Genomic DNA, 51,648 nt, shown 5'->3' with positions numbered 1-51,648 from the left:
CGACCCCGGCTTCCCTAAAATTACCCCCTTCCCCGTGAGGGGAAGGAGCTGACGCAGCTGATTTCAACAATCACCCGCGCGGATTACCTTAAATTTTCTGTCTCAATCAATCTCTCAAAGAACGTAGTGAAAAGAACATCTTTCTTTTCCGTAGGGCATCTCACGATGCCGGTGTTTTCAGTGTTGTTCCGCAGGGCCTGTCGCCTTGTTTCCGGAAGCGGATGCAAAGGTAAGAACCTTTTCCCGACTCGCAATAAAAAAGAAAAAGTTTATTTTCCTGTCTCTTTCTGCTTTTCAAAATCTCCAACCTCCTTCTGAAGCGGGTTGCAAAGGTACGAAATGTTTTGCTTTCCGCAATACCCAAGGAGAAGTATTTTCTTCTCTTTCTCTCCTTCTTCTTTAGTCCGTGGAGCCTGTGTTAACAACCCCTCTTCCTGACCGCCTCCTGCCGAAACGGGATGCAAAGGTAGGAAGCTTTTCCCGCTTTGCAAGCAGTGGGTTGTAAAAAAATATCGGGCTTAGCTTATTTTAACCCAGTTGCTGACAATATGATTGAAATATATGTGTTGTTCAATGGAAGGAAGAATGGTATGCTCAGCATGAGAGGTGGCAGAAGCGAATTGCACTGTATTCAAACATATACACAAGATTATAAGCTCCTATAGATGCATACTTGTAGGGAGCTTCTTGTAGTAAAGATCTCATTGTTCTAATAGTTAAAATAGCTCTATAGTGAGCTCACCGCTGCTGAGTCAATATGCAACGCGGTTGCTGTTGTGCCGAATTTGTGCTTTTGCTTTGCTACTATATCCTTCTTTGTTTCGCTTCACGCTTATATGTAAAGTAGGCTTTCCTATCTTCATCGCTCTACTACGAGTTTGACTGTCTGCACCTCCGTGCCCGTGGAGAGGCGGGCTATGTAGAGCCCGTTGCCCACCCCTTCCACAGAGAACTCCTGCTCATAGTTTCTGCCAGCCTCGGCCGCGCCGGCGGCTATGCGCTTGACAAGAGCGCCTTTCATGTCATAGAGCTCCAGTGTGTAGTCGTCGGAGCTGGCAAGGGAGAAGCGCAGAGTGGCCCTGTCAGAGACAGCTGTGGGGTAGACCTCCAGCCCAGGTGCCCCTGGAGCTGCTTCGGTGGGAAGAGAGGAGGTGGAGAATATGTTACCGCTGCGCGGTTTATGTATAATAATGTTGCCCCGTTCCAGGTCGGTGCAGGGGAGGGCGTTATCATCCAGGCTGGCTGATGGGCAGGCTGCCTGGCTGTCGTAAACAACAGGTCCTTGCGAGCCGTCAGGGTTAACTGCCCAGACCTTGAGGCGGAACTTATCCTGCGCTGTGCCTCTGTTAAGCTGCCCGTCGGTGGCTGCCACCAGAAAGCCGAACTGGCGCTCGTCGGTAACGAGGCTGGCGGGAGCATCGACGTAGGTAACCGAGCCGCGCCCCCTGTAGAAGGCCGTGTTGCCGGAGATAACTAGCGCCCGGGCCTCGTAAGACGTGCTCCTGAAGGTAAAGGCGGCGTTCTCGAGCAGGATCAGCGTTGCCCCCTGCACCTGATTTTCACTCCCTCTCCTGTACCTGGCAGAAAGGCCCAGGTATACTCTGCCCTCAGATTGCATGTACTCATAGGCGGTGCTGACAGGGGAATGAAACCAGCCCCCGCCGGTTACAAAGCCGGCAACGGGGTCGAAGATATGGACATAGTGGGAGGCAACCCTGCCGGGGCAGCCCTCGCCGCCGCTGTAGGTCACGCTCACCTTAAACACATCAGGCTCAGAGGACCAGTCAATGGTGATAGCATTCGAGCCCTGTCCGGTGAAGTCGGTGAACGTGCTGCCGTCGCTGCCCGTGATGCTCCAGGCAAAGGAGCTGGCGCCGGAGCCAGAGAGGGTGTAGACTGAGCCGGAGGAGCCGGCTGCTGCGGTGGTGCTGCCGGAGATGGCGGCCTCAGCCAATTCTGGGCACTGGGCCTGCTGGCTGTACTTGATGGTGAAGTAATCCATGCCTGTATCCGGGAATTCGCCCAGGCCGGTGATGATGATGTTCCCCTCGCCGTCCAGGGCCATGTCCACAGGCTCGTTGTTGGTGCTGCCGGGCGCGCTGTAGCTGTCAAACCAGGTCTGTTCGCCCGTGGCGGCATCGTAGCGGACGGTGGCGAAGCTGGCGGAGGGCTCGCCGAAGTCGCTTGTGCCGGTGACGTATACTCTGCCGGCGTTATCCACAGCGATGGCGACGGCTCCATTAGTTTTGTTGGCGAATTGCTGTTCCCATGTCTGCTCGCCTGTGGCAGCGTCATAACGGACGGTGAGGTAATTGCTTCCTGTGCCGTCTCCACTGCTTTTACCTGTCACGAACACCCCGCCCGCACTGTCAACGGTCATGGCGGTCGCTATATCTGCATTGGTGCTGCCGTATCGCTGGACCCAGGTTTGTTCGCCGGTAGCGGCATTGTAGCGGACAGTAGTGTGCTGGCGGGTGATATACAATCCGCCCAGGTTATCAACAGCAATAGCTTCAATTCTGTTGTTGTCGCTAATCTGGTCGTTGTAGACTTGCCCCCAAGTCAGTTCGCGTGTGGCAGCATCGTAGCGGGCGGTAACACGGCCGGGTATGTATAAACCACCGGTGTTATCAACCGCTAACGTTGTGGCCCCCTTGAAGGGGTAGGACCAAGTCTGCTCACCGGTGGCAGCATTGTAGCGGATGAAGGCCTGCGGGCCGGTGACATATACGCCTCCAGCGTTGTCTACTGCAATAGCAGAGGCCTGGTCGTTTTGGGCGAGACCGTCGTAGCGTTGCACCCATGTCTGCTCGCCTGTGGCGGCGTCGTAGCGGATCGTGGCGTAGTAGGTTTCGCTGAATGCGCGGATGTAGCCTGTGACGTACACACCTCCGGCGTCATCTACAGCAATGGCTGCGGCGCTGGAGAATTGCTCAATTCCCTCGTAGTCCTCGAACGGCGTTACCCACAGTTGCTCTCCTTCGGGTGAGTATTTAACAGTTTCTATCCTTTGCGTCACCACAGTTTGTGTTGTGTATCTCACGGAGTAGCGACTGTCCCCTGTCACGTAGCTGTTGCCCGCAGCATCCACGGCCACAGCTATAGGAGTGGCCTCTGAACTGGTTGGTACATTGTATCGCCTGGTCCAGGCCCGCGTGCCGGTGGCGGCGGCGTAGCGGATAGTAAGGTAGTCAAACTCACTTGAGCCAGTGAGGTAGAGGCCGCCGGTGTTGTCAAGGGCGATGGCAGTGACCTTTTCATTGTCGCCGAAGGCGGGTCCTGAGTAGTTTTGGGCCCAGGTTTGCTCGCCTGTGACAGCATCATAGCGGACGGTGCCGATATAGGCTTCTTCGGCGGGCCCTAAATGGCTGTTGCCTGTAACGTACACGCCGCCTGCATTATCCGCGATAACAGCTTTGGCTCCACTATAGCTAGAGGGGCCTTTGTATCGCCGGACCCAATCCTGCTGCCCGGTGACGGCGGCGTAACGGATGGTGGCGTAAAAGCTTTCGGTATGGTCCCTTTCATAAGCTTCACCTGTAACGTACACACCGCCGGAATTGTCAACAGTGATGTCGGAGATGTAAGCCATTCTACGTTCCCCACCATAGTATCGCGCGGCCCAAACTTGCTCGCCTGTGGTGGCGTTATAGCGGACTGTGAGATAGTTTCTGTCGTTCGACAGTCTGTTTTGGATGATTTGTCGTTCTACTCCAATAACGTATACGCTGCCTTCGTTGTCAACGGCTATGCCTCTGGGGAGTGCACTAGCGTCGGGCTCCTCGCCGAAGGGTTGATCCCAGATCTGCTCGCCTGTGGCAGCATCATAGCTTGCTAAGAAGTATTCTCTGAAGTTTCCTTCAGTGGCTGGAGTGGTTGTAACGCCTAAAATAAATAAGCCGCCGTTGCCTACGGTAAGATATAACTCTCTATCCGTGCTGTTATCAGGAATATGGGGTTGTTGACTCCTGTCGTGTTTCCGGCTCCAGGTCTGTTGGCCAGTGGCAGCGTCAAAGCGTTGGATGAGAAGGACATTGTCAATTGTGTCGTTGCTTGTGACGTATACACCGCCTGCATTATCAATGGCAATGTCCGTCGCCCCTGTTGGGTGGCTCCATGTCTGCTGGCCAGTGGCCGCATCGTAGCGAATGGTAGACGAGCCAGTAATATACACTCCTCCTGCGTTGTCGACAGCAATCACCGGCAAATAGTAACTGGTTTCGTACACTGTCCACATCTGCTGTTCGTGTACAACCCACAACTCCTCTCCCAAGGGAGAGTACTTCACCGTTGTTGTCTTAGTGCCCTCCATATGACTCTCGCTCAGGCCTGTCACATAGCTATTGCCCTCGGCATCAACGGCAAAGCCTAACGCAGTCTCTACTGCCTCAGAGGTTCCGTGATAGCGCTGTGCCCACTCCAGCGTCGGCTGCTGGGCTAGTGCCGGTAAACAAATTAAGAACAGTAGTAACCGAAATAATGGGTGTAATATACTTTGTTTCATGACTGATATGTTTTGCTGTTATTTCCTACTTTCGCTTCACGCTTATATGTAAAGTATTCTTTCCTGTCTTCATCGCTCTACTACGAGTTTGACTGTCTGCACCTCCGTGCCTGTGGAGAGGCGGGCTATGTAGAGCCCGTTGCCCACCCCTTCCACAGAGAACTCCTGCTCATAGTTTCTGCCAGCCTCGGCCGCGCCGGCGGCTATGCGCTTGACAAGAGCGCCTTTCATGTCATAGAGCTCCAGTGTGTAGTCGTCGGAGCTGGCAAGGGAGAAGCGCAGAGTGGCCCTGTCAGAGACAGCTGTGGGGTAGACCTCCAGCCCAGGTGCCCCTGGAGCTGCTTCGGTGGGAAGAGAGGAGGTGGAGAATATGTTACCGCTGCGCGGTTTATGTATAATAATGTTGCCCCGTTCCAGGTCGGTGCAGGGGAGGGCGTTATCATCCAGGCTGGCTGATGGGCAGGCTGCCTGGCTGTCGTAAACAACAGGTCCTTGCGAGCCGTCAGGGTTAACTGCCCAGACCTTGAGGCGGAACTTATCCTGCGCTGTGCCTCTGTTAAGCTGCCCGTCGGTGGCTGCCACCAGAAAGCCGAACTGGCGCTCGTCGGTAACGAGGCTGGCGGGAGCATCGACGTAGGTAACCGAGCCGCGCCCCCTGTAGAAGGCCGTGTTGCCGGAGATAACTAGCGCCCGGGCCTCGTAAGACGTGCTCCTGAAGGTAAAGGCGGCGTTCTCGAGCAGGATCAGCGTTGCCCCCTGCACCTGATTTTCACTCCCTCTCCTGTACCTGGCAGAAAGGCCCAGGTATACTCTGCCCTCAGATTGCATGTACTCATAGGCGGTGCTGACAGGGGAGTGGAACCAGCCCCCGCCGGTCACGAAACCGGCAGCGGAGTCGAAGACATAGACATAGTGGGCGGCAACTCTGCCGGGGCAGCCCTCGCCGCCGCCGTAGGCCACGCTCACCTTAAACACATCAGGCCCGGAGGGCCAGTCAATGGTGATAGCATTCGAGCCCTGTCCGGTGAAGTCGGTGAACGCGCTGCCGTCGCTGCCCGTGATGCTCCAGGCAAAGGAGCTGGCGCCGGAGCCGGAGAGGGTGTAGACTGAGCCGGAGGAGCCGGCTGCTGCGGTGGTGCTGCCGGAGATGGCGGCCTCAGCCAATTCCGGGCACTGGGCCTGCTGGCTGTACTTGATGGTGAAGTAATCCATGCCTGTATCCGGAAATTCGCCCACGCCGGTGATGACGATGTTCCCCTTGACGTCCAGGGCCATGTCCGCGACCTCATTGTTAATGCTGCCGGGTGCGCTGTAGTGATCTATCCAGGTCTGCTCGCCCGTGGCGGCATCGTAGCGGACGGTGGTGAAGCTGGCGGAGGGCTCGTCGGAATTACTTGTACCGGTGACGTATACTCTGCCGGCGTTATCCACGGCAACAACTTTGGCAAGATCGTACACATTCGCGGATCCGTTGTAGCGTCTGATCCAGATCTGTTCGCCTGTTGCAGCGTCATAACGGATGGTAGCAAAGTCATATCCAGTACCCTCGCCAAAGCTTTGGCCTGTGACGAAAACACCACCAGCGTTGTCAACGGCCACGGCAGTGGCTATATCGGTGCTGTTGCCGGGACCGCTATAAACCTGAGCCCATGTCTGCTCACCTGTAGCACTGGCATAGCGAACGGTGGCATAGTCAATGGAGGTATCGTCTCTTGTCCTGCCGGTGACGAACACACCGCCCGCTTGGTCTAAAGCAATGGCTAGGGCTTCATCTGCGCCGTTGCCGGGGCCGTTGTAGTGTTGGACCCACAGTTGCTCACCCGTGGCGGCATCGTAGCGGATGGTGGCAAAATCGGAGTCATAGATAGAACTAGTGCCCGTAACGAATACGCTGCCTGCGTTATCTACGGCGATCGCTGTGGCCTGTTCGCCACGCTGACTAGGTGGCCCGTCGTAGCGTTGTACCCATGTCTGCTCTCCGCTTGCTGCGTTGTAACGGATGGTGGCGTAGTCGTACCCAGTACCATCCCCCAAGCTAGCACCTGTTACAAAAACTCCTCCGACGTTATCAACGGCAATGGCTGTTGCCTCATCATCATTCTGACTAGGCCCGTTATAGGGCCCATCGTAGCGTTGCATCCACGTTTGTCTGCCCGTAGCGGCCTCGTAACGCACGGTAAGGTAGTCAGATGAAGTGCCATCACTCAAGCTGCCGGTGATATATATCCCGCCAGCGTTGTCTACAGTGATAGCGGCGGGGGTAGATCCTTCCGCCAGCTGCGCAACCCACAGTTGCTCGCCAGAGGGGGAGTACTTGATAGTTGTCATCTGGTTTGGGTCGGCCGTTCCTGTAACGTAGCTGTTTCCCTCGGTATCTGTAGCCACAGCTATCGCAGCGACGTTTACACTAACCGACGCTCTATATCGCTCTTCCCATATCTGTTCGCCTGTGGCGGCTTCGTAGCGGGTAGTGAGGTATTGAGACTCGCTCGAGCCTATAACATATAACCCTCCATTGTTGTCAGTTGCTATGTCTGTATTTACTTCGTTGGCGTTGGCTTCGTTTAGTTGGATCCATGTCTGCAAACCATTGTCAGCATTGTATCGAATGGTGATTAAATGGGTAGGGATGTTTAGATAGCTGATGCCCGTTACGTATACTCCGCCGGCGTTATCCACGGCGATGCCTCTGGCATCTGAATAGCTGGAGGGCCCTTGATAGCGCTGGACCCACGCCTGCTCACCTGTGGCTGCATCATAGCGGATGGTAGCAAAGACAAGGCCTGCGACATCAGACTCATAGCTGTCACCAGTGACGTAAACGCCTCCCTCATTGTCTACAACAATATCGTTGGGTTCATCTGGACCGTTTAAATCCCCATTATATCGCTGCACCCAGGTTTGTTTACCTGTGGCAGCATCGTAGCGGACAGTGGCATAACCTTCTCCAGTGTTGGCTATGCCTAAGCTTGTTCCGGTGACGTATATCCCGCCCGCATCATCAACGGCAATGTCCGAGGCTCTGTCCTCATAGATATTGTAAGAGACACTACTTTCGTCGTAAGGACCGTTGTAGCGCTGTTCCCAAGTCTGCTCTCCTGTGGCAGCATCATAACGGATGGTGAGGTAATCGGAAGAGGAGCCATAGTGTATAGTGCCTACAACATACACGCCGCCAGCGTTGTCGAGACCGATATCAGCAGGTGAATTGTTGCTTCCTTCCGGTCCGTCAAAGCGTTGCACCCAGGTCTGCTCACCTGTCGCAGCATCATAGCGGATAGTGGCATAGTCGGTCCCATTGTCTTCGCCTGTACTTGAGCCGGTAACGTAAACGCCACCAGTGTTGTCCACGGCGATGGCTCTGGCTTCATCGTTGCCCTCACCGGGCCCCCTGTAGCGCTGTAACCATGTCTGCTCTCCTGAGGAGGCATGGTAGCGGATAGTAACAAACTCATTATAGGAGTCCTCGGCGCGGTTTAAACCGGTGATGTATAAACCACCAGCATTATCAAGAGCGATACCTGTCAGTATGGAATAGCCCTCTGGCTGCACGAACTGCGCGGCCCACAGCTCCTCGCCAGAGGGAGAGTACTTTACCGTTGTTATCACGCGCCCTACAATGGTGCCCCGGCTTACACCTGACACGTAGCTGTTGCCTTCGGCATCAACGGCAACAGAATTGGGGGAGCTCGTTGCCGCCTCGGAGGTTGTATTATAACGCTGGGCCCACTCCAACTCTGGCTGCTGTGCCAGTGCTGGTAAGCAAATTAAGAATAGTATTAACTGAAATCCCTGGTGTAGTATGCTTTGTTTCATAACAAATATGGTTTGTGGTTTGAACAGTAAGCAATAAACAGTAAGACTCCTGCATGCGCGGCAGGCTAAAGAGGTAGCTGCAGGGTGAGGAGCTAACAAGAAAGCACGAAAGTAGTGGGGGCCTCTTAATATCTACGTGTGCTGTATTGGTCTGTTTATTAATTGTACTATAAAGCGGAATCGAGGTGTAGTTTAGTCTTACGTGTATGTTAAGGGTTGTAATAGAGGGTGTTACGGGGGTTAGAAGACGCTTTGTTCTGGTTTTCTCTATAGGCTTCCGTTCAGGCGCAGCAGTAACTGGAGGAGCAAATGCAAATTGAGAACATGAAAACAGCTGAGCAGGTACTGAAGTGGCTGCCTTTATCTATTGTTTTTATTCACAACATGAAAGAGCAGTTGGCCTGCCCTGGCTACATGGATAGCAGTTATGCGTGTAGCGCATTATCTTTGCCTTTATGAATTCTATTAAGCTGAGCTCTTATTACCGGCTCTATGCATTTTCAGATTACCAGAGTATGAAGTCCGCTTTGCCTTATATGCGGCGTGTGGTCGTGGCAAAAAGGCTTGAGGAGGTAGAGGAGGAAGAAGCAAGGCACTATGTGTGGCGCATCAGAGGGAAAGGATACAAAAACTACCTGGAACCGATCAGCAATCAGAATACGCAGCGGGCAGCCATCAGATCGCTCATCACGGCACTGCAGGAACTCTATAAGCGCAATGGGTATTCAGCAAAGTATGTTGTGATCGAGCGGGAATAGAGTAAATCTGCTAATTTTATCACCATTTTGTGATGATGGGAGAATGTAGAAGTAAGGCAACACACCTAAGTAAAACTTTCAAGTTATGCCCTGATTTGCCATTCTATGCCTGGTCTGTTCTTTTCCTTTTTGTTGAGGAACAACATAGATAGAAAAATATTAAGTGCGTTTTTATAATTTGCAGTGCAATTGCCACTTTGGATAGAAATTAAGCTCCCTCAATGAACATAGTCAATCGTTTAAAAATCAGAAATAAATTATTACTACTACTATCCCTGCTGCTATTTCCACTTATTTACTTTGTTACTGTCACAGTTCAGCGTGAACTCGAAGAAAATAACAAATTGAAGCAGGAAACGGTCCAACTATCGGAATCTGAAAAAATCTCTAATCTTATACATGCAATTCAGAGGGAGCGGGCGCGTATTCTGGCAGCTTCAGGAGGGGAAGCTACTTTTATACTGGATGCAAAAGCACAAAGAGGCGCAACAGATGCAGCAGCAAGAAACCTGAAAGATTTTCTGGAAGACTCCGGACGTGCGTTTCCTGAACTGGCATTGATGAACGACCTTACCAGGTATCGTAATGACCTGGATAAAAACGAACTGGATGTGATAGAGTTCAGGAGGTATTCAACTGATATGATTTTTACTTTCCTGGACAGGTTGGATGCCAATGCAACAGGTATCAGTGATGTGGAGATAGGAAGGCAATTAATAAGTTTCAGAAACTTGGCAGAGGCGAAAATTCAGCTAGGCAGAATCAGAAGTCTGTTGATGAGTGTGATTCAGAGCGGCGCTTTTTCTTATGATGATTACGCGCTGGTTAGATCTCAAATTAGTTTTTACAACAGCGCTTTGAGTGATTTTAACCGATATGCTAATAGCGCGTCAGTAAATGAGGTCCAGGCTATCCTCACATCTGAAAATTATAAGCAGATAGCTGCCACCCTGCAGGCAATAGAGAACAATCCTTTGCTAGATGTGTCAGGTTTAGAAACAAACGCGACTTTTAATATATTCACTCAAAGCATTGAAGACTACAGGATAGCAGAGGATTTATTGATAAACAGGATCATGGAACAGGTAAGTGCAGAGAGCAGCCAAAAGCAGCAATACCTGGCGTTCCTAACTGTCGTTGTCCTTCTACTGTTGAGTCTGGCGGTTGTGCTCTGCATCTACATTATCAATACAATCTCTAAATCGCTCGCTACCTTAAAAATAGCTGCTGACCGGATTAAGCTGGGTGCTACTGATGTGGTAATCAATGTCGACAGCGAAGATGAAATTGGCAGTGTGGCAGCGTCTTTCAGGGGTGTACTAGACAAAAATATTGCGCTCTCACAGGTAGCACAGGCTATTGGGGAGGGCAGGTACGATGTACAAGTAGCGGTGCAGAGTGAGGAGGACGTGCTGAGTTATGCCATTAAAGACATGAAGGAGAACCTTCAGGCCTTTACCTCTGAAAATTCAAACAGAAGCTGGGTTCTGACGGGGGTGTCAGAACTGAACAACCTGCTTGGCGGAGAAACAGCATTGAACAGCATAGCTGATAAGGCCATTTCCTTTTTATGTGATTATTCCGGCTCTGAGGCAGGAATCCTGTACCTACACAACAATAACGGAAAACTGGAGCCTGCAGCCAGTTACGGCATACAGTACAGCAGAGATCAACTTCCATCTTTTGAGGTAGGTACAGGCAAAGTAGGGCAGGTGGTAAGCGAAAGAAAAGTGAAAGTGCTGGAGAATGTGCCTGAGGAGTACATGAAGATTAGAACCGGACTATCAGATATTGAACCGGCTTCCATCATTATCATACCGCTTTATTTTTCATCCCGTCTGGTGGGAGCTCTGGAGCTTTGCGCCCGCCAGCCATACAGTGCGCTGCAGCAGAAATTCTTTAATGCCGTTTCTGAAAGAATATCTGTGGTCGTGCATACCCTAAAAGTACACCTTCAAACGCAGGAACTTCTTTACGAAACGCAGAACCAGGCGGAGGAGCTGGAAACACAGCAGGAAGAACTACGCCAGCTGAATGCGGAGCTAAAGGCATCAGAAGAAGAGCTGCGCGTGAACCAGGAGGAGCTACAGGAGAAGAACTCGGAATTGGAAGAAAAGGCGCAGTTGCTGGAAGAGCAGTACGAAGCACTCAACACCAAAAACAAGGCATTGGAAGGTGCGCGGGAAGCCATTGAGCTGAAGATACAGCAGGTGGAAACCGTGAGTAAGTATAAGAGCGACTTCCTGGCCAACATGTCGCATGAGCTGCGCACGCCTCTGAACAGTATCCTGATCCTTTCCAGGCTGCTGGCCGATAATGCAGAGAGCACCTTATCAACAAAGCAAATTGACCATGCCAGCATCATCCATAAGTCTGGCAACGACCTGCTGAAACTCATCAATGAGATTCTGGATCTATCGAAGATAGAGTCAGGTATGATTAGGCTGGAGACAGATGAGATAAAGCTGGAGGAGATATCGCTGGAGCCCTTGTTCGGGGAGATGGCTGCCAGAAAGAAAGTCCGTTTCAGCGAACACTATACCCCAGGCAGCTTCGACGCCATTGTGACGGACCATTTCCGCCTTGAGCAGATACTGAAGAACTTTATCGGGAATGCCATTAAATTTACCGGTGAGGGGGGCGAGGTAGCGCTTTCCATTTATCCGGTCCATAAGAAACCGGCATTTAAATCAGAGCAGCTCCGGGAGCAGGCAGATATTGTTGCCTTTTCTGTGCGCGACACGGGTATTGGCATTCCGAAGGAGAAACAGGAGGTGATATTTGAGGCATTCCAGCAGGAGGATACTTCCACTACCCGCAAGTATGGGGGCACTGGCCTTGGGCTCACCATCAGCAAAGAACTGGCAACGCTCTTAGGTGGTGAACTGATGCTGGAAAGCGAACCGGGCAAGGGAAGCACCTTTACACTGTACCTGCCGAGAGTACCTTTCGCAGAGGCACGCAAAACGGTACCGGCGAAGCAGGCTGCAGCCTCTTCGGAAAGAAAAGCAGAATCGGTACGGCATGTGTTTGAGAAAATAGAGCCAAAGGAAAAAAAGGCTGTCTCAGTGCTGATAGTGGAAGACGACAAGGGGTTCAGCGACATACTGGCTGATTTTGCCGCCGCCAAGAATTTTATAATATACCAGGCCTATACCGGAGAAGAGGGGCTTCGCCTGGCCCGGGAAGAGAAACCCGATGCTATTCTGCTCGATATCCACCTGCCGGATACCACCGGCTGGGAGGTGCTGAAGCAGATAAGGGAAGATAAGGACCTGCGCCATACCAGCGTGCACGTGATGTCGGCTTACGACCAGGAGGTGATTGGAGAGGCTGTAGATAAAGAAGAGTATCTGCCCAAGCCGGTAACACTTGAAATGCTGAACAATGCATTTAACACTATCTCCGGACTATCAGACGCCTCCATCGAGAACATCCTGATTGTAGAAGATAATGAGATTGAGAACAAGGCGGTGGCGGAGTTGCTGCTGGCGCATGGCCTTAAGTCAACATCCGCATACTCTGCCGAGGAGGCAGAGCGCATACTGGCCAGGCAGAAAGTGGATTGCATTATCCTCGACTTGAACCTGCCGGGCATGAAAGGGTATGAGTGGATGAAAAACCTCAGGTCCCAGAAAGGCCTGGCGGCTATACCGATTGTCATCTATTCGGGGAAGGACCTGACCGAGGAGGAAGAGAATGCGCTGAAAGAGTTTGCCAACACCATTATCATCAAAAATGAATACTCTTATTTGCGCCTGCTCGATGAGGTGCAGTTGTTCCTGCACAAGGTAAACCAGAAGCTACCGACGGGGAATGGATTTAAAATGAAGCTGCATGTGCCGGAAGAGATTCTGATAGGTAAGAAAGTGCTGGTGGTAGATGACGATGTTCGAAACATTTATTCCTTGAGTAGCTTGCTTGAACTGCATGGTATGGAGGTAATAGCAGCATACAATGGTAAAGAGGCGCTTCAGAAGCTGGAAACGGAAAAAGGAATCCATATCGTGCTAATGGATGTGATGATGCCGGAAATGGATGGCATTGAGGCAACAAAACGAATCCGGGAAAATTTGCGTTTTAAGCAACTTCCCGTTATTGCCCTTACGGCCAAAGCTATGAAAGAAGATAAAGAGAAGTGTATAGAAGCAGGTGCCTCAGACTATGTGCCTAAACCAGTAGACACAGACAAGTTGTTAACCTTAATGCGGGTTTGGCTTTATGAAGTTTAGTGATGACGCTCATTTTGAGCAGGATGTTGAGGTGCTGATCAGAGAGATGCACACCCAGTACGGGTATGACTTTAATGGCTATGCGCGGGCATCAGTTTACAGGAGGATTAAGCGGTTTCTGACGCACAGGCACCTGAGTTCTTTGGAGGATCTGCGGAAAGCACTGATGGGCGACAGTTATTTCTTTGAGAATTTTCTGCAGGAAATTACCGTGAATGTGACGGAGATGTTCCGTGACCCTTCTTTCTTTCTGTCGCTGCGCAATAATGTGCTGCCTATCCTTTCTACTTACCCTTTTATTAAGATATGGGACGCAGGTTGTTCCACAGGCGAAGAGCTTTTCTCGCTGGCTATACTTTTACAGGAGGCGGACCTGCTAGGCAGGACAAAGATTTATGCCACAGACATAAACCAGAAGGTGCTGAAGCAGGCGAAAGAAGGTATTTTTTCAGCTGCTAACATGACGGGCTATACAGCTGGTTATTATGCTTCAGGAGGCACTCAGGAGTTTTCACGCTATTATAACAGCAATTACGGCAGCGTGAAATTCGATTCGTCCCTGATAAAGAATGTGGTGTTCTATCCTCATAACCTGGCGAGTGATACTTCTTTCAATGAGTTTCACCTGGTTCTGTGCCGAAACGTGCTCATCTACTTTAACAAAGAGCTCCAGGAGAGGGTTTTTAAGCTGTTTGATGAAAGCCTGGTGAGCCTGGGCTACCTGGCCCTTGGGAAGAAAGAAACCTTGTCTATGTCGCAAATCAGCAGCAGCTATAACCCCGTAGACAAGCTTAACAGGATATACCGCAAAACAGACTGATGGAAACGTCATCGAAGTTGATAGTAATGGGCGGCTCCTGGGGAGGGATCCATGCCTCGCTGTCTGTATTGAAGGAGCTGCCGGCAACGTACCCCATACCCATCATACTGGTACTGCACAGGTTGAGAAACCTGGAAGGGAACCTGCAGGAGTTGTTTGAGAAACGGATTTCTTTGAAAGCTGTGGAGATAGGAGAGAAGGAGAAGCTGGCGCCTGGGTATGTTTATCTGGCGCCATCCAACTATCATGTGCTGCTGGAGAAAGACCATACTTTTTCATTAGATGTTTCAGAGTTAGAGAATTATTCACGGCCTTCCATTGATGTGACCTTCATGAGTGCTGCGGATGTTTTTGGTAAAAACACTATCGGAATTCTCCTGAGTGGGGCTAGTAAAGATGGAAGTTCAGGATTAAGTTATATCTTTGATAAAGGAGGCATGGCCATAGTACAAGATCCTGAAGAGGCTGAAGTAGACACCATGCCTTTATCGGCTATAGATATTATCCCTGACTGCAGGATAATGAAATTAGAGCGTATTCACTCATTTTTACTCTCTTTACATGACCACTGACCCATATACTCAACCAACTGCCTTGGCTTCCGGCATTCACCCGGTAAAAATTCTTTTGGTTGATGACAAGGCTGAAAATCTGGTCAGCCTTGAAAGCTTACTGTCAAAAGAAGATGAAAATATCACTTACCTTTTTGCCAGTTCAGGGGAGGAGGCTTTAAAAATTGCGCTGCAGGAAGAGCTTGCCCTGATTCTGCTGGATGTGCAGATGCCAGGCATGAACGGTTACGAGGTGGCACGCTACCTCCGGGACATATCCAAAACCAGGAACATCCCCATCATTTTTGTTACCGCCATAGACGAGCAAGATGCACACGTGATAGAGGGCTTCGAGGCCGGAGCTGTGGATTTCCTGTTTAAACCCCTTCATCCATACATCACCAAGGCAAAAGTCTCTACGTTTGTCCGGTTTTACCTGCAGAAGAAAGAGCTTGAGAAGGTGAACAAACTAACAGTTGAAATAAACCAGCAACTGGAGGAACGGGTGAAAGAGCGCACCAGGGAACTCACCATGGTAAATAAAGACCTGGACAATTTTGTATATACTGCGTCGCATGACCTGAAAGCGCCCATCAACAACATTGAAGGGCTGATGACAGCGCTGCACGAAACTTTACAGGACAAAGGGCCTCATCCGGAGGGGGTGGCACCCATTATGGAAATGATGCACAGTTCTATCAGCCGCTTTAAGAACATACTGCTGGATTTAACAGAAGTAGCGAAAGTGCAGTATGAGGCTGCCACAGAAAAAGATAAAGTTAGTTTTAAGGAATTGCTGGAAGAAGTAAAACTGAACATCAAGGACATGACGGAGGAACACGATGCGGTGATAACAGATGATTTTTCGCAGGCACCGGAGATCTCCTTTTCCAGAAAAAACCTGCGGAGCATCCTCTATAACCTAGTTTCCAATTCCATTAAATACAGCTCCCCCGACAGAAAGCCTGAAATAATGGTGACCACAACTGCCGTAAATGATTTTACGCTTCTTACCGTGCGGGATAATGGCCTTGGTCTAAGAAAGCAGGACCAGCAAAAGGTGTTCGGCATGTTCAAGCGGCTGCATACGCACGTGGAGGGTACAGGCGTGGGACTGGCAATTGTCAAGAGAATCGTTGAAAACTGCGGCGGTAAAATTGAGTTTAACAGTGAGCTGGGGAAGGGATCAGCTTTTAAAGTCTATCTCAAGTAAAACCTGCTAAACCATTCCTGCACATTCTTCCGCTTGTGCTTCGTAGCTGTTGCAACAGTGAAACTTGGCTTTCAGGAGTGCTGATGAGAATATTTATCGAACTTGAAAAGCAGCAGATAAATAATGAAGTGTTGAGTAACCGATAAGTAATTTTGAAGGCCACTTAAACTCAGGTACAAAGATTATAGCCGTTGAGCCCACCGTTTGATTGAAGGTAGGCTCAACGGCTTAAAAGCAGCCATTTCACCAAAAGCGATTTTTAGGGTCATTCATTATTACCAAATTACCAAGTTTGTGCTGAATTATATAGCTTGTCTCCCGCTATCGCTGTACCACCATCTTTACAGTCTGCACTTTGTCGCTGGTGGTGAGGCGGGCCAGGTAAAGACCTGTGCCCATTCCTTCTACCCAAATCTCCTGCTCATACCGTATGCCAGCCTCGGCCGCCCCGGCGGCGATGCGCTTTACGAGCGCGCCTTTCATGTCATATAGTTCCAGGGCGTAATCACCCGGATGCTCAAGCGAGAAGCTCACCGTGGCTCTGTCGGAAACAGCTGTAGGGTAGATCTCCAACTCCTGAGCTTCAACAACCACTCTGGCGGGGAATAAGAGCATGTCAACTACCTCGTTCACGCTGGGCTTGTGGATAGTAATGTTGCCCCCGCCTATAGCGGTGCAGGCCTCGGCGTTATCGTCCAGACGGGCTGATGGGCAGCCGGCCTGGCTGTCGTAGACAACAGCTCCCTGGGAGCCATCTTCGTTGATGACATAGATTTGGAGGCGGAACTTGTCTGGTGCTGAGCTCTCTCCGAAATCACCGTCGGCGGCTGCCACCAAAAAGCCAAACTGGCGCTCATCCTCGACAGGGTGTTCCGCCCCCCCCCAGTAGGTGACGCTGCCGCGCCCCCTGTAGTAGGCCCTGTTATCTATGATAACCAGTGTCCCATCCTCAAAGGAGGTGCTTCGGAAGGTGAAGGAGCCGGCATGCAGCAGGAGCATAGTGGAGCCCAGTATCTGGTTTTCATACCTACTACTGTACCTTGCCATCAGGCTAAAGAGAGCCTTTCTGCTGCTCTGCATAAACTCGTAGTCGCCATCAGCGGGTGAGTTGAGCCAGCCGCTACCTGTCACTAAGCCCGCATCCGGGTCAAACACATGCACATATATAGGGGAGGTGCTGATGGTGCAGCCTTCGGGCGTGCCGTAGGTGAGACTTATCTTATAAAAGTCAGGCTCTGATGGCCAGTCAACGGAAACGGTGGGGCTGTCCTGTCCGGTGAAGCCGGTGTAAGGGTTACCCTCACTGCCTGTAATGCTCCAGAAAGCGAATGTGGTGGCTCCGGTGCCGGAGAGGGTATAGACTGAGCCGGTGGTATTAACTGCCGCGTTTAAGGTGCCCGTTATCACTCCCTGCTCCAGTTCAGGACACTGTTCCTGCCGCAGGCTGTATTTGAGGGTTATAAAATCGTTTCCTGTTTCGGAACCATTGCTATAACCAGTAACTATTACTCCACCAGTGCTATCAATAGCGATTGCTCTTCCTTCATCCTGTCTGTTTTCATGGCCGTCGTAGATTGCAGCCCAGGTTTGCTCACCTGTAGCAGCATCGTAGCGGACAGTGGCAATATCGGAGGTAATGCTGATACTTGTTCCGGTGACGTATACACCTTCTTCCGGGTTGATAACAATAGCCCTTGCTATATCAAAGCCATTAGCGGGACCGTTGTACCGCATAGCCCAAATTTCTTCTCCGGTGATGGCATCATAGCGGATAGTGGCAAAATCTGGGCCTGTAGGACTGTGGCTGGACCCAGTAACAAACACCCCACCATCATTACCAACGGCGATGGCAGTGGCCTCATCAATGTTGCCATCTGGTCCGTTGTACCGCATTATCCATAATTCATCTCCGGTGTAAGGGCTGTAACGAATAGTAGCATAATCAAGACCGGTTCCACTGCCGTTGCTTGAGCCCGTCACGTATATGCCACCTGCTTCGTCAACGGCAATAGCTGTAGCCTGATCGTTGCTGTTTGAAGGGCCATCGTAATTCTTCAACCAAATCTGCTCACCTGTGGCGGCATCGTAGCGAATGGTGGCATAGTCAGGGCCGGCCCCACTGCCATCATCAGTATAGCCGGTCACATACACGCTCCCATTGTTGTCGGTTGCGATGGCTCTAGCTTCATCAAACCCATTGTTGCCGCCATTATAACGCATTACCCACATTTCCTCTCCTGTGGCAACATCATAGCGAACAGTAGCATAGTCAGGACCTGTTCCACTGCCGTAGCTTGAGCCGGTTATGTACACGCCACCTGTATCGTCTAAAGCAATGGCAACTGCCTCATCTGCGCTATTGGCAGGCCCATCGTATTGCATGGCCCACATCTCTTCTCCAGTGGCAGCGTCATAGCGAACAGTGACATAGTCGCCGTTGCTGGAGCCGGTTACAAACACTGCACCGTTTTTAAAGGCGATAGCTCTGGCAGTAGAACTGCTCTCATGCTGCACTGCCCAGAGTTCCTCACCCGAAGCAGCATATTTAATGGTGGATATTCTTCTGGAACTCACTCCTCTGCTGGTACCTGTTACATAACTGTTGCCTGCTGCGTCCACAGCCACGGCAATTGCTTCATCAATCATACTGCCTATTCCATCAAAATACTGTATCCATTCCTGCTCTCCGGTGATGGCATCATAGCGGATAGTGACGTAGTTGCCGTTGCTGAAGCCGGTAGCATACACACTACCGTTGCCAGCAGTGATACCTCTGACCTCATCGTTTCCGTTATCGGCGCTGTTGTAGCGCATTGTCCATTGCTCTTCCCCTGAGGCGGCATCGTAGCGGACGGTGGCAAAGTCGATACCAGTACCGCTACTGTAGTTAGGACTGGAGCCAGAAACAATCACTCCTCCATCATCGCTTACAAGTATATACCTAGCTTCATCATTGCCACCGCCAGGTCCGTTATACTGCATAATCCAAGACTCTTCCCCTGTAGCAGCATCGTAGCGAATGGTGGCGTAGTCACCATTACTGGAGCCGGTCACATACACACCGCCATCTTTGCCTACTGCTAGAGCGGTAGCAGCATCGAGCCCAATATCAGAGCCATTATACCGCATCACCCAGGATTCCTCTCCTGTGGCTGCATCATAGCGAATGGTGGCGTAGTCAGTGTTACTGCTACCTGTAACGTACACACCGCCGCCGTCTACGGCCACCGCGGCGGCGGCGTCCATAGCTGTATCAGAGGTATTATACCGCATCACCCAGGACTCTTCTCCGGTAGCGGCATCGTAGCGGACGGTGGCATAGTCTCCATCGCTTGTACCCGTCACATATACACCGCCGTTATTGTCAACAGCAATAGATTTAGGGTCATCAAGTCCGTTAGTAGGGCCATTATAGCGCATAGCCCATGTCTCTTCTCCGGTAGCCGCCGCGTAGCGTACTGTGGCGTAATCCGCACCGGTTTCGCTGCTGTAACTATAGCCCGTAACATATACCCCACCTGCATTGTCAGCTGCAATAGCTATGGGAAAATCAAAATTACTGGCTGGTCCATTATATTGCTGTATCCAGTTCTGTTCGCCTGTAGCAGCATCATAACGGATAATAATGAAGTCAGCACCTGTTTCATTGCCGTAACGAAAGCCCGTAATATACACACCACCTGCCTCATCAATGGCAATGGCCCTGGCTGTAGCGTTACTTTCGACTTGCACAGCCCAGAGTTCCTCGCCTGAGGCAGCGTATTTAACCGTCCTGATTTTCTCGATACCTAATCCTCTGCTTGTACCTGTTACAAAAGAGTTGCCCCCTTCGTCCACAACTATCCCGGCAGGTTCATCAAGCCAGCTGTCCATCCCATTGTAAAGCTGCGCCCACTTCAGAGTGGGCTGTTGTGCCATAGCTGTCATGCACACAAAGATTAGCAATACCTTTACCCCTAAACTCAGAAGTATTCTTTTCATATTTACATTATTGTAGTTGAAAATACTTTAGTTGGAAATTTATTCTCCTGTCAAAGCGGCAGGCTAAGGGGGATTTTAGGTTGGGAGTAGATACTATTGGATTATTACTTTACCAATAGCTAGGCATATATTTAATTACGGATAAATTTATACTTTATATATAATTAATTGCTTTATATATATTATTACTTTGTATATGATTAAAAAAATTAAGTAAATGATTTAAATTATTGTGGAGAAGGAAACTTTTATATTGTTAATCATATGTTTTGTTTTTAAAGGAATTTTTTAATATAAAATAAAATTTTGTTATACAAAACGATTGCTTTTGGCATAGAGAAACCTTATCAGTGACTGTCGTCAAAAGAAGTATGGGCACAGCTTTATCTTACTCTAGTGCTTTGGACTATTTATTAGAGCAAATAATTTATATATGAATACAGTAACACTTTAATAATTTATTAATGGTGCAGAAGCGGTGGGAGTATTATTTGGGATGAATGCTACTCTGCCATTGCGCTTGCACCAAGAACATGCTTGTCTCCCGCTATCGCTGCCACCATCTGTACGGTCTGCACTTTGTCGCTTGTTTGGAGTTATATTTTTTATACAGCTCGGCATGTGCCAGGCAAAAATCCTGCACCTTTTCCCTTGCATATACTTTGAAACGCCATGGTTCAGTAAGACCATGCGTGGGAGCCCAATCAGCCAGGGCTAAGAGTTGCTTCACCTGCTCGTCTGGTATCGGCTGCCCGTTCAATTGCGGCGGCTTAACGGTTCTTCTGCTTTGTATGACTTCCTGGATCGTTAAAACAAGTTGTTCATGTGAAAATAGTATCTGGTTAACCCCGCTTTCACCAACCACCTGCTGAGGTCGGAAGAACTGCGGGGAATTTGAATAGCAAAATTAGTAATGTTTCGGAAATCGGGTTAATGAACCAAATGCAGCCATTTAGAGTATAGAATCAGTTGCTATGCCTAGATACCAATACTACATTTGTCTGAAGGCTGTCTGTTTGAAGATAATTGAAAGACAGAAAATTCTTAATTTCTTAAGTTTTCATTGTTTAAACATTGTTTTGCTCCTTACGCAATAATGGATTATACTAAATTATTCCGCCACATACCTGAAGCAATGGTGGTACTTTCACCGGAATATAAAGTTCTGGACGCAACCGAAGCATACCTGAAGATTACCAGGCGTTCAGCAAGTCAGATCATAGGCAAGCATTTTCTGCTGGAGGCATTCCCTAACAAAGAGTTTTCTTATGAAGAAAACCCTGTGCGCGCTTCTCTGGATAAAGCGCTTCAAAGTAAACAGGTGGATTACCTTGAAGTAATACGATACGATTTGCCTAATTCTGAAGCAGAAGGGGGGGAGTACGAAGTGCGTTATTGGGAGGCTTCTCATACCCCTGTGCTGGACGAGGAAGGTAATGTGGAGTATTTGATTCAGCATACCTCAGATGTAACGGAAAGAGAGCTTGCCAAAGTAGCCCTTTCGGAGAGTGAGGAAAAGTTCAGGTTTATGGCGGAGGCGATGCCGCAATTGATTTTCACCACAAATGCTGCAGGTGAGCTTAATTACCTGAATAAGCGCTGGGAGCGCTATACCGGAATCCCACTGGAAGAACTCCAGAAGGAAAGCTGGCAGAAAGTAATACATCCGGATGATTTGCCTGCTGTAACGGCTCAATGGGAGGAGGCCTTCCAGAACGGAATCGGGATGCAGATTGAATTGAGAAAGCGTGATAAAGCCGGTATATTCCGCTGGCACCTCTGCCGCACCCAGCCGATGGAGGACGAAGAAGGTAATATTGTTCTATGGGTAGGAAGCTCCACAGATATACACGATACCAGAATAATGGTGCAGGAGCTTTTGGCTACAAATGAGCAAATGTCATTATTAGCAGACCAGGTGCAGCAAGCTTATGAGAAAGCAGAGTCTGAGCGTAAAATGTTGGAAACACTTTTTTTGCAGGCTCCCGCCATGTTCTGTATTCTGAAGGGACCGGAGCATCGGTTTGAGCTGATAAACCAAAGATACCAGCAGATTTATCCTGATAGGGATATGCTGCACAAACCATTGGCAGAGGCTGTGCCTGAAATAGTGGGACAAGGGTTTATAGAGCTGCTGGATGGAGTTTATAATACTGGCGAAGCTTATATAGCAGAGGACGTGCGCATCATGCTGGACAAGAACAATAACGGTAATTTAGATGAAACTTACTTCACATTTTCGTATCACCCTGTTTTTGAATCTGACAAAGTTTTGGGTATTCTAGCCTTTGGCTATGAGGTGACTGAGCAGGTTAGGTTTAGAGAAAAGTTACAGGAGTTGGGCAGGTAGTAGGAGGATGAGAAATAATATATGCAATAATGAAAAGGCGATAGGCTTCAAATGAATCTGGCTCAGGTAGATTTTCAACAGCTCCGGATAAAGCACATCCTCTACAAATCGAAGGTGCGCTCTATGCTCTATGGCGGCGCTTTTGATGAAGCTTTTTTCTCCAGGCTGGGCCCGGTTAGTATCTGGTTTACTACAATAGGGCTGGTGCGCTATATAAATGAATCTGAAATTAGAGAACTTGCCAAAGTACACCAGGAGATGGATAGCATTACGTTAAACTTGTATCGGCTATACAAAAACGGTAAAATTGATGAAGCGCACGAGGGGCTAAGAAATGTTGAAAAGCAGTCTGAACGGTTTCTGGCTTTGCTTTTACTGCTGGAGGACCGATTAAAGGAAGTTTAAGAAAGCCAGCCTTTTTTAATGAAATAGTGTGAGTGGAGGCATATTGAGAAGGTATAACAGCAAATAGTCGCGCTGCTTAACAAATCCAGTTGAAGTCACATATAGGGTAAGGCGGCAAAAAAAATGGCTAAACTGCAGGCGGTGAACACCAACAATTTAACCATTTTAAAATTAACAATCTAACCTTACTTCAGTTTCAGATCCTTCAGCGTCTGCTCTATTTTTTGATTCAGTTGCTGGGCTGTAGCATCAAAGTCTTCCTTAGAAGTTAGCGGCTCGTTTACGCTGACATAAAACTTGATTTTAGGTTCCGTACCGGATGGGCGGGCGGATATCTTACTGCCGTCTTCGGTCATGTACTGCAGTACGTTGGAGCTTTCCATGTCAAGCTTGCTTTCTTCGCCTGTCACAGTGTTTTTACGGGTGCCAGACTTGTAGTCACTTATCTCGACTACTTTAGAGCCCGCAATGGTCTGAGGTGGGTTGCTGCGCATGTCGGCCATCATCTGCTGAATCTCTTCCGCACCGCGCATTCCCTTTTTAGTGATGGAAACTAAATCTTCTTTGTAGAAGCCATACCTGGTATACATCTCCACCATCATTTCGAACAGGCTTTGCCCGTTATCCTTGGCCACCGCTGCCATTTCGGCTATTAGTGCGCAGGCGGAGATAGCGTCCTTGTCGCGAACAAAATCGCCGGCCAGGTAGCCGTAGCTCTCTTCACCACCGGCAATATAAGTTTCTTTGCCTTCGAGGTTACGGATGATTTCAGCAATGTACTTAAAGCCGGTCAGGGTTTCGTACATCGTTACGTTGTAGCTGTCAGCTATTTTTTTGATAAGGTCGGTTGTTACAATGGTTTTCACCACATACTCCTTGCCTGTCAGTTTTCCGGCTTTCTGCCATGCCTGCAGCAGGTAGTTGACAAAAAGAGCCCCGGTCTGGTTACCGTTTAACAGAACAAACTCGCCTTTCAGGTTTTTAACGGCTATACCCACCCGGTCAGCGTCAGGGTCTGTGGCCATTACAAGGTCAGCATCCAGTTCCTCCGCTTTTTTCATGGCCAGTGTCATGGCATCTTTCTCTTCAGGGTTCGGGTAAACCACTGTTGGGAAGTTGCCGTTTGGCTCGGACTGCTCCTCTACCACATGCACATTTGTGAAGCCGAAGCGCTTTAGTATTTCCGGCACAAGCGTTATACCGGTACCATGTATCGGCGTGAAGACTATTTTGAGGTCATGCTGGCGTTTGATAGCTTCCTGAGAAATAGAAAGGTCCAATACCTCTTTCATATATGCTTCATCTACCTCCGCCCCTATCATCTCGATATTTTCCGGCTTTGGCTCAAACTTCACATCGTCTATGGACGTGATTTTATTGACTTCTGTAATGATGTTCTTATCGTGCGGCGCCGTTACCTGCGCCCCGTCATTCCAGTAAGCTTTGTAGCCATTGTATTCTTTTGGGTTGTGTGAGGCCGTAATTACCACACCGCTCTGGCAACGCAGGTGGCGTATGGCGAACGAAAGCTCCGGTGTAGGCCGCAGCGCATCAAAAAGGTATACCTTAATGTCGTTAGCAGAAAAGATATCGGCTATAATGCGGGCAAACTTATCAGAGTTATTGCGGCTGTCGTGGGCGATGGCCACTTTAATTTGCTGGTCAGGGAAATTCTGCTTCAGGTAATTGCAAAGGCCTTGTGTGGCCATGCCTAGGGTATAGCGGTTCATCCGGTTGCTTCCAGCCCCCATGATGCCGCGCAATCCGCCGGTTCCGAACTCTAAGTCCTTATAAAAGGCATCAGAAAGCGTATCGTGTTCGTTGCGATTCAGCAAATCGTTTATTTCTGCTTTCGTGGCCGCATCGTAGTTTCCAGACAGCCAGGAGTCAATTTTTGTTCTTATAGCATTATCAATCATAGTCTTTGTACGTAAAGATTTTCTTTTTTTATATTTGGACAAAAAATCACACCAGCCCTTTTTGCACCTGAAGTACGTTCAAAAGAGCTGGTGTGATGTATATAAATATCAAAATAAAGCAATCTAAGTGAATTTACACGGCGTTTACCTTATTTTCTTATCAAAGGTTACCCCGTAGTTCCTGCTCCCGCTCAATGGATTCGAACAGCGCCTTAAAGTTTCCTTTACCGAAAGACTTGGCTCCTTTGCGCTGTATAATTTCATAAAAAACTGTAGGTCTGTCTTCTACAGGCTTTGTAAATATCTGCAACAGGTAACCCTCCTCATCCCGGTCTACCAGAATATTCAGCGCCTTCAGGGCCTCCATGTCCTCGTCAATTTTACCCACCCGCTCAAACAGGTCCTCGTAATACGTTTCCGGCACATAAAGGAACTCTACACCACGGCGTCGTAACGCTGCCACTGTATGCAGTATGTCATCGGTAGCGATGGCAATGTGCTGCACACCAGCCCCTCGGTAAAACTCCAGGTACTCGTCAATCTGTGATTTTTTCTTCCCCTTCGCCGGCTCGTTTATCGGGAACTTTACATAACCGTTACCATTGGAGACCACTTTTGACATAAGAGCCGTATACTCAGTGCTGATGTCTTTATCATCGAACGTAATCAGCAGTTTAAAGCCCATCACCTTTTCGTAAAACTCCACCCACTCATTCATTCGGCCCAACTCAACATTGCCAACGCAGTGGTCAACATACTGCAGCCCCACTGGTTCTACCTGCAGCTCCGTGGATTTAGCCTTGAACCCCGGCATAAAAGGACCACTGTAGTTTTTGCGTTCTACAAAAGTATGGATGGTTTCACCATAGGTATGTATAGCGGCAAGCTTCACCTCACCATGCTCATCCTGCAGTGTTTTGGGTTCTATCGCTGGTATTGCCCCACGCGCCACGGTGTCATTGAATGACTTCTCCGCATCATCCACCCACAATGCAAGCACTTTTACGCCGTCTCCATGCTGCAGCACATGCTTCGAAATACCAGAAGTCGGGTCGAGCGACGTAGTAAGCACAAACCGGATTTTGTCCTGTACAAGCACATAGGAGGCGCGGTCGCGGACACCTGTCTCGGGGCCGGCATAAGCTATCAGTTTAAAGCCAAAGGCTGTCTGGTAAAAATGAGCCGCCTGTTTGGCATTGCCCACATAAAATTCAATATGATCGGTGCCGTTCAGGGGCAAAAGGTCTGTTGTCATAGTTTTCAGAGGTTTTCAGGTGATTATTGTAAAAATACAGCTTTTATGGATTTATCAAAATCTAAGCGGCTGTGGGTTAAATTATCACCTGATTACTTGCAATTGCTACGGCATGTTTCCAACTTTGTAAAAAACACGATCACATGAATGTAAATGTTTTAAACGATGCTATCGTTGCGATCCTGGCAAAAAAGCAAGAGCTGAATACCATGGATTACAATGATAAGCGCTATGATGATATTGAAGAGGAACTGCACGACCTGGAAGATGACTTCAATGAGGAGTATGGTGACTACCTTGAAGATGTGTTGGAAGATGTGCACGGCAAGTTGAAATCAGACGCTGATATTCTTTTGCCAACCGCTTACCTGGCCAGTACCCTTGACCCGGAGGCCGCCCTCGAAGAGGATGAAAAAGAAGGTGTTTGGGTAGAGTCTGATTCGTTTCCGGGAGTAGAGATGCGCCTGGTAATTGTAGCTAACCCCCCACGGATACTGTTGATTCTGGCTGACCAGGAGCGCGTGCTCTGGACGGCAGAGTAAGCTCTAACACATTTTTAAAAACAGCATCTCTCTATAACAAACAGCTGTTATTTCTACCGCATGTACCATTGCTTTTAAGCAATGGTACATGCGGTAGTTTTTTTGTTATACATTGTTTTCTGAAGCTGTAGTTAAGTTTATACGCATTCCAGGAGCAACACCAAACAAGGCTGTTGTTAAGAGAACGTATATTATCTAAATATTAAATCAGGAAGGTCTTCTATTTCACTTCTTGATACTTCTGTCGCTTTGCTTATCTTCGCTCTAATTTAAACTAACAAGCCGACGCTTCATGTGCTGAAGCGCATGTGCAGAATCTTAAAACTGAAAATATGACAACAATTGCTTTAGTAGCGCATAACAACAAGAAAACTGACCTGCTGAACTGGGTGAAAGAGAATCAAAAGGCACTGGAAGAACATAAACTCATCGGTACTACTAACACGTCTCAACTGATAAACGACCTGCTGGACCTGAACGTGCAGCCCTTCGGACACGGACCAAGTGGAGGAGACATTCTGCTGGCAGCACGCATTCTGCAGGGCGAAGTGCACAAAATTATTTTCTTCATAGACGTTGAAACTCCGCATGGCCACGAACACGACATACAAACGCTTATTCGGACAGCTGTTTTAAACAACATTCCCATTGCATTGAACCGTGCCTCTGCCAATTTAATCGTACTGGAGCGGGATTAGGGGAAAATAAATCTTGCTTTTATTGATTTTTACCTGATGCACTTGCCAGAGCAGAAGCTGAGGCGGGTGCTTTTTTTATGATTGATAATTAGTTGTGTAGGAAATGAGCTAATGCACTATAAAAGAAGTTAACACACTTAGTTCATAGGTACATTCAACTTATGTTTTAGTGTGTTACAAAATTAGAAAACAGGCCTTGCCATTTCTCTACTCCTACGTTTGGTCTAGTGTTGATGCTGTTCCGTAGTATAGTAGGTATAAAGCTTACTTTTTGACAAGACAAACAATACTATGAAAACGAATAAAATGAATATTCATAAATTCTTATGTACAGACTTATGTGTGGCTAAACAAATCGGATCTGTTGCCTGTACTATTGATAACACTAAAACAATCGCTTCTAGTAACAGATTTACAGAGTGGATCTAACAATTGGGGAAAGGATGAAATAAATGATCCTGTTTCGCGCTTTATATAAACCAAAGGGGCAACTGATTTCTCAGTTGCCCCTTTGGTTTATATAAAAATGTTGATGGATTAGTAGCCTAACTTCTGGCGTACACGCTGCAGCACAGGCCCGGCAATTGCCTTCGCTTTATCAGCGCCCTCATGCAACTTCTTATCTATTTCCGGCAGGTTGTTCATATAATAGGTAAACAGCTCGCGCTCTTTCGCATATTTCCGGATTATGAGTTCATACAGCGCCTGCTTGGCATGGCCGTAGCCGTAGCCTCCGGCCTGGTAGTTTTGGCGCATTGTTTCAATTTCTTCTGGTGAGGCCAGCAAACTGTAGAGCTTGAAAACAGTGTCGTTTTCCGTGTCTTTTGGCTCTTCCAGTGGCGTGCTGTCTGTTATGATGCTCATGATAGTTTTGCGCAGCGGCTTATCCGCCTCAAAAATATCGATGATGTTGCCGTACGACTTGCTCATTTTCTCGCCATTCAGGCCAGGCACCGTCATCACCGTTTCATCTACCTTCGCTTCTGGCAGCACGAATGTTTCACCATACACATGGTTAAAGGCACTTGCGATATCGCGGGTAATTTCCAGGTGCTGTATCTGGTCCTTTCCCACCGGAACAAAGTTGGCTTCATACATCAAGATGTCTGCTGCCATTAGGACAGGATAGGTGAACAAACCGGCATTTACATCAGCCAAGCCCCTTCTGTTCGACTTATCCTTAAATGAGTGGGCATTTGCCAGCATCGGGAACGGGGCAAAACAGTTCAGGTACCACGTAAGCTCTGTGACCATCGGCACATCAGACTGGCGGTAAAATAGATGCTTTTCTGTATCAAAACCGAAGGCAAGCCAGGCGGCGGCCACCGAATAGGTATTGTGTCGTAGCACCTCTGCATCCCGAATAGAGGTAAGCGAGTGCATGTCCGCGATAAAATACAACGACTCATGGTCAGAGGCTTTCGAAAACTCCACAGCAGGAATAATAGCGCCCAACAGGTTGCCTAAATGTGGACGGCCTGTGCTTTGGATTCCTGTAAGATAACGTGCCATATGTAAGGGTGTAATTGTTCCGGCTGCAAATTACGGGAAAAAGCCGGTAATAGCCCACCAAACTTTATACATCCAGTCTTTAGCGCTGTTGCTTCTTCAATGAATAATTCTGCTGCCCCTGTATCTCGGCTTGCTGTCGGTCTAGCAGTTTTACCTCCGAATCGCTTACCTGCAGGAAGTACATTGGGTCAATGTTGCCTTCCGTTGGAATAAGTTGCAGCACTACCGCATCCTGGTTCTGTTTGTTACCTTTGGCCAGAAACCATTTGCCCGAACTTGTCACTATACTCTTGTCGGAGGGTTTTCCAAGGTAAGTCTGCTTCATCGTGAAGGAGCGGCTGGAGCCGCTGGCGCCACCATTCAACACAAGTTCAGTATTAATGCCCTGGCAATCTGTGCAGGGGAAGGTGCCGTAAAAAATTCCCGCTGGTGCTGCCATGGCCACGGGCGTAACTGCCTTTTCTTCGGCCTTTGTTGTTGTTTTGGGCTTGGTTGCCTTAGCAGGCTTAGCGGCTGTTTTGCTTCTTTTTTGCGACATTGACTTCTTCCACTCTTCATATGTCTTAGCTGACTGCGCGTTTACTTGTTGCTGGCCCAGGGCCACTGAAAATAGGACGAGTATGGCAAAAATCTTTTTCATGAACCGCTCCTTAGAATAGATAAATTAAATTTAAAGTTTCAACGCTTACAAGCAAGCGTATTTGGCAACAGGTGTTGAATGGAACCCTTATCCACTTTAACGCATTGGTCCGCGAACTTCTTATGTAACTAAAGTTGACTCGTATTATTGTGCTCTGTTACAGCAGCAGTTCGCCTGCTACTTTTGTTAAATTTGTACTAGATGCATATGGCACAAGTAGCACTGTGCCTCCTGTAAGGCCATTTGCTATAGCATTGTTTTTAAACAGGTAATGAGTAACTCTGGTGAGAGCAGACATAAAAAAAGGCTAGGCTTATACCCGACGGTGCTTGCCTAACCAATTTTCAATCAACCAATTTATCTTGAGCAAAAGTTACTTCATAAAGATATATGGCCTTACACTAATGTTACTTCTTTGCTTCTTTTTTTGCGAAGCGAGTTGATATTAGAAAGCACTATTGCAACTAAAATCAGTGCCACTCCAAGCCACTGCACGGTCCAAACTTCCTCCCCTAATATAATACTCGACATCAACACGGCCACAGGAAGCTCGGCTGCACTTAAAATTGCACCTAATCCCAAGCCCGTTTCAGGCAGACCGTAGGCATAAAAGAGCGGAGGAATAACAGTGCCAAATAAGGCTAATATTAATCCCCATTTAAAAAGCCCGCTTGTTAAAGCACCATTGACTAAAAACATGGGAGGAAAAACCGATAATATTAGAATGCAGGCACCTGTTAAGATAAGGGCACTCTTTGTGGCAGGATGAAGTTGGTTGCCTACAGCGCCATTTATCATCAAAAATATACTATAGCAGAAAGCTGCCAGTACTCCGTAGCCTATACCTATAAGGTCAAAATCTGGTAAATCGGCAGAGAATAAACGCCCTGCCAATGCGGTACCTAACAAAATGAGGGCTACTGTGCCCAACTGCGTTCGTGTTGGTAACCTGCGCTTCATGATGGCCTCTATCACCAAACTCATCCAGGTAAACTGCATCAGCAGCAGGATGGCAATGGAGGCGGGCACTGTTTGTACTGATTTATAATAGAAAATGCTAACCAGACCTGTGCTCGTACCCATTATAATCAATTTGAGTTTTTCCCTGAACGATGTGCTGTTGCTTTTGCTGCTAAACAGCTTTCGCAAAAACACAATAGTCCAAAGAACAATCAACCCAAATAATACCTGAGTGCCCGTTACATCACCCAGAGTAAAGCCTTCTTTATATGCTAATTTTACGAACGTAGATAAAACGCCAAAACTACACGCGCCAAGAAAAACCAAAACGATTCCTCTGAACATGATCGTCACCCTCAAAAAAAATGAACTTCGAAAAATATAAAAGATGAGGCGGCTGCCTCTGATTAAGAAGAAGTACGCACGCTTACAGGTCGTGTAGAACGTAGCCTGTAATAAAGATTTGTGTATGTGCTAAATGATGTGGCATTTTCTCTTGCAAGGCTGCAAAGGTAAGCACAACAAGCCTTATTAACCAACAGAATGTGTCGGTTTTTTTGGAAAATAAAGGTGGTTTATTGTTCTACTTGCGCCTCCTCCATCATCTTTTCGGCCTCCCGTTCACCCAGGTAGCTGTCGATGAGGTAGTGGGCTATATAGAGAAGAGGTGTGAGCAGGATAGCAACAGCAAATTTGTAAATATAGTTGATGGCAGCAACAGACAGTACCTGCTCCATGGGCCAGTTGCCGAAGAGAAAGAAAGCCACAAACAGAACCACAAAACTGTCAATGAGCTGCGACACAAGTGTGGAGCCTGTCGCGCGAAGCCAGATTTTTTTACTGCCCGTAAATTGGCGCAGCCAATGAAATACGGTGGCATCCAGGAACTGCGAAATCAGGAACGCCACAACAGAGCCAATAATAATGCCCAGCCCTTGACGGTATACGCTGTTAAAAGCAGTATTAATATTAAAAGGGTTTCCCTGTGCATCTGTGCTGTTCACGTCTAACCAGAACGGAGCTGGCGGCAGGCCTGTTACAATAGTGATAACAAGGAAAGCGTACAGGATGAGCAGCACCGTCAGGACACTTACTTTTTTTACTCCTGCTTTCCCAAAATACTCATTTATAATGTCGGTGGTAATGAATACAACCGGCCAGATAATAACGCCTGCTGTCAGGTTAAAGTCCAGTTTAGAGCCACCCAGTACAGGTATTTGTGCGCCAGGAAGTCCAATTAGAGCTTCTCCTGAAAATATTTTCACCCCAATCAGTTCAGCCAGCAAGGCATTGGATATAAAGATGCCGCTAAGCACGAGGAACAGGTGTGTACGCCTCTTTTCAGAAGTAGAAGTATGCTGCTGCATGAAGAGATGACTTAAAAGCAATAAGTTGATTTACCCTGCAATTTACTATTATTCAGTAAATCTGTGCCTCCAGATATATAGCACGTATTGCATTACACTTAGATGGACTGCATTTGAATGAGCTTATGTAAATGTATAAAGAGGGTAAACTCGTGAAGTACCCCAATCTTTTACAACCTGATTCTACTCCCGGATACAGAAGATACTACCTTCAGTAGCTAAATCCGATTGTGGGAACACTTCCTGTGCCTCCGTCAGCAGCGGTGTGAGGTCCTTGTAACGAACAGAGAAGTGGCCTATGAGCAAGCGGCGCACCTGTGCTGCAGCTGCAAGTTCGGCAGCCTGTCGGGTTGTGCTATGGAAAGTATAATAAGCACGATCACGTAATTCATCCGTAAAGGTAGCCTCATGGTAAAGCAGGTCCACGTAGTGGAGGTAGGGGAGAAGCGCTGGCTTAAAGCGACTATCGGAGCAGTATGCATAACTCCTGCTGCGCTTCGGTTCCATGGTTACATCCTGGTTATACACCAGTACATTCCCATGCTCATCTGTAACATCCTCGCCCCACTTGAGGCTAACCAATTGCGGCGGGGTCAAGAAAGAGGGGAGCTTCTCTTTTATGAGCGGGCGTGCCTTCTGCTTTTCCCGGAACAGGAAGCCGCTGCAGGGTACACGGTGCTCCATGGGTATGGTGTGTACCGTAATCTGCTTGTTTTCAAAAATCTTTTTGTGGCTGGTTGTGTCCAACTCATGAAAAATGAGCGGATAGCAAAGGTTCGTGCCGGAATATTTGAACTGTAAACTTAGAATCTCTAAAAGCCCGGGAGGGCCAAAGAGGTACAGCGGTGTGTGGCGGCCCTGCAGGTGCATGGAGGAAAGGAGACCTGCCAATCCAAAGTAGTGGTCGCCGTGGAGGTGGCTGATGTAAATATTGCAGATGCGCTGATGCTTTATCTTGTATTGCATCAGCTGCATCTGCGTTCCTTCACCGCAATCAATCAGGTGATACTGATTGTCTATGGTAAGTACCTGAGCGGTGTGGTGTCTGTTTGCCGTTGGTGTGGCCGACGAACTGCCCAGTATCCTGAGTTCGAAATCCACAACAGGCGGTATACTTAGTCTTCTTTGTTAGTCAGGTCCTGCTCAATCTCATGCAGGAACACACGGTCAATTGCTTCTTCCACTGTAGGCAGAATGTTGAGCACGGACTCTAACTTTGAAATAGTGATTAATTTCATGACATGATCCTGTAAGCCTGTCAAAATCAAAAGGCCGCTTGATGAGTTGCACAGGCGGTTTGCGATTAGGATTGAGCTAAGGCCTGAAGAATCAGTGTATTTTACATTGCTCAGGTCAAGAATCAGATTAGTGATGCCCTCTGCGTTCAACTTCACGAACTCAGACTTCAGGTCCGGCGCTATGGAAGTGTCAAGCTTCTTCTCATCTATCGTGATAATTGTATAGTTTTCTTTCTTATCAATCGTGTACTTCATAGATCTACCTGTAAGTATTTAAATGCGAATGTACCAAAATCTGCTTTATATTTCTTAATTATTGATGTTAAAATTATTGTTACCAATATGCTGCTCTATACGCGATAGCACATCTTTATAACTGTTTTTCTCAAATTTATGACCTGTAAACACCTCATACAGCTCTATGTAACGCTCTGAAATGCCTTGAACGACCTCATCTGTCATCTCTGGCACTGTTTGTCCTTCTTTTCCCTGGAAGCCGTTTTGTATGAGCCACTGCCGTACAAATTCTTTTGATAGCTGCCTTTGTGGCTCTCCCTGCTTCTGCCTTTCCTCATAACCTTCGCTGTAGAAGTAGCGGGAAGAGTCAGGGGTATGAATCTCGTCTATCAGGTATACCTCCCCGTTGTATTTACCGAACTCATATTTAGTGTCAACCAGAATAAGGCCCTGTTGTTTCGCCAGTTCGGTGCCACGGGCAAACAGCGCACGTGTATATTGCTCTAAGATAAGGTAATCCTGTTCTAATACAAGGGTTTGAGTTAAAATTTCTTCCCTTGAAATATCCTCATCGTGGCCTTCGTCGGCTTTGGTTGTTGGTGTTATAATCGGCTCCGGCAGCTTGTCGTTTTCTCGTAATCCTTCCGGCAGTGCAACACCACATACTATGCGTTTTCCTGCTTTATACTCACGCCAGGCATGCCCTGCCAGATACCCTCTTATCACCATTTCAACCTTAAATGGCTCACACATGTAGCCGATGGTTACATTAGGGTCTGGTGTGGAAACTACCCAGTTGGGTACAATATCGGAGGTTGCCTTTAGGTTGAGGCTGGCAATCTGGTTCAGTACCTGCCCTTTGTAAGGAATCGCGCGGGGAAGTACCACATCAAATGCAGAAATACGGTCAGTGGCAACAATGGCCAGCTGGTCATTAAAATAATATACATCACGGACCTTGCCTCTGTAAAAGCCAGTTTGGCCGGCAAAGGAGAAGTTCGTTTCTTTTATGGCCTCCATTAATTCAGTGTCGTTATAGGCGAGCAAAGTTAACTATATTTTATCCGTCCGGAAATAATTCTGAATGATGTTGCCAATTGCTAAGCGTTTGTAAAATATAGGCAGTAAATAATATTGTATTATACTATGATAGGTGAAGGGAGTTTTATACTATACAACCTATAAGTTGCATGTTATGCTGAATATGATATTTTGCATCTGCTGTGTCTATTGCGCATAGTTGATGCTGTTTTTAGATTTACCTGCTTAATGCATTTAATTAACAAGTAAAGTGGAGTCCTGTAAAGAAGCTTGGAAAGTTCCACCCGAACGTGCGTGATACGCTGGGTATAGTATATTAAAATCAGCTTTTAAACGCTTGGCAGCTTGCTTCCAAGGCTTTATGAAACGAAATACCTATGCTGCCGTAGGAGTTGAAAAGAAGCCGCTGGTGGAATCAGAAATCAAAAAAATCTATATTTTTATTTGGAATTGCTTTACTAGCGTTTTATCATTGCAATATCAAGTCAACTATCCCTTCGGGATTTGATTTATAAAGAAGAGTGGAGAGACAGGCTCTGTGAAACTCTAGCAACCTAACTAACGAGGTTAAGGTGCTAATTCCTGATTCCGGAACATCCGGAAGAATATAAATTGATACGAACATGAAAAAGGGAATCAATTCAGCACCGCACAGTTTATTGTTTTCGATGCCAGCAGCAGTCCTGTTGCGGCGGCATGTTTTAGCACAGGCTACAAGCTACATGCGCACGCCCATGTGCGCTATGCGTTGCTGTTGTTGCTAAGCTAAATCCTCGTTTTGCAGCATCGGGCACAGACAAGCCTTCTGCTGCACTTTTTACATCATACGCTTTCAGGCGTTTTCTAATTAAATCAATCAGCCATTCCTAATCCATAAACCGAACAACCATGTCAGACACACTACACTTCGAAACCTTACAGCTACACGCAGGCCAGGAAATAGACCCTACTACACAATCCCGTGCTGTACCTGTTTACCAGACTACCTCTTATGCCTTCAAAAATGCAGAGCATGGGGCCAACCTGTTTGCACTAAAGGAGTTTGGGAATATTTATACCCGCATCATGAACCCGACAACAGATGTGTTTGAGAAGCGCATAGCAGCCCTGGAAGGTGGTGCAGCAGCCGTGGCGGTGGCATCCGGGCAGGCAGCACAGTTTATTGCGCTGAGCAACATCTTGGAATCCGGTGACAATTTTGTGTCCACGAAGTTTTTGTATGGCGGTACTTATAACCAGTTTAAGGTTTCGCTCAAGCGGTTGGGAATAGAATCGCGCTTTGCGGAGAACGATGAGGTGGAAAGTTATGAGAAGCTGATTGATGAAAAAACCAAGGCCATTTATTTAGAAACAATCGGTAACCCACGTTTTAATATTCCAGATTTTGAGGCCATTGCAGTGCTGGCCCACAAGCATGACATTCCGCTGATAGTGGATAACACCTTCGGGGCAGGTGGTTACCTGTTCCGCCCGCTGGAGCATGGCGCCAATATAGTAGTGGAATCGGCCACTAAATGGATTGGCGGCCATGGTACCAGCATAGGCGGTGTGATAGTGGACGGCGGAAACTTTAACTGGGGCAACGGCAAGTTTCCGCAGTTCTCTGAGCCATCTGAAGGCTACCACGGCATGAAGTTCTGGGAAGTGTTTGGAACAGACGGGCCATTTGGGAACATTGCTTTCGCGATACGTGCCCGTGTGGAGGGACTGCGTGATTTTGGCCCTGCCCTTAGCCCGTTCAATTCCTTCCTGTTGTTGCAAGGCCTTGAAACACTTTCGCTTCGCCTAGACAGGACAGTGCAGAACGCGCTGGAACTGGCAATGTGGCTGGAGCAACATGAGCAGGTAGAATCTGTGAATTACCCAGGGCTAGAAAGCAGCAACTACCACGAACTGGCGAAAAAATATCTGAAGCGCGGTTTCGGTGGCGTACTTTCCTTTAAACTGAAAGGAGGAGACCAGCAACAGGCGGAGACCTTTGTAAACAGCCTGAAGCTAGTGAGCCACTTAGCCAACGTGGGCGATGCCAAAACACTTATCATACACCCGGCTTCTACCACGCACCAACAACTCTCTGATGCAGAACAGCTTAGTGCTGGAGTAGAGCCAACGCTGCTGCGCGTATCAGCCGGTATTGAACATATAGAAGACATCAAAGCCGATTTTGAGCAGGCTTTTGCCAAAGTAAAGGAGGGGCAAACGGAGCCCGCATTATAAGAAAAGAATATGCCATCACATCACGTTTTTGAATACCAGAATACTTTTACACTGGAGTCGGGTGCTACGCTGCCCGGCTTCCAGCTTGCCTATACCACCTTTGGCACGCTAAACGCACAGCGCAGTAATGTGGTGTGGGTGTGCCATGCGTTAACCGGCAGCGCTGATTTCACCGATTGGTGGTGCGACCTGTTCGGGGAGGGCAAACTGTATGACCCGCGCGAGTGGTTTGTTATCTGCGCCAATACTTTAGGTGGCTGCTACGGCTCTACCGGGCCACTCAGCATTAATCCGGAAACGCAGCAGCCTTATTATCACAGCTTCCCGCAGCTGACAAACCGTGATGTGGTGGCTGCTTTCGACCTGCTGCGGCGGCATCTGGAACTGGAGCGTGTACACACGTTGATAGGTGGGTCTTTAGGTGGGCAACAGGCTCTGGAGTGGGCGCTGCTTCAGCCTGATGTGTTTGAGCGATTAATTCATGTGGCTTCTAACGCACGGCACTCTCCCTGGGGCATTGCCTTTAACGAAACACAGCGCATGGCTATCCGCCAGGATCCGAGCTGGGCAACAGACACTGAAACCGCCGGTTCAGAAGGTTTGAAAACAGCGAGGGCCATTGCCATGCTTTCGTACCGGCACTACAACACCTATGCGGTAACGCAGCAGGAACCCGGCAACAGCATCACGGACAATTTTCGGGCTTCCAGTTACCAGGTACACCAGGGCGAAAAGCTGGCAAAGCGTTTTAATGCCTATACCTATTGGCTGCTTTCCAAGGCGATGGACTCCCACCACGCGGGCCGCGACAGAGGTGGACTGGAGAAGGCGCTGGCGCATCTCAAGGCAAGGAGCCTTTTTGTAGGAGTAAATTCAGACTTGCTGTTTCCGGTGGAGGAGCAGCGTTTTCTGCACGAGCACGTGGCTCATTCATTTTTTTATCTTATTCAGTCCGACTACGGGCATGACGGTTTTCTGGTAGAGTTTCCGCAACTGACAGAGGCTATCACGAATTTCTATGAGGAAGAAGAAAGGTTAGAGGAACTTAGCTATGAGCAGGAAGAGCTGTAAGCGGATGATAATTTATGGGTTTGGCCAGGGAGGGAAGGAACTTGTATAGAAGGATACAGGAAGACCTGAAACTGTCAGAAATTGGAAATCAACAGGATTTGCGCTTATGACGAAAATTAACCTCTGGCGTATCGGCATTAGTTTCAAGCGGCTGGTGCACTTATCATGCAAGTCGCTGTAATCATGGGCTTTAATTTTATCAACAAGCTTCTATAGTTACAACAGAAAAGTTCTTTTGAGCAGCAGTTTAACGTATTCAGGTTTATTTTATTAGTAGAATGCAATAATCTTGATAATTATTAGCACCTAAAATGTGACTACTAAGAAATATTTATATTGACACACTTTTTTTTAGCTTTAAAATAAGTTTGGCCGTACTAATAAATATCAGATGGCGATATAATTTGTACGGAAATGAAAAGAACTCTAATTCCTGTTTTAGCAATCCTCACTCTACTTCTTACATTTACTTCCTGCAGGCAAGATGGACCTGCTCCAATACGTAATATAAAAGCTGGCCCTAACCTTTTAAAGGCACAGGCAGGACAGCCCTTTACGAACTATACCTACTTTACAGGCCAAAACCAGAAGGCTTTAGGCAATGTGTACACAAAAGATGTATTGGTGTCTTTTGTGGGCGGCCTGACCGCAGATCAGGAGCAGTTTACCTTAACGCAGTATGGGTTTGTAAAGAATAAAACAGAGCAGGTGGCAACAGATGTAGCGCTGCTGCATAGAGTCGAGTTAGTAGACGGGTTGAACAGCAATCAGGTGGAACAGGCTTTGCAGGAATTAGCAAGTGATCCTAACATAAGCTATGCTGCCCCTTATTTCCGGGATGGTAACAGCCTGATTGGTGTCAGTAATCAGGTTATTGTAACACTGGATAATGGAGATACGGAAGTGCTACAGCAACTTGCGAAGGACTATAATGCGGAAGTGCTGAAATCAATTGGCGAAGGTATTTATTTATTAAAAGTGGACAATGCATCGAAAGGCAACGCATTAGCTTTTGCAAACTATCTACACGGCCAAAAAGGAATAGCACAGGCAGAACCAGACTTTATTGTAACGCTGGACTAGTTACAGACATTATACGAAGGTGATTAGCCTTCTTTCTATCAGAAAAGCAAACAGGTGAAAAACAAAACCCGGCTTCTTCAAGATGCCGGGTTTTGTTTTTTTGTCAATTAAGCTCTTACAGGTATACCGCTTTTGCTTTATCCCGCAGGTTATAAGCCGAGGCCATTACCTCACCATATGCCCCTGCCGACCAGATAGCGATCAGGTCACCTCTTTGGGTTTCAGGAAGTATGACAGCCTTGCCAAAGCAGTCAGACGATTCACAGATAGGGCCTACCACATCATAACGGGCTTCTGCTTTATCGCTTGTCAGGTTCTCGATTTTGTGATACGACTGGTACAGGGCCGGGCGAATCAGTTCCGTCATACCGGCATCCAGAATAGCGAAATTTGTGTTCTGCCCGTTTTTGATGTACAGCACCTTTGATATAAGTGTTCCACATTGTGCCACCAGCGCACGGCCCAACTCAAAATGCACTTCCTGCCCCGGACGCAGTTCCAGGAACTGGTTGAAAAGCCCGAAGTAAGCCTCGAAGTCGGGAATAGGGTGTTGCTCCGGGTGATAATAGTCCACACCTAGGCCACCGCCTACGTTTATATGCTGCAACTGTACGTTTCGCGCCAGGAACCATTCCTGAAACTCATTCACCCGCGTACACAGGTTCTTAAACACAGTCAAGTCTGTAATTTGAGAGCCGATGTGGAAGTGAATGCCAATCAGCTCGAGGTGCTTTAGCTCCTGCAACTGCTCCAGCACACTTTCCAGTTCCCAGGCGTTGATACCGAACTTGTTTTCTTCCAGGCCTGTGGTGATGTACTTGTGCGTGTTGGCGTTTACATTCGGGTTAATGCGCAGTGCTATCCGCGCCACACTTCCTTTTTTCTCTGCCAGTTCATTCAGCACCTCCAGTTCGTGACTCGACTCGCAGTTAAAGCAGAATATATCCTGTTCCAAGGCATAGTTTATCTCAGCATCGGATTTGCCTACTCCTGCAAATACAACATCCTGGGGTGCAAAGCCATTTTCAATGGCTGCTTTAATCTCGTTTCCACTCACGCAGTCTGCTCCAAAGCCGTACTCGCGCATTGCATCCAGCACAGGAGCGTTTGCGTTCGCTTTCAGGGCATAATGTACGTGATAATTATACTTGTCGGCTTCTTGCTTTGCAGCTTGCAGCGTCTGGCGCAGCAGATTTAAGTTATAGGCATAAAAAGGAGTTTGCTGCTGTTGCAACTCCTCTAGGTTCAGGTTAAGCATTTGATGTATTTCTCTCAAAAATTCCTTCGTTCAGTTTCGTCAGAGCCTCTACTTTGTCTCTGGTTTCTATCAGCAGACTGATGTTGTTCTTGCTTCCGCCGTAGGATATCATGCGCACCGGGATGTGCTCCAGTGACTCAAATATCTTAAAGGCAGAGCCGCTGCGTGTTGAGATAAAATCACCTACTACACAAATAATCGTCTGCTCCTTATCTACTTCAACCTGCCCGAAAGCCTCCAGCTCCGAAATGATTTCATTCAGGAACTTGTCATTGTCAATAGTCAGAGAAACAGCTACCTCTGAGGTAGTAATCATATCAATGGGAGTCTTATAGCGCTCGAACACCTCGAACACGCTGCGCAGGAAACCATATGCTAACAACATCCGGCCCGATTTAATTTTAATAGCCGTGATGCCGTCCTTTGCAGCTACGGCTTTAATGCTGCCCCCAGTGCTCTCAGCGGAAATGGTAGTGCCTTGCGCCTCGGGCTCCATCGTGTTAAGCAGGCGTACCGGTATATTCTTTTTCTTGGCAGGCGTTACGCTGCTTGGGTGCAGAATTTTAGCACCGAAGTATGCTAGCTCTGCCGCCTCATCAAAAGACAGTTCCGCAATTGGGTAGGTGTTTTTGACAATGCGTGGGTCGTTGTTGTGCATACCACTGATGTCGGTCCAAATCTGGATTTCGTTGGCATCGGCAGCAGCACCTATCAGGGAGGCAGAATAGTCAGATCCTCCGCGTTTCAAGTTGTCTATCTCGCCAAACGCATTGCGGCAGATATAGCCTTGGGTAATGAAAAGCTTTGCGTCCGGGTACTGCTCCAGTTCTGTTTTCAGTTGCTTTGCGATGTATGGTGCATCCGGCTCTTCGTTTTCATCAATTTTCATGAAGTTAAGGGCCGGCAGCAACACCGACGGAATCCCATTCTCCTCAAGGAAGAACTGGAATAATGCCGTGGAAAGTAACTCACCCTGCGCCAGTACCGCCCGCTCTTCATGAATCGTGAAAAGGTCCTGCGTAAAAGCGCGGAGGTAGTCGAAGTGGGTAATCAACAGTTCGTTTGCCTGTTTCCTTTTTTCAGTGGAGGTGTAGAGTTCCTCTACCACCTGTTTATATTTATCATGCAGCGCATCAATCAGCGCATTTGCTTCCTGGTTCTTGTTCTGGTACAGCGTTTCAGCTATTTGTACCAACGCGTTTGTAGTGCCCGACATAGCGGACAACACCACAATTCTAGGCTCATCACTTTGGATGAGCGAGGCAACCGCCCTCATTCTCTCAGCAGAACCTACAGAGGTGCCACCGAATTTCAGAATTCTCATTTATGTAATTGAAAAATGAAAGATTGTTATACCGTAAAATTAGCAAAAAACGAGCGTAATATTGTAGCTTATCAAAACTATAGATACAAAAAGAAGGCTTTGTAAAATAATAGCCTCCCTGTTTTATAGTATGGTTAAGGTCTTTTGCTTGAGAATCCATACCCTAACGATGAAAATGATAGGCGATAACTGCTGAAGTTCAAACTTCTTCTGAAGCGCTATTAACGGTTACAGTACACAACTATACTGGCAGCGTTACCACCAAAGCCTGCAGCATTTACCATAATACGGGTGAAGCAAGGGGCGCTGGAAGAAGGAAGTAGCGTAGGGAAAGGAATAGCTGTAAACTGCTGATGCTGCAGAGCATGAAGTGCATATTGGAGACTAAGGGCACCGGAGGCACCGAGGGTATGGCCAATCAGCCACTTGTTTGTGGTGATAGCAGGCGATTTTTCTTTAAAAACTGCTTTTATGGCAGCAAGTTCTGCTCTGTCGCCGGCGCGCGTGCCGGGGGTATGGGTGATAATGAGGTCTACCTGGCGATTGTGCTCCGGTAATTGCGCAAGCGCATGCCGCATTGACTTCTGAAAGTTAATGCCTTCCGCAGATATTCCCGTTTTACTCTGTATTTTTTCAAAGCCCACACCAACTGCTTCCACCACTAAATCCCCAGTTTTGATGTGTCCTTGTGGGACCTGCTCCAAGGCAAAAACAGCGGCACCTTCGCCTAAAACAAAGGTATTCTGCTTTTCTACCGCATAAGGCTGGCAGTGGTAAGGCTGGTCCGCAAGTTTAGAATAAATACCCACAGCCTTCATCTGTGACAACGTGAAAGGTGTGAGCGGAGCCTCGGTGCCTCCTGCCAGAAAGCGCTGTGCCATACCTGCCTTCAGCCAGGCCACTCCATTGGCCACAGCCATTAATGCGGTGCTGCAGGTAATGGAATGGCTGATTTGCGCGCCACCCGCATTTACGGCATGCGCCACCCAACTGGATAGGTTGCCTAAGGTGGTGGTAGGAGAGGCGCTGGAAGAGAGCGTACCTTCTGGGCTCTGCTGATAGCCATTGAAATGCTGCTCAAACAGGCCCGTGGCACCTCGCGAAGAACCAATGTTCACCCCTAAATCGTCTGCAGTAGCTGTACCTTCCTGCAGCCAGCCTGCTTCTGCAGCCGCCTGTCGTGCGGCATATATGGCCAGCAGCACAGAGCGGTCAAGTTGCCGGTAGTTCTGGTCTGACTGGATTAGACGCTGCAGTTCAGCCTCCGCTGTGGCGGGAAGTGCGGCAATAGGAACGGCCTGCCCATGATGCATAACCGTAGAAAAGGCAGGAATGCCTGCAGAATAAGCGGCGGCAACTGACGCTGCATCATACCCTAGCGGCGAGATAAGGCCTGTTCCCCTGATGATGATATGTGAATTCTCTGCTTCCAATGCTTCGGCAAAGGTAAAAGATTAATCGCAGACTATGCGGATAAGAACAGAAAAGCACATGAGTAGTAAATGGAAGCTTCTACGGCTACAGATTTAATCGTGCAGCATGGTTAAGTCCGGGCGGGGGTAAGCCCTGTTACCTGAAACCACCTCCTGCATCCCTAAAATGGTTTGATACACCTGGTCAAGCTGCTTATTTGTGATGCAGTAGGGCGCAATAACATAGATGATATTGCCCAGCGGCCGAAGAATTACGCCTTGGTCTAATGCAAAGCTATAGAGTGTATCCCGCAGGTCGCTGAAATAGGAGGTGGTGCTATCCTCAAACTCTACAGCCAGTATGGTGCCCTGCTGGCGTACTTCCCTAATATACGGCATTTGCTTAATGCGTTCTGCAAAGGCAGTATGCTGACTGCAGATGCGGCGGATGTTATCCTGTGTCTCAGATTGCAGCAGCAGGTCGAGGCTGGCTAAACTGGCGGCGCAGGCTACCGGGTTGGCTGTGTAGCTGTGGCCGTGGAAGAGGGTTTTGCTTTTGTCTTCGTGCAGAAAGGCTTCATAGATTTTTTCGTTGCAGGATGTCGCCCCAAGCGCCATGGTGCCGCCTGTGAGCCCTTTCGAAAGGCAAACCATATCCGGTTGATACTGCAGGTAGTCGGTGGCGAACGTGCGGCCGGTGCGACCAAAACCCGTCATCACTTCATCGGCAATGGACAGGATGTTGTGCTGCTGGCAGAGCTGCATGAGTTTATTGAGTACCTCCGGCGTATACATCACCATGCCCGCTGTGCCCAACACCAGCGGCTCGTAAATAAAAGCGGCCACATCACCGCCTGAGGCATAGGCTTCCAGTTGCTTTACTGTCTCTTCCTCTTTGCCAGGAATGGGCACATCCACGAACTCTACCTCGAACAGGTAAGACCAAAAGGGGGCAGTAAAGGCGCTGCGCGCGCTAACAGCCATAGCACCAAAGGTGTCGCCGTGGTAGCTGTCGCGGAAAGCTATGATTTTCTTTTTAGGAGTACCAAGGTTGTTCCAGTACTGGATGGCCATTTTCAGCGCCACTTCCACAGCAGTAGAGCCATTGTCGGAGTAGAACATACGGCTCTGTCCCTGCGGCAGGATTTGCAGTAGGCGCTCTGCTAATTCCACAGCTGGGGCGTGTGTGAAGCCGGCAAAAATAACATGCTCCAGCGTTTGCAACTGTTCTGCAACCTTACGGGCAATGTACGGGTGGGCATGCCCGTGCAGGTTCACCCACCACGACGAAACAGCATCAACATATCCCGTACCATCTTCAGAGTATAACATGGCTCCTTCACCACGAACGATCGGGATTGGAAGGGCGGCTGTTTTCATCTGTGTGTACGGATGCCAGATGACGTTCTGGTCGCGCTGGGCTAAAGACATTTTACTGTTGTAAGTTTAACTTAAAAAATAAAGTGTAGAGTTTCTCCCAAATTCTCAGCTTATCTTTTTACAATACTGATTTAAACTCCTCAGCGTATGCTGCTACGGTTTCTTTGCAGAACTCTGCCTCCTGCCGAATGGAAGGCAGCTTGCGCAGACCGGTGTAGTTCACGATAAAATCTTCGGAGGCCGTGTTTTCTTCATCGTTAAAGATAATGCCGGCCACCGGCACTTTGCGGTAGCGCAATACCTCGGCTGTGAGTAAAGTGTGGTTGATGCTACCCAGGTAGTTTCGGGAGACCAGTACTACCTCCAGCCCCAGTTGTTGCACCAGGTCCAGCATCAGGAAGCGCTTGTTGAGGGGCACCATCAATCCTCCGGCACCTTCCACCACCATGTTGTTCTCGGTTTGCGGTAGTTTCATACCATGCACGTCAATTTCTAGGCCCTCTGCAGCGGCAGCGCGGTGTGGGGAGGCAGCCATTTTAAGACGGTACGCCTCCTGGTGAAATACAGACACTGTATTTGATACCAGACTCTTAACAGTATCGGTGTCTGTAAAATCCAGGCCCCCTGCCTGCACAGGTTTCCAGTAGTCGGCCTGAAGGGCTTCGGTCAGGATGGCGGCAGCAACTGTTTTGCCCACGTCTGTTCCGATGCCGGTGATAAAATAGCTTTTCATATTCCTTTGGCTATGGCCTTCACGAGGCCGTCAATTTCCTGTAATGTATTATATGCATGCAAGATCACCCGCAGGCGCTCCTGGCCTTTCGGCACGGTAGGGCTTAGTACGGGACGCACATCAAACTTCTCTGCCTGTAAAAACGAAGCCAGTGCTTTTAACTTCGCAGTGCCACCTTCCTCCACAAAAACAGAAAGTATCACACTTTCTGAAGGAGTACAGCGGATGCCGTTTATCTTATTCAGTTGCTCAGATAATTGGCTGGACAGCATTTTTACCTGCTGGCGCTCTTTATCCAGTTCCGGAAGCAGACTGTAAGCGCATTTCAGCGCAACCAGTGCATGCGTTGGTAAACCGGTGGTATAGATAAAAGCACGGCTGTAATTAATAAGAAAATCGCGCAGCACCTGTGGCCCTACTACAGCGGCCCCGTGTGCTCCCATCGCTTTTCCATAGGTAATTACCTGTGCAAATACCTGGCTTTCTAAACCCAGTGCCACGGTTAATCCTTCTCCTTTGTCTCCATAGAGGCCCACAGCATGTGCTTCGTCTACTATCAATGCCGCATTCGCAGTTTTGCATAGCTGCGCCAAACCTTGCAGCGGCGCTTTATCGCCTTCCATAGAGTAGACAGACTCTACCACCACATATACCTGCCCCTTAGCGAGCTTCAGTTTCTGTTCCAGGTCCTGCAGGTTGTTGTGCCGGAAGCTGTAACTTTTTGCGAAGCTCAGGCGCAGGCCATCTTTCATAGAAGCGTGGCTGGCTTCGTCGTAAAAAACGGTGTCGCCCCGCTGCGGCAGGGCAGACAGGAGCCCTACGTTAGCAGCATAACCGGAATTGTACAGCAAAGCTGCCTCTCCGTGGTGATACTTGGCTATCGTTTTCTCCAGTTCCTCAAATAAAATGTGGTTGCCAGATAATAGTCGCGAGCCGGTTGCTCCCAACGGTAAATGGCTGTACTGCTGCTCTGTTGCCTGAATGTGTGCCCGCAGTTTTTCGGAACGAGCCAGTCCGAGGTAGTCGTTTGAGCAGAAGTCGGTGAGGCCGGTGGTGGTTTTGAGCTGGCGCAAGTTATCTTGCGCCGCCCTTTCCGCCAGCTTTTGCTGTAATCGTTTATGTATCTCCATAGGCGGCTGTTACACCGTCTGTGGCTGTGTTTCTTCTTTGAAAGATTTGCGTGGGGAGAGGCCCAGCAGGTCGAACATCGCTTTGTCCTGGTCGAAGTCAGGATTCGGTGTGGTCAGTAGTTTCTCTCCTGTGAAGATGGAGTTCGCGCCAGCCAGAAAGCAAAGCGCCTGCTCCGTTATGTCCATCTGCTCACGGCCAGCTGAGAGGCGCACCATTGTTTTAGGCATCAGGATGCGGGCAGTGGCAATCATGCGCACCATCTCCCAGACAGACACGCGCGGCTGGTTTTCCAGCGGTGTTCCTTTTACCGGCACTAGCGCGTTTACCGGCACAGACTCCGGGTGCTGCTCCAGCGTGGACAGGGTATAGAGCATGCCAATGCGGTCTTCGTCCGTTTCACCCAGTCCGATGATACCACCTGAGCAGACAGAGATACCGGCTTTGCGCACGTTGTTGATGGTGCCTAAGCGGTCATCGTAGGTGCGGGTGGTGATAATTTTGTCGTAGTGTTCTTCGGAGGTGTCAAGGTTGTGGTTGTAGGCATACAGCCCGGCTTCTTTCAGCCGCTCTGCCTGGTACTCGTTCACCATACCTAAGGTGCAGCAAACTTCCAGTCCTAAATCATTCACGCCTTTTACCATGTCCAGCACCTTGTCAAAGTCGCGGTTGTCGCGCACTTCGCGCCAGGCAGCGCCCATGCAGAAACGGGTAGAACCGCCTTCCTTTGCACGTCTTGCTGATGCCAGCACCTGCTCCTGTTGCAGCAGCTTATGCACGTCAACACCTGTATTGTACCGGGCTGCCTGCGGGCAATAGGCACAGTCTTCAGAACAGCCGCCTGTTTTCACGGATAATAAAGTACAAACCTGCACCTCGCCGGTCGCCTGGTGTTGCTTATGCACATTAGCCGCTTCTACTATCAGCTCCAGCACTGGCTTATAATAAATCGCTTTTATCTCCTCCAGACTCCAGTCGGTTCGGATGTCTGTGTTCAGTCCGTTTTGGGTCATGCTACTCGTGTTTAGGTTACGAAGGTAATTTGAAGATTTAGGAATTAAAAATCAAAGATATGGGTAGGTTTAGTGGATAAATAGCTAAGTAGTTCAGCTGTTGATGATTTTCTGTGGAAAAATTGGTTTGTTAATTTGTTAGCATTTTTTGAGATGAAGCTAGTTCCATATTTTTATACCCTTACCTGTGTGGCTGGACCGTCCTACAAGGTGATTTTTAGTTAAAATGAAGTGCTGTGTGATAAATTCTCATAAACTCCCCCTTATCACAAGATTTCTGACATAGCTTAAAATTTGATTTTAAGAGTTGTATTATTTTGTAATTATAGAGGCATATCCAAAGCTTTATTATTATTTTATTTTATATTGATAAAGTAGATAAAACCTGATTTGCTTATGCTTTCCACTTCTCCAAATCAACAAGCAGCCAAGCATACTCATGTGATAAGGCTTTTTCCGATGATTATTGCAAAGGCACTTGCGTCAGTAGTGCTCTTTTTAATGATGGCATACATAGCAGGCATGGCTTATGAAAAAATGTATCATCCTGAACCTGCTACACTTGCTTATAAGCTTATCCGTGGTTTTGACCTGAATTGGGAAGAGAATGTTCCTGCCTTTTTTTCTTCTGCTATACTGCTACTTGCGTCCCTGCTACTGGTTACGATTGCTAGATTGAAAAAGAGTTATGGAACAGAGAGGAGAAAATGGGGAATTCTAGGTTCTGTTTTTCTTTTTATGGCTATCGATGAGAGTCTTCAGATCCATGAGTATGTAAGTAAAGTTGTAAGACCCATGTTGGTGAGTGACCTTTCAGGCTTGCTTTATTGGGCGTGGGTGGTGCCATATGGGGTGCTGGTGTTAGCTGCAGTGGCTTTTTTTCTGCCTTTTGTATGGAGACTGCCTTCAAAAACTAGAACACTTTTTATTTTATCAGGTGCTATGTTTGTGGCAGGCGCACTTGGGCTAGAGCTTTTTGAGGGGTATTTCTATGTGAGATACGGATACGATCATATCTACAACCTGGTGCTGTACTGTATGGAAGAGGTATTGGAGATGAGCGGAGTGGTGCTTTTTATCTATGCGCTGCTGGATTACATGGTGTTGTTAAAGGCGCAGGTACTGTTTGTTCCCGATAAGCACAAGTAGGGGTTGGCGGAACAACTATTCGGTTCAAAAGAAACAGATGTGGCTGCAGGGCCAAAAGTATAGCGTATACTTTTCTTATTCCAAAATAGTCTGACACCTGTATCAGAAAGAGACAGTATAACAGAAAAGCACTCACTTCTGAGTGCTTTTCTGTTATTAGCAGGCTTATTTCGCCTTCTCTTCCACTACCTGGCCATTTCGGAATATTACTGTTTTCAACAGCTTTCCTTCTTCATCAAAGTATTTCCAGCTGCCTGTTTCCCTGTTGTTGCGGAACTGGCCTGTTACCGCTGTTTTGCCGGATTCAAAGACCTGCTTATAAGGCCCAAAACGAAGGCCGTCTTTGTGGCTGGTTTCAGACTTTAATTTGCCGGAGGGGTAAAACTCAGTCAGTATGCCAACAATTTTTGTCTTCTCATACTTCACCTTTGTTTTCACTGCACCATTCTCATAATAGGTCAGGCGGTCGCCGTTGAGCTGATCGTTGCTGAAGTTTTCGCTTACCTGAACTTGTTTGCCGGGTGCATCAAAGTATATCTTCCAGTTCCCGCTGCGCTTTTTGTCCTTAAACTGCTCTTCCGCTTTTACATTCCCGGAAGCATAGTAAGCTGTCATCTTAATATCGCTGCCGTTGTTGCTGTAGTTGGCTTCTTCGCGCAGGCTGCCATTTTCATAAAAGAATTGGGTTAGTCCTGCCGGATTGCCGTTTTTATAGTTGATCACGCTGCGGGCTTTGCCGTTTTCAAAATAAGCTTTTGATGGGCCGTGCATTTTACCTGCCAGAAAGCCTCCTTCTGTGCTCAGCTTTCCGGATTTATAGTAGCTTTTAAAGGTACCGTTCTTCTGGCCCGCTACATTATTTACCTCTGTCTGCAATTGTCCATTGTCGAAGTATGTCTTGTAGGAGCCTTCCAACATACCTTTTCGGTACACAGCATCTGTTTCTATGTTGCCGTTCGGGTAGTAGGTTTTGGCAGGGCCATTCTGTTGGCTGTCTTTGTACGTTATCTCCGACTTTGGTTTGCCTGTCGGGTAATACTCGCGCACCAGCCCCTCCGGAAAACCATTTACAAAGGTTGTTTCTGTTTTAAGGGTACCATCGGCATAGTATGTCTTCAGCACATTACTCTGCTTGTCATTTTCATAAGTGCCTTCCTGCAGCAAGCGCCCATCAGGCTGGAAAGCCTTGAAAGGACCCTGCTTAATGTCCATGACATAAGTAAGCTGGATCTTTGGATTACCATTAAGGTAAAACTCCGTGTAAATACTGTCTTTTTTGCCTTCTACAAACTTCATCAGCGCCTCCCGCTCTCCGGTAGAATAGTAGCGGTTATAGTAACCCACTATTGCTGAGTCCGGTGTGATATAATATTCTTCTTTAACAGAAGTGCGGGCTTCGTCGTGGAAGGTGGTGACCTTTGTTTGCGCTGTGGCAATGGTGTGCAGCAGGCACAGCGTAGCAGATAACAGCAATAATCTATTCATGAATATTTTTAGCAGTTTTGATTTTGATGTAGCATATGAGCCAGCTTTTGTGCCTGCTCTTAGCTTCATGAAATTAAGAAACAACAATCATGCGACAAGAATTCAATCAGGAGCAGTTCCTTGAATCTTTCTTTTATATGAATCTAACTGCAGATAAAACAAATAAATTATCTTCTTCGGAGACTATTTCTTATATACAAACAAAAAGCCTTGTTGCTGATTTTAAGCTTAGAAAAGAATTGTGATGTAAAAGTATATAAGTGGCAGGAAGAGGTCGGCTGAGGTATACACAGATAAACAGTTAGAGAAAACCAGCAGCGGCAGCTTTATACTAAGTTAAACTTCGCCTGGCTAAGATGCTGTTCTGCCTAGCTATTTCTATTCCTTTCTGAAGCTGGCCATCTGGTACTGGATGGTATAAGTAAGGGAGGTTGTTATTCGTTGTCGGCTAATTGTTATTGCGGGTGGTGCCTCCAGGAAATTATTCTTCCGGATAGGTATCCAGCTTAATCTTTTCGATCAGGAGGTAATTTTTGAATTGGTGAATAAGTTTGCCCATTTCTTTTTCCTTTTGCTCCAGCGCCGCTACTTCTTCGTCAGAAGTTTGCAGCACCGGGCGCAGCCTGAAAAGACTGTCCTGTAGATGCGGAATAGCGCCTTCTATATGCTGTCGCATTTCTTCGGGCTGCTCATTTTGTAATTGCTGCTCCAGTTCCTGGATGTAACGCTCCAGAAATTCCACCATATGCCAGGGGTTGTTCGGGCGGTTCCAGGTGAACGTGGTGTTGCAACGGCGGCAGCGGTAAGTGTTGCTCTTCCAGCCGTACTCATTTGCAGCCACTCCGGTTTTTTTCAACATGTCTGGCAGGTGGCATTTCGGGCATTGCGCCTTGTCGTCAATAATTCTCTCGAGGCGCTGGCGCTTGTCTAATATGGCAGCGCGGTTTTCAGCATGCCTGTAAAGCTGCGTCTCTAAGTTCTTACATGCCTTGGTCAGTTGCTCATGCTCTTCAGTAAGTTCACCTGTAGCCACCAGTTGGTCGCCGCGTTTGCTAAAGAAGCGAATCAATTTTATCAGTTCTCTTTCGTTTGACTTTAGTTCTGCTTGGTTCATGTGACAAAAATATGGTTATTTTGAGAGTTAGAAAGTTGGAGGGTTAAAAAGTTAGAAAGTGAGAGAATGAAAAATTAACTTCTTGACCTATACAAAAGCAAAACAGGTTGAAATACACCTAATCAGAAAGCCTTGTTTGTTCGCCAGAAGCTGGATTGGTATGTTTCAGTTTTGGTGATATAAGGCACTATCAACATTTTCTCAATTGATTTTGACTTTCTAACGCTCTAACTTCCAGACTTTCTAACTATTAGAACTCCCACTCTCTCTAACTCTTTTGTAAACACGGATGGCGAGCATGAGAATAGCGGAAAAAAGAATTAACCCTATGATGCCCCAGAGCATGCTGAGGGAGCTTTTAAGCACCACAAGAAAAACGATGCTGATGAGGAACAAGGTGGCTACTTCGTTCCAGATGCGGAGTTGAGTTGGAGTATATTGCAGGACACCTTGCTGTTGTTGTTTGAAAATACGATGGCAGAGGAAATGATAAATATAAAGCCCCACAACAAAACATAGCTTCCAGACGAGCCAGCCGGGGATAGCGCCGTATAGGTATAACATCGTTAAGCCGAAGATTAGCGTGAGCACAGCAGAGGGCCAGGTGATGCCGTACCACAGTCTTTTCTGCATCAGGGCCAGTTGCCGCTGTAAGATAGATTTCTCCGGCTCCGGCTTCTCATCCGCTTCTGCATAGTATATAAACAGACGCACAATGTAGAACAACCCGGCAAACCAGGTAACAACAAAAATGATGTGCAGCGCCTTAACATAGAAAAAGCTCATGACTGTGATGCTTGTTTCTGCAAAGGTAAGGGATATATGACAGAATGTTTGGCTTACTGGTTTTTCTGAGATGCTGCTATCACCAAGCACAAACATAAAAAAAAACAGCACCAAACCACCCCTGCCCCTCCTGGGGGTGCAGGGGCCCCCTCAAAGTCCCAGGAGGGGAATCTGCTGTTCAGGCTCTAACCGGGTTTTTTACAGTAACTATAATTGAATGGTTTATACTCTAGCTAAAATGATGGAAGCTTTTGTAGTAGTAGGATAAACTCCCTCTCCTGTTTTTAGGAGAGGGTTGGGGTGAGGTAAAGCTCCCCTCCTTAGACGTAGCTACGATTAGGACACAAACTTTGAGGCGCATTTGTTCTCTGTTCTAAAAGGAGCAAATGAGCGGTGACATATTCAGCGACCGGCGTATCAGCCGTCGTGTAGAGGATTTGGCAACGAGGATACTAG

36 protein-coding genes and 1 riboswitch are annotated in these 51,648 nt (G+C 47.9%); of the genes, 13 read left to right on the top strand and 23 right to left on the bottom strand.

What is annotated here, in order from left to right:
* Nucleotides 1-859: 859 nt before the first annotated feature.
* Entirely contained in the window at nt 860-4,504 is a 3,645-nt protein-coding gene (locus tag E1919_RS22775; RefSeq protein WP_162055714.1) for an SBBP repeat-containing protein, read from the bottom strand.
* 69 nt (nt 4,505-4,573) lie between these two features.
* Nucleotides 4,574-8,320, bottom strand: a complete 3,747-nt coding sequence (locus E1919_RS22770; RefSeq protein ID WP_162055713.1) for an SBBP repeat-containing protein — start codon at nt 8,318-8,320, stop codon at nt 4,574-4,576.
* A 455-nt stretch (nt 8,321-8,775) separates the two neighbouring features.
* Between E1919_RS22770 and E1919_RS22765 the strand changes: the two genes are divergently transcribed.
* The 5 genes from E1919_RS22765 to E1919_RS22745 all read left to right on the top strand — a co-directional run bounded on the left by E1919_RS22765 (nt 8,776) and on the right by E1919_RS22745 (nt 15,894).
* Entirely contained in the window at nt 8,776-9,078 is a 303-nt protein-coding gene (locus E1919_RS22765) for a hypothetical protein (RefSeq protein ID WP_162055712.1), read from the top strand.
* 221 nt (nt 9,079-9,299) lie between these two features.
* The gene (locus E1919_RS22760) at nt 9,300-13,310 is read left to right on the top strand and encodes a response regulator (protein WP_162055711.1); all 4,011 of its coding nucleotides are present in this window, start codon (nt 9,300-9,302) and stop codon (nt 13,308-13,310) included.
* Nucleotides 13,300-14,130 carry a CheR family methyltransferase gene (locus tag E1919_RS22755; RefSeq protein ID WP_162055710.1) on the top strand — a complete coding sequence of 277 codons (831 nt, stop codon included), beginning with the start codon at nt 13,300-13,302 and terminating at the stop codon, nt 14,128-14,130. The genes E1919_RS22760 and E1919_RS22755 overlap by 11 nt, the downstream gene beginning before the upstream one ends.
* Nucleotides 14,130-14,702, top strand: a complete 573-nt coding sequence (locus E1919_RS22750) for a chemotaxis protein CheB (RefSeq protein ID WP_162055709.1) — start codon at nt 14,130-14,132, stop codon at nt 14,700-14,702. Before E1919_RS22755 ends, E1919_RS22750 begins: the two co-directional genes overlap by 1 nt.
* Complete coding sequence (locus E1919_RS22745) at nt 14,692-15,894, top strand: sensor histidine kinase (protein WP_162055708.1); 1,203 nt, start codon at nt 14,692-14,694, stop codon at nt 15,892-15,894. Before E1919_RS22750 ends, E1919_RS22745 begins: the two co-directional genes overlap by 11 nt.
* 321 nt (nt 15,895-16,215) lie before the next feature.
* Here E1919_RS22745 and E1919_RS22740 read toward each other — a convergent pair whose 3' ends face one another.
* Nucleotides 16,216-19,875 carry an SBBP repeat-containing protein gene (locus tag E1919_RS22740; RefSeq protein WP_162055707.1) on the bottom strand — a complete coding sequence of 1,220 codons (3,660 nt, stop codon included), beginning with the start codon at nt 19,873-19,875 and terminating at the stop codon, nt 16,216-16,218.
* A 547-nt stretch (nt 19,876-20,422) separates the two neighbouring features.
* Complete coding sequence (locus tag E1919_RS22735) at nt 20,423-20,740, bottom strand: nitroreductase family protein (protein ID WP_237144800.1); 318 nt, start codon at nt 20,738-20,740, stop codon at nt 20,423-20,425.
* Nucleotides 20,741-20,971: 231 nt separating this feature from the next.
* Between E1919_RS22735 and E1919_RS22730 the strand changes: the two genes are divergently transcribed.
* Nucleotides 20,972-22,225 (top strand): PAS domain-containing protein, encoded by a 1,254-nt coding sequence (locus tag E1919_RS22730; RefSeq protein ID WP_162055706.1) that lies wholly within the window; start codon nt 20,972-20,974, stop codon nt 22,223-22,225.
* 51 nt (nt 22,226-22,276) lie between these two features.
* The gene (locus E1919_RS22725) at nt 22,277-22,630 is read left to right on the top strand and encodes a histidine kinase (protein WP_162055705.1); all 354 of its coding nucleotides are present in this window, start codon (nt 22,277-22,279) and stop codon (nt 22,628-22,630) included.
* 185 nt (nt 22,631-22,815) lie between these two features.
* Here E1919_RS22725 and E1919_RS22720 read toward each other — a convergent pair whose 3' ends face one another.
* Nucleotides 22,816-24,549, bottom strand: a complete 1,734-nt coding sequence (locus E1919_RS22720; RefSeq protein WP_162055704.1) for a phospho-sugar mutase — start codon at nt 24,547-24,549, stop codon at nt 22,816-22,818.
* A 160-nt stretch (nt 24,550-24,709) separates the two neighbouring features.
* On the bottom strand, nt 24,710-25,804 hold the full coding sequence (hppD, locus tag E1919_RS22715; protein WP_162055703.1) for a 4-hydroxyphenylpyruvate dioxygenase: 1,095 nt from the start codon (nt 25,802-25,804) through the stop codon (nt 24,710-24,712).
* Between the two features lie 143 nt (nt 25,805-25,947).
* Here hppD and E1919_RS22710 point away from each other — a divergent pair, with 143 nt between their 5' ends.
* Nucleotides 25,948-26,346 carry a hypothetical protein gene (locus tag E1919_RS22710; RefSeq protein WP_162055702.1) on the top strand — a complete coding sequence of 133 codons (399 nt, stop codon included), beginning with the start codon at nt 25,948-25,950 and terminating at the stop codon, nt 26,344-26,346.
* 332 nt (nt 26,347-26,678) lie between these two features.
* Nucleotides 26,679-27,044, top strand: coding sequence for a methylglyoxal synthase (locus tag E1919_RS22705; protein WP_162055701.1), 366 nt, complete (start codon nt 26,679-26,681; stop codon nt 27,042-27,044).
* 537 nt (nt 27,045-27,581) lie between these two features.
* Here E1919_RS22705 and trpS read toward each other — a convergent pair.
* The 7 genes from trpS to E1919_RS22670 form a co-directional block, all read right to left on the bottom strand.
* On the bottom strand, nt 27,582-28,556 hold the full coding sequence (gene trpS, locus E1919_RS22700) for a tryptophan--tRNA ligase (RefSeq protein ID WP_162055700.1): 975 nt from the start codon (nt 28,554-28,556) through the stop codon (nt 27,582-27,584).
* 79 nt (nt 28,557-28,635) lie between these two features.
* A complete protein-coding gene (locus E1919_RS22695) occupies nt 28,636-29,196 on the bottom strand; it encodes a copper resistance protein NlpE (protein WP_162055699.1) in 561 nt (186 codons plus the stop codon).
* A 396-nt stretch (nt 29,197-29,592) separates the two neighbouring features.
* Nucleotides 29,593-30,501 (bottom strand): EamA family transporter, encoded by a 909-nt coding sequence (locus E1919_RS22690; protein ID WP_162055698.1) that lies wholly within the window; start codon nt 30,499-30,501, stop codon nt 29,593-29,595.
* Nucleotides 30,502-30,731: 230 nt separating this feature from the next.
* Nucleotides 30,732-31,523, bottom strand: a complete 792-nt coding sequence (locus E1919_RS22685) for a queuosine precursor transporter (RefSeq protein ID WP_162055697.1) — start codon at nt 31,521-31,523, stop codon at nt 30,732-30,734.
* A gap of 183 nt (nt 31,524-31,706) precedes the next feature.
* Nucleotides 31,707-32,624, bottom strand: a complete 918-nt coding sequence (locus tag E1919_RS22680; RefSeq protein WP_162055696.1) for a ribonuclease Z — start codon at nt 32,622-32,624, stop codon at nt 31,707-31,709.
* Between the two features lie 14 nt (nt 32,625-32,638).
* Complete coding sequence (locus tag E1919_RS22675; RefSeq protein WP_115567158.1) at nt 32,639-33,016, bottom strand: STAS domain-containing protein; 378 nt, start codon at nt 33,014-33,016, stop codon at nt 32,639-32,641.
* Nucleotides 33,017-33,070: 54 nt separating this feature from the next.
* A complete protein-coding gene (locus tag E1919_RS22670; protein ID WP_162055695.1) occupies nt 33,071-34,018 on the bottom strand; it encodes a phosphoribosylaminoimidazolesuccinocarboxamide synthase in 948 nt (315 codons plus the stop codon).
* A 527-nt stretch (nt 34,019-34,545) separates the two neighbouring features.
* Nucleotides 34,546-34,653, top strand: a riboswitch (SAM riboswitch).
* A 274-nt stretch (nt 34,654-34,927) separates the two neighbouring features.
* Here E1919_RS22670 and E1919_RS22665 point away from each other — a divergent pair.
* The 3 genes from E1919_RS22665 to E1919_RS22655 all read left to right on the top strand — a co-directional run bounded on the left by E1919_RS22665 (nt 34,928) and on the right by E1919_RS22655 (nt 38,410).
* Complete coding sequence (locus tag E1919_RS22665; protein WP_162055694.1) at nt 34,928-36,256, top strand: O-acetylhomoserine aminocarboxypropyltransferase/cysteine synthase family protein; 1,329 nt, start codon at nt 34,928-34,930, stop codon at nt 36,254-36,256.
* 9 nt (nt 36,257-36,265) lie between these two features.
* A complete protein-coding gene (gene metX / locus E1919_RS22660; RefSeq protein ID WP_162055693.1) occupies nt 36,266-37,327 on the top strand; it encodes a homoserine O-acetyltransferase MetX in 1,062 nt (353 codons plus the stop codon).
* 414 nt (nt 37,328-37,741) lie between these two features.
* Nucleotides 37,742-38,410, top strand: coding sequence for a S8 family serine peptidase (locus E1919_RS22655; protein WP_162055692.1), 669 nt, complete (start codon nt 37,742-37,744; stop codon nt 38,408-38,410).
* 115 nt (nt 38,411-38,525) lie between these two features.
* Here the strand turns inward: E1919_RS22655 and lysA are convergent, their stop codons facing one another.
* The 7 genes from lysA to bioB form a co-directional block, all read right to left on the bottom strand.
* Nucleotides 38,526-39,668, bottom strand: a complete 1,143-nt coding sequence (lysA, locus tag E1919_RS22650; RefSeq protein WP_162055691.1) for a diaminopimelate decarboxylase — start codon at nt 39,666-39,668, stop codon at nt 38,526-38,528.
* Nucleotides 39,661-40,992, bottom strand: coding sequence for an aspartate kinase (locus E1919_RS22645; protein ID WP_162055690.1), 1,332 nt, complete (start codon nt 40,990-40,992; stop codon nt 39,661-39,663). Before E1919_RS22645 ends, lysA begins: the two co-directional genes overlap by 8 nt.
* 221 nt (nt 40,993-41,213) lie before the next feature.
* Nucleotides 41,214-42,425: a beta-ketoacyl synthase N-terminal-like domain-containing protein gene (locus tag E1919_RS22640; protein WP_237144799.1), complete on the bottom strand. Its 1,212-nt coding sequence runs from the start codon at nt 42,423-42,425 to the stop codon at nt 41,214-41,216.
* A 93-nt stretch (nt 42,426-42,518) separates the two neighbouring features.
* Nucleotides 42,519-43,835, bottom strand: a complete 1,317-nt coding sequence (bioA, locus tag E1919_RS22635; RefSeq protein WP_162055689.1) for an adenosylmethionine--8-amino-7-oxononanoate transaminase — start codon at nt 43,833-43,835, stop codon at nt 42,519-42,521.
* Nucleotides 43,836-43,902: 67 nt separating this feature from the next.
* Nucleotides 43,903-44,517, bottom strand: a complete 615-nt coding sequence (gene bioD, locus E1919_RS22630) for a dethiobiotin synthase (RefSeq protein ID WP_162055688.1) — start codon at nt 44,515-44,517, stop codon at nt 43,903-43,905.
* Complete coding sequence (locus E1919_RS22625) at nt 44,514-45,647, bottom strand: aminotransferase class I/II-fold pyridoxal phosphate-dependent enzyme (protein WP_162055687.1); 1,134 nt, start codon at nt 45,645-45,647, stop codon at nt 44,514-44,516. Before E1919_RS22625 ends, bioD begins: the two co-directional genes overlap by 4 nt.
* A gap of 9 nt (nt 45,648-45,656) precedes the next feature.
* Complete coding sequence (gene bioB, locus E1919_RS22620; protein WP_162055686.1) at nt 45,657-46,658, bottom strand: biotin synthase BioB; 1,002 nt, start codon at nt 46,656-46,658, stop codon at nt 45,657-45,659.
* Nucleotides 46,659-47,054: 396 nt separating this feature from the next.
* Between bioB and E1919_RS22615 the strand changes: the two genes are divergently transcribed.
* Nucleotides 47,055-47,807, top strand: a complete 753-nt coding sequence (locus E1919_RS22615) for a multidrug transporter (RefSeq protein WP_237144797.1) — start codon at nt 47,055-47,057, stop codon at nt 47,805-47,807.
* Nucleotides 47,808-47,972: 165 nt separating this feature from the next.
* Here the strand turns inward: E1919_RS22615 and E1919_RS22610 are convergent, their stop codons facing one another.
* The 3 genes from E1919_RS22610 to E1919_RS22600 form a co-directional block, all read right to left on the bottom strand.
* Nucleotides 47,973-49,292 (bottom strand): toxin-antitoxin system YwqK family antitoxin, encoded by a 1,320-nt coding sequence (locus tag E1919_RS22610; RefSeq protein ID WP_162055685.1) that lies wholly within the window; start codon nt 49,290-49,292, stop codon nt 47,973-47,975.
* A 481-nt stretch (nt 49,293-49,773) separates the two neighbouring features.
* Nucleotides 49,774-50,406, bottom strand: a complete 633-nt coding sequence (locus E1919_RS22605) for a hypothetical protein (RefSeq protein ID WP_162055684.1) — start codon at nt 50,404-50,406, stop codon at nt 49,774-49,776.
* Between the two features lie 243 nt (nt 50,407-50,649).
* Nucleotides 50,650-51,192: a CopD family protein gene (locus tag E1919_RS22600; protein ID WP_162055683.1), complete on the bottom strand. Its 543-nt coding sequence runs from the start codon at nt 51,190-51,192 to the stop codon at nt 50,650-50,652.
* Nucleotides 51,193-51,648: the final 456 nt, after the last annotated feature.

This window comes from Pontibacter pamirensis, from assembly GCF_010015475.1.
Taxonomy (GTDB): domain Bacteria; phylum Bacteroidota; class Bacteroidia; order Cytophagales; family Hymenobacteraceae; genus Pontibacter; species Pontibacter pamirensis.
Note: the sequence above shows the minus strand (reverse complement) of the source record. Positions and strands in the feature narration are given on the sequence as shown.

Coding starts and splice junctions, on each gene's coding strand:
- E1919_RS22655 (WP_162055692.1), top strand. CDS start 37,742: ATGAAAAGAACTCTAATTCCTGTTTTAGCAATCCTCACTCTACTTCTT.
- E1919_RS22765 (WP_162055712.1), top strand. CDS start 8,776: ATGAATTCTATTAAGCTGAGCTCTTATTACCGGCTCTATGCATTTTCA.
- E1919_RS22755 (WP_162055710.1), top strand. CDS start 13,300: ATGAAGTTTAGTGATGACGCTCATTTTGAGCAGGATGTTGAGGTGCTG.
- E1919_RS22665 (WP_162055694.1), top strand. CDS start 34,928: ATGTCAGACACACTACACTTCGAAACCTTACAGCTACACGCAGGCCAG.
- E1919_RS22745 (WP_162055708.1), top strand. CDS start 14,692: ATGACCACTGACCCATATACTCAACCAACTGCCTTGGCTTCCGGCATT.
- E1919_RS22600 (WP_162055683.1), bottom strand. CDS start 51,192: ATGAGCTTTTTCTATGTTAAGGCGCTGCACATCATTTTTGTTGTTACC.
- E1919_RS22625 (WP_162055687.1), bottom strand. CDS start 45,647: ATGGAGATACATAAACGATTACAGCAAAAGCTGGCGGAAAGGGCGGCG.
- trpS (WP_162055700.1), bottom strand. CDS start 28,556: ATGGCACGTTATCTTACAGGAATCCAAAGCACAGGCCGTCCACATTTA.
- bioA (WP_162055689.1), bottom strand. CDS start 43,835: ATGTCTTTAGCCCAGCGCGACCAGAACGTCATCTGGCATCCGTACACA.
- hppD (WP_162055703.1), bottom strand. CDS start 25,804: ATGACAACAGACCTTTTGCCCCTGAACGGCACCGATCATATTGAATTT.
- E1919_RS22775 (WP_162055714.1), bottom strand. CDS start 4,504: ATGAAACAAAGTATATTACACCCATTATTTCGGTTACTACTGTTCTTA.
- E1919_RS22760 (WP_162055711.1), top strand. CDS start 9,300: ATGAACATAGTCAATCGTTTAAAAATCAGAAATAAATTATTACTACTA.
- E1919_RS22690 (WP_162055698.1), bottom strand. CDS start 30,501: ATGTTCAGAGGAATCGTTTTGGTTTTTCTTGGCGCGTGTAGTTTTGGC.
- E1919_RS22685 (WP_162055697.1), bottom strand. CDS start 31,523: ATGCAGCAGCATACTTCTACTTCTGAAAAGAGGCGTACACACCTGTTC.
- E1919_RS22725 (WP_162055705.1), top strand. CDS start 22,277: ATGAATCTGGCTCAGGTAGATTTTCAACAGCTCCGGATAAAGCACATC.
- metX (WP_162055693.1), top strand. CDS start 36,266: ATGCCATCACATCACGTTTTTGAATACCAGAATACTTTTACACTGGAG.
- E1919_RS22705 (WP_162055701.1), top strand. CDS start 26,679: ATGACAACAATTGCTTTAGTAGCGCATAACAACAAGAAAACTGACCTG.
- E1919_RS22710 (WP_162055702.1), top strand. CDS start 25,948: ATGAATGTAAATGTTTTAAACGATGCTATCGTTGCGATCCTGGCAAAA.
- bioD (WP_162055688.1), bottom strand. CDS start 44,517: ATGAAAAGCTATTTTATCACCGGCATCGGAACAGACGTGGGCAAAACA.
- E1919_RS22670 (WP_162055695.1), bottom strand. CDS start 34,018: ATGGAGGCCATAAAAGAAACGAACTTCTCCTTTGCCGGCCAAACTGGC.
- E1919_RS22645 (WP_162055690.1), bottom strand. CDS start 40,992: ATGAGAATTCTGAAATTCGGTGGCACCTCTGTAGGTTCTGCTGAGAGA.
- E1919_RS22740 (WP_162055707.1), bottom strand. CDS start 19,875: ATGAAAAGAATACTTCTGAGTTTAGGGGTAAAGGTATTGCTAATCTTT.
- E1919_RS22695 (WP_162055699.1), bottom strand. CDS start 29,196: ATGAAAAAGATTTTTGCCATACTCGTCCTATTTTCAGTGGCCCTGGGC.
- E1919_RS22730 (WP_162055706.1), top strand. CDS start 20,972: ATGGATTATACTAAATTATTCCGCCACATACCTGAAGCAATGGTGGTA.
- E1919_RS22750 (WP_162055709.1), top strand. CDS start 14,130: ATGGAAACGTCATCGAAGTTGATAGTAATGGGCGGCTCCTGGGGAGGG.
- E1919_RS22675 (WP_115567158.1), bottom strand. CDS start 33,016: ATGAAGTACACGATTGATAAGAAAGAAAACTATACAATTATCACGATA.
- E1919_RS22770 (WP_162055713.1), bottom strand. CDS start 8,320: ATGAAACAAAGCATACTACACCAGGGATTTCAGTTAATACTATTCTTA.
- E1919_RS22615 (WP_237144797.1), top strand. CDS start 47,055: ATGCTTTCCACTTCTCCAAATCAACAAGCAGCCAAGCATACTCATGTG.
- E1919_RS22720 (WP_162055704.1), bottom strand. CDS start 24,549: ATGATTGATAATGCTATAAGAACAAAAATTGACTCCTGGCTGTCTGGA.
- E1919_RS22610 (WP_162055685.1), bottom strand. CDS start 49,292: ATGAATAGATTATTGCTGTTATCTGCTACGCTGTGCCTGCTGCACACC.
- bioB (WP_162055686.1), bottom strand. CDS start 46,658: ATGACCCAAAACGGACTGAACACAGACATCCGAACCGACTGGAGTCTG.
- lysA (WP_162055691.1), bottom strand. CDS start 39,668: ATGCTTAACCTGAACCTAGAGGAGTTGCAACAGCAGCAAACTCCTTTT.
- E1919_RS22605 (WP_162055684.1), bottom strand. CDS start 50,406: ATGAACCAAGCAGAACTAAAGTCAAACGAAAGAGAACTGATAAAATTG.